Source organism: Mesorhizobium sp. M0598 (genome assembly GCF_040320865.1).
In the GTDB taxonomy this organism is placed as follows: Bacteria; Pseudomonadota; Alphaproteobacteria; order Rhizobiales; family Rhizobiaceae; genus Mesorhizobium.
In genome coordinates this window covers 1-43,919 of record NZ_JAMYQL010000040.1, presented here as the reverse complement: position 1 = coordinate 43,919, position 43,919 = coordinate 1, and the positions used below count along the sequence as shown (strand labels likewise).

The 43,919-nt window shown below is 61.4% G+C and carries 41 protein-coding genes, 4 pseudogenes and 1 riboswitch; of the genes and pseudogenes, 30 read left to right on the top strand and 15 right to left on the bottom strand.

The genetic code is table 11. The annotated features are described in order from the left end of the window. Positions 1–324: S-adenosylmethionine:tRNA ribosyltransferase-isomerase (locus NKI59_RS30455; protein WP_352708323.1), on the top strand; the 324-nt coding region annotated here is incomplete at its 5' end. A gap of 288 nt (positions 325–612) precedes the next feature. On the opposite strand, the gene NKI59_RS30450 is transcribed toward NKI59_RS30455, so the two are convergent. After that, complete coding sequence (locus tag NKI59_RS30450; protein WP_352708321.1) at positions 613–1,227, bottom strand: alpha/beta fold hydrolase; 615 nt, start codon at positions 1,225–1,227, stop codon at positions 613–615. Between the two features lie 507 nt (positions 1,228–1,734). Here NKI59_RS30450 and NKI59_RS30445 point away from each other — a divergent pair. Continuing rightward, positions 1,735–2,922: a hypothetical protein gene (locus NKI59_RS30445; protein ID WP_352708320.1), complete on the top strand. Its 1,188-nt coding sequence runs from the start codon at positions 1,735–1,737 to the stop codon at positions 2,920–2,922. Between the two features lie 634 nt (positions 2,923–3,556). On the opposite strand, the gene NKI59_RS30440 is transcribed toward NKI59_RS30445, so the two are convergent. Continuing rightward, entirely contained in the window at positions 3,557–3,715 is a 159-nt protein-coding gene (locus tag NKI59_RS30440) for a hypothetical protein (protein WP_352449996.1), read from the bottom strand. 396 nt (positions 3,716–4,111) lie between these two features. Here NKI59_RS30440 and NKI59_RS30435 point away from each other — a divergent pair, with 396 nt between their 5' ends. Continuing rightward, positions 4,112–4,987 carry a MurR/RpiR family transcriptional regulator gene (locus NKI59_RS30435; RefSeq protein ID WP_352449995.1) on the top strand — a complete coding sequence of 292 codons (876 nt, stop codon included), beginning with the start codon at positions 4,112–4,114 and terminating at the stop codon, positions 4,985–4,987. A gap of 73 nt (positions 4,988–5,060) precedes the next feature. On the opposite strand, the gene NKI59_RS30430 is transcribed toward NKI59_RS30435, so the two are convergent. The 3 genes from NKI59_RS30430 to iolD form a co-directional block, all read right to left on the bottom strand. Continuing rightward, positions 5,061–5,876 (bottom strand): SDR family oxidoreductase, encoded by an 816-nt coding sequence (locus tag NKI59_RS30430; RefSeq protein WP_352708318.1) that lies wholly within the window; start codon positions 5,874–5,876, stop codon positions 5,061–5,063. A gap of 4 nt (positions 5,877–5,880) precedes the next feature. Then, positions 5,881–6,780, bottom strand: a complete 900-nt coding sequence (gene iolE, locus NKI59_RS30425) for a myo-inosose-2 dehydratase (RefSeq protein WP_352708317.1) — start codon at positions 6,778–6,780, stop codon at positions 5,881–5,883. 124 nt (positions 6,781–6,904) lie between these two features. Continuing rightward, positions 6,905–8,752, bottom strand: coding sequence for a 3D-(3,5/4)-trihydroxycyclohexane-1,2-dione acylhydrolase (decyclizing) (iolD, locus tag NKI59_RS30420; protein ID WP_352449992.1), 1,848 nt, complete (start codon positions 8,750–8,752; stop codon positions 6,905–6,907). Between the two features lie 107 nt (positions 8,753–8,859). Here iolD and iolG point away from each other — a divergent pair, with 107 nt between their 5' ends. The 11 genes and pseudogenes from iolG to NKI59_RS30360 all read left to right on the top strand — a co-directional run bounded on the left by iolG (position 8,860) and on the right by NKI59_RS30360 (position 20,293). Continuing rightward, positions 8,860–9,867: an inositol 2-dehydrogenase gene (gene iolG / locus NKI59_RS30415; protein WP_352708315.1), complete on the top strand. Its 1,008-nt coding sequence runs from the start codon at positions 8,860–8,862 to the stop codon at positions 9,865–9,867. 3 nt (positions 9,868–9,870) lie between these two features. Further along, positions 9,871–11,307 (top strand): NAD-dependent succinate-semialdehyde dehydrogenase, encoded by a 1,437-nt coding sequence (locus tag NKI59_RS30410; protein WP_352449990.1) that lies wholly within the window; start codon positions 9,871–9,873, stop codon positions 11,305–11,307. 10 nt (positions 11,308–11,317) lie between these two features. After that, positions 11,318–12,133, top strand: a complete 816-nt coding sequence (locus NKI59_RS30405; protein WP_352449989.1) for an HpcH/HpaI aldolase family protein — start codon at positions 11,318–11,320, stop codon at positions 12,131–12,133. Then, the gene (locus NKI59_RS30400) at positions 12,133–13,098 is read left to right on the top strand and encodes a hydroxyacid dehydrogenase (protein ID WP_352449988.1); all 966 of its coding nucleotides are present in this window, start codon (positions 12,133–12,135) and stop codon (positions 13,096–13,098) included. The genes NKI59_RS30405 and NKI59_RS30400 overlap by 1 nt, the downstream gene beginning before the upstream one ends. After that, positions 13,088–14,212 carry a Gfo/Idh/MocA family protein gene (locus NKI59_RS30395; RefSeq protein WP_352708312.1) on the top strand — a complete coding sequence of 375 codons (1,125 nt, stop codon included), beginning with the start codon at positions 13,088–13,090 and terminating at the stop codon, positions 14,210–14,212. Before NKI59_RS30400 ends, NKI59_RS30395 begins: the two co-directional genes overlap by 11 nt. Positions 14,213–14,349: 137 nt before the next feature. Beyond that, entirely contained in the window at positions 14,350–15,090 is a 741-nt protein-coding gene (locus tag NKI59_RS30390) for an ATP-binding cassette domain-containing protein (protein ID WP_352449986.1), read from the top strand. After that, positions 15,083–16,183: an ABC transporter permease gene (locus NKI59_RS30385; protein WP_352708330.1), complete on the top strand. Its 1,101-nt coding sequence runs from the start codon at positions 15,083–15,085 to the stop codon at positions 16,181–16,183. The genes NKI59_RS30390 and NKI59_RS30385 overlap by 8 nt, the downstream gene beginning before the upstream one ends. 103 nt (positions 16,184–16,286) lie before the next feature. After that, positions 16,287–17,245, top strand: a pseudogene (locus NKI59_RS30380) (substrate-binding domain-containing protein). Positions 17,246–17,453: 208 nt separating this feature from the next. After that, positions 17,454–18,503: a Gfo/Idh/MocA family protein gene (locus tag NKI59_RS30375; RefSeq protein ID WP_352449985.1), complete on the top strand. Its 1,050-nt coding sequence runs from the start codon at positions 17,454–17,456 to the stop codon at positions 18,501–18,503. 306 nt (positions 18,504–18,809) lie between these two features. Then, positions 18,810–19,302 (top strand): annotated as a pseudogene (locus tag NKI59_RS30365) (IS66 family transposase); the annotation flags it as partial. 649 nt (positions 19,303–19,951) lie between these two features. After that, complete coding sequence (locus NKI59_RS30360) at positions 19,952–20,293, top strand: transposase domain-containing protein (protein ID WP_352708310.1); 342 nt, start codon at positions 19,952–19,954, stop codon at positions 20,291–20,293. A 682-nt stretch (positions 20,294–20,975) separates the two neighbouring features. On the opposite strand, the gene NKI59_RS30355 is transcribed toward NKI59_RS30360, so the two are convergent. From NKI59_RS30355 to NKI59_RS30330, 6 genes are all read right to left on the bottom strand, one after another. Next, positions 20,976–21,236, bottom strand: a complete 261-nt coding sequence (locus NKI59_RS30355; RefSeq protein ID WP_352449984.1) for a pyocin activator PrtN family protein — start codon at positions 21,234–21,236, stop codon at positions 20,976–20,978. A gap of 1,026 nt (positions 21,237–22,262) precedes the next feature. Further along, positions 22,263–23,318: a lipocalin-like domain-containing protein gene (locus tag NKI59_RS30350; protein ID WP_352568983.1), complete on the bottom strand. Its 1,056-nt coding sequence runs from the start codon at positions 23,316–23,318 to the stop codon at positions 22,263–22,265. Beyond that, on the bottom strand, positions 23,308–25,716 hold the full coding sequence (locus NKI59_RS30345) for an FtsX-like permease family protein (RefSeq protein ID WP_352708328.1): 2,409 nt from the start codon (positions 25,714–25,716) through the stop codon (positions 23,308–23,310). Before NKI59_RS30345 ends, NKI59_RS30350 begins: the two co-directional genes overlap by 11 nt. After that, complete coding sequence (locus NKI59_RS30340) at positions 25,716–26,372, bottom strand: ABC transporter ATP-binding protein (protein WP_352708308.1); 657 nt, start codon at positions 26,370–26,372, stop codon at positions 25,716–25,718. Before NKI59_RS30340 ends, NKI59_RS30345 begins: the two co-directional genes overlap by 1 nt. Before the next feature lie 371 nt (positions 26,373–26,743). Continuing rightward, positions 26,744–26,929 carry a DUF3606 domain-containing protein gene (locus tag NKI59_RS30335; RefSeq protein ID WP_023676578.1) on the bottom strand — a complete coding sequence of 62 codons (186 nt, stop codon included), beginning with the start codon at positions 26,927–26,929 and terminating at the stop codon, positions 26,744–26,746. 50 nt (positions 26,930–26,979) lie between these two features. Next, entirely contained in the window at positions 26,980–27,354 is a 375-nt protein-coding gene (locus tag NKI59_RS30330; RefSeq protein ID WP_023676577.1) for a DUF1488 family protein, read from the bottom strand. Positions 27,355–27,765: 411 nt separating this feature from the next. Between NKI59_RS30330 and NKI59_RS30325 the strand changes: the two genes are divergently transcribed. The 10 genes and pseudogenes from NKI59_RS30325 (at position 27,766) to NKI59_RS30280 (ending at position 35,614) form a co-directional block, all read left to right on the top strand. Next, on the top strand, positions 27,766–28,203 hold the full coding sequence (locus NKI59_RS30325) for a hypothetical protein (RefSeq protein WP_352449982.1): 438 nt from the start codon (positions 27,766–27,768) through the stop codon (positions 28,201–28,203). Between the two features lie 629 nt (positions 28,204–28,832). Beyond that, complete coding sequence (locus NKI59_RS30320; RefSeq protein WP_352708306.1) at positions 28,833–29,147, top strand: co-chaperone GroES; 315 nt, start codon at positions 28,833–28,835, stop codon at positions 29,145–29,147. A 50-nt stretch (positions 29,148–29,197) separates the two neighbouring features. Then, positions 29,198–30,841, top strand: coding sequence for a chaperonin GroEL (gene groL / locus NKI59_RS30315; RefSeq protein WP_352708304.1), 1,644 nt, complete (start codon positions 29,198–29,200; stop codon positions 30,839–30,841). Between the two features lie 42 nt (positions 30,842–30,883). Beyond that, positions 30,884–30,958: pseudogene (locus tag NKI59_RS30310) on the top strand (NADH-quinone oxidoreductase subunit D-related protein); the annotation flags it as partial. Between the two features lie 49 nt (positions 30,959–31,007). Beyond that, positions 31,008–31,400: a 4a-hydroxytetrahydrobiopterin dehydratase gene (locus NKI59_RS30305; protein WP_352449979.1), complete on the top strand. Its 393-nt coding sequence runs from the start codon at positions 31,008–31,010 to the stop codon at positions 31,398–31,400. An 8-nt stretch (positions 31,401–31,408) separates the two neighbouring features. Continuing rightward, positions 31,409–31,735: an antibiotic biosynthesis monooxygenase family protein gene (locus tag NKI59_RS30300; protein WP_352449978.1), complete on the top strand. Its 327-nt coding sequence runs from the start codon at positions 31,409–31,411 to the stop codon at positions 31,733–31,735. 358 nt (positions 31,736–32,093) lie between these two features. Beyond that, positions 32,094–32,222, top strand: a pseudogene (locus tag NKI59_RS30295) (DUF736 family protein); the annotation flags it as partial. Between the two features lie 337 nt (positions 32,223–32,559). Continuing rightward, the gene (locus NKI59_RS30290) at positions 32,560–32,724 is read left to right on the top strand and encodes a DUF736 family protein (RefSeq protein WP_352449977.1); all 165 of its coding nucleotides are present in this window, start codon (positions 32,560–32,562) and stop codon (positions 32,722–32,724) included. A gap of 1,132 nt (positions 32,725–33,856) precedes the next feature. Beyond that, positions 33,857–34,435, top strand: a complete 579-nt coding sequence (locus tag NKI59_RS30285; protein WP_352708303.1) for a hypothetical protein — start codon at positions 33,857–33,859, stop codon at positions 34,433–34,435. A 111-nt stretch (positions 34,436–34,546) separates the two neighbouring features. Then, a complete protein-coding gene (locus tag NKI59_RS30280; protein ID WP_352708302.1) occupies positions 34,547–35,614 on the top strand; it encodes a cyclic nucleotide-gated potassium channel in 1,068 nt (355 codons plus the stop codon). Between the two features lie 349 nt (positions 35,615–35,963). Here the strand turns inward: NKI59_RS30280 and NKI59_RS30275 are convergent, their stop codons facing one another. Continuing rightward, complete coding sequence (locus NKI59_RS30275) at positions 35,964–36,875, bottom strand: phosphatase PAP2 family protein (protein WP_352708327.1); 912 nt, start codon at positions 36,873–36,875, stop codon at positions 35,964–35,966. A 339-nt stretch (positions 36,876–37,214) separates the two neighbouring features. Here NKI59_RS30275 and NKI59_RS30270 point away from each other — a divergent pair, with 339 nt between their 5' ends. The 4 genes from NKI59_RS30270 to NKI59_RS30255 all read left to right on the top strand — a co-directional run bounded on the left by NKI59_RS30270 (position 37,215) and on the right by NKI59_RS30255 (position 40,287). Then, on the top strand, positions 37,215–37,532 hold the full coding sequence (locus NKI59_RS30270; protein ID WP_352708300.1) for an ArsR/SmtB family transcription factor: 318 nt from the start codon (positions 37,215–37,217) through the stop codon (positions 37,530–37,532). After that, positions 37,529–38,011, top strand: a complete 483-nt coding sequence (locus NKI59_RS30265; protein ID WP_254818127.1) for an SRPBCC family protein — start codon at positions 37,529–37,531, stop codon at positions 38,009–38,011. Before NKI59_RS30270 ends, NKI59_RS30265 begins: the two co-directional genes overlap by 4 nt. Positions 38,012–38,362: 351 nt before the next feature. After that, positions 38,363–39,760, top strand: coding sequence for a magnesium transporter (gene mgtE, locus NKI59_RS30260; RefSeq protein WP_502894205.1), 1,398 nt, complete (start codon positions 38,363–38,365; stop codon positions 39,758–39,760). Positions 39,761–39,900: 140 nt separating this feature from the next. Then, positions 39,901–40,287 carry a MerR family transcriptional regulator gene (locus tag NKI59_RS30255; protein ID WP_023676566.1) on the top strand — a complete coding sequence of 129 codons (387 nt, stop codon included), beginning with the start codon at positions 39,901–39,903 and terminating at the stop codon, positions 40,285–40,287. Between the two features lie 19 nt (positions 40,288–40,306). Here the strand turns inward: NKI59_RS30255 and NKI59_RS30250 are convergent, their stop codons facing one another. From NKI59_RS30250 to NKI59_RS30240, 3 genes are all read right to left on the bottom strand, one after another. Continuing rightward, a complete protein-coding gene (locus tag NKI59_RS30250) occupies positions 40,307–40,813 on the bottom strand; it encodes a methyltransferase family protein (protein ID WP_352454650.1) in 507 nt (168 codons plus the stop codon). Positions 40,814–40,829: 16 nt separating this feature from the next. Further along, positions 40,830–41,828: a heparan-alpha-glucosaminide N-acetyltransferase gene (locus NKI59_RS30245; RefSeq protein WP_352708298.1), complete on the bottom strand. Its 999-nt coding sequence runs from the start codon at positions 41,826–41,828 to the stop codon at positions 40,830–40,832. Between the two features lie 208 nt (positions 41,829–42,036). Then, entirely contained in the window at positions 42,037–42,213 is a 177-nt protein-coding gene (locus NKI59_RS30240) for an SRPBCC family protein (protein WP_352708325.1), read from the bottom strand. A 349-nt stretch (positions 42,214–42,562) separates the two neighbouring features. Next, positions 42,563–42,759: riboswitch (cobalamin riboswitch) on the top strand. Positions 42,760–42,795: 36 nt separating this feature from the next. Between NKI59_RS30240 and NKI59_RS30235 the strand changes: the two genes are divergently transcribed. Both NKI59_RS30235 and NKI59_RS30230 read left to right on the top strand, forming a co-directional pair. Further along, positions 42,796–42,975 carry a CbtB domain-containing protein gene (locus NKI59_RS30235; RefSeq protein ID WP_023676561.1) on the top strand — a complete coding sequence of 60 codons (180 nt, stop codon included), beginning with the start codon at positions 42,796–42,798 and terminating at the stop codon, positions 42,973–42,975. A gap of 15 nt (positions 42,976–42,990) precedes the next feature. Further along, positions 42,991–43,773: a CbtA family protein gene (locus NKI59_RS30230; RefSeq protein WP_352708296.1), complete on the top strand. Its 783-nt coding sequence runs from the start codon at positions 42,991–42,993 to the stop codon at positions 43,771–43,773. Positions 43,774–43,919 lie beyond the last annotated feature (146 nt).

Genomic DNA, 43,919 nt, shown 5'->3' with positions numbered 1-43,919 from the left:
CGCGTGGTCGATGCGATTCTCACAGGCGTCCACCAGCCCGGCGAAAGCCATTTCGAGCTCCTGCGCGCCTTTGCCGACGATGCTCTGCTCGCCAAGGCCTCCGAAGCCTTTGCCGCCTACCGCTACCGCGCGCATGAATTCGGCGATTCCATGCTGCTCAATCGCCAACCGCTGCTTCTATCGCGCGAACGGAACCGTGCCGAGGGGCTCGAGACGAAGGCTTCACTCGAGGTGTGCCATGATGTCGGCAGGATCGGTGGTATTTCGTGCTCGGCGCGCAAGGAAGTCGGAGCTATGTTACAGCGGACCAAATTCGGCATTTGACCCAAAGTCGAAGTTCCGAAGCCCTCACATTGGGTCCGCATTGCGGGCGAAGCGGACAACATGGCTTGCCGGGCGTCAATGCTTGGATACGTGCCACGGCAGGCAGAGCCTAGCAGGGCCCCAAGAATCGCAGGATTTCGGCCGCGAGCGCATCCGGTGCTTCCTCAGCCATGTGGTGACCACAGTCCAGGGCCTTCCCCTGCTGTCACGCCGCCGTCCACGGTCGCCAAACTTCGAGAACATCGCCGTAAAGCTGCTCAAGGTCATCACGCAGCGACCACAGAACCATCATTCAATACGGCGGCCCGCCTCTCGGTCTTCCGCGTCGTGCAGACGGTCTATCGTGATACCTGCCCTATAATCTTCTATCATTCCGTGAATGACCCGCGGATCGTGAACGGCCGCGCTGTAATCGGCATAGGCCTCTGGGCCCATCTGTTCGGCGGAGCCACCATGCCAAGCATCGGGATCGGCATTGATAGCGCGCTCCGGCTTCTCTTGCTGGGCGAAGAAGAACCAATGCCACCACGCGGTTGCAAAGCGTGTATCACATCGTTCAAGCGCTTCGAGGATAGGAACGGCATCGAGCACGATGAGATGTGTCACCGCGGAGGGATGATCCATAGCAGTCCGAAAGGCGGTGTGGCTTCCCCGATCGTGCCCGGCGATTGCGAAGCGATCAAATCCAAGGTGCTGCATCAGGGCGATGTCAACGTTAGCATTGCTAATTGCCGTAGGTTCGGCGCATTTATCAAATGCACTGTCAATCGCCAATTGGCCTAATTGGTCAATCAAGTGTCTGCGCTGACCATATGACAGTTCGCGGTGCTTAGCGTCGTTCGACGCATTGAGTTCGTCATTGCGGACAATGCAGTGTTCGTTCGCTAGTGCGGCTAGCGCCATCGGCTAGTGTTTGTTCGTACGCGTCGTATTGGCCTGTCTAGCGTCAATGAAATTGGCGCGTAGTGTTTCTCGTATTCGCCGTTCAGTTGCCGCACGTACTGCGCGCCTGTGTTTGCGCTTGCCGTCGAATGACAGGAGCGTGTCACCATAAAACGCAACACGGTTTGCGGAGCGCTATAGAGTAAGCAGCAACAAAGGATGCCGCTTATGACACTTCTCCAGATCGCTTATCTCTGCCTCGCCGCGGGCGCGTTCATTGCCTTCGTTGGCTACCTCATCGCGTTCTTCGGTATGGGAGGGCACTGAACCGCAGCGCGATCTTTCCGGATTTCGGAAAAAGATTTGTCGTGCGTGACAAAGGATTTGTCACCCATGACAAAAAATCTTCGATAAATGGCTAGGTCATCGTCCAACGGAGCGACCTCGATGACCCTGCTTCAAATCGCTTACGCAATGCTCGCCGTCTTGTATATTGTGCCGTGGTGGCGTTGGCGGTAGGACATTCAGATGTCGCAAGATAACGAAGACGAAGCAATTCCCAAGTCTTCGTCGGCTACTGCCGCGATCGTGCAGTTCATTGAACGGGTAGGAAGGCCCTTCGTACCCGACGTCGTGAAGAGCTGGGCGTCGCGCCCGACTATCACCGAACGACCGAAAGAGAACAGGTGGCATCTGGCGAGACAGTCGGATGGTACATTCCTCCTTCAACTGCAAAACGATTGGTGGCTGACTAACAACAGCGACCGTCCTCTGCGTATGGTGGGGGTGGAAATCGACCGACCACGTGTCAAGGGCGATCTCATTGTGGATGGGCCGAGGGCGCACGATGGCGAACCTGTCATCCCGCCAAAGGCGACGGTCCCGATTTCCACGCACTTCATGGTCCCCCCTAGGAAGCATCACCTGAAGGCCACGAAACGCTACGATTTCACATTCGTCGATCACAACGGGCATCGGACGCGAAAACGGGGCATCGAATACAAGCCCGAGCGCCAACGCGTCAAGACGACGAAACTCAACTCCGAGGCGATTGCAGAGATCGCTGACCAAGACGAGAAGGCTCTGGCGTCGCTCCTGAAAGAGGAGATTGGGCGCTATGCGCGGCACGGTCGCCAGCATGGCGGGCTGGGGACCATTTCGGCAGTAAAGGGGAACGCGAAGATAAAGTCGATCTACCAGGATTGGTGGGCGTCCGACCGCGCTTCCGAGCGGCAGGACATCGTGGTCGAGAGCGGGCCGAAGATCGTCTCTGAGATTGGCGATGCGATCGTTGAGTACGCCTCAAAGCTTCCCGAAGATCGCTTGGCGAAGTTCCCGTCACTTTTGCTGGACCGCCTCGTTAGGGATCGCGAGTATTACGGCGTGTCTTACCTCATCGTATACGCGTTGTGGCGGCTCAACCGGCTCGAAGACGCGCTCCAAACGGTATACGAGCGCTATGAATTCAAGCCTGCTCTCGTCGACAACATATTCCGGCGCTCGTACGTGAACCGGGTGCTCGAAAGGAACCAGCAGTACGGCTACAGCGACGTACTCGGGCTGCTGAATGGCATGCTGAGATACGAGCATCTGCATCTAGTAGAACGCGAGCTGGAGAAGATCGAATGGCTTGCTATGAATACGAGCGAGCACCCATTCCAGATCGCGCAAAAAATCACCTCGATTCGGGCGCTGCGAATAGCAAACCGTGAATGAAGGCTATGCGCGGTGAGCTCATTACGGTGGCGCTGTGGGGGCATTGAGAGGCGTGCAAAATCGCGCCTTAGCGTAGAAAAGGCTTTGGCCCCGGGCTGAGCGAAACTGCGAAGCATGAGCTGCCGATCCCTTTCCAATCTACAAATCTACGCCACAGCCTACCATCAAGATCCGCAAGCGTGACCGCGAGCGCGCGGAGCGCGTCCTCTTGGCCGGTGGGCCGAAACCGTCACTCAAGAAAAACGGGCGATCGCACTCGCATGGGCGCATGGGAGCGACAAGTGTGCGAACACGCGATCTCACGGACATCGGAATTCCGGCTGCTATCTGGCCCGGATGTGTGACGAGGGCCTGCTCATCAAGATCGGCTATGGCATCTATCGCGCCACAAATCGGAAGGCGGCATAATCGGATCTTGGCTAATCTCCGGAGAATGGCAACGTTTGCAGCGGTTCGATCGCTCGAATGGAAGCTATGGCGAGAAATCGGCGACGCGGCCAGGACATCCATGTCGATTTCAATGATGGACTGGACGGACTGTCCGGAAAAGCTAATAAAAATCAAAGCTTAAGGGGGTTTAAGTTGGCGATGCAGTACCAAATGCAGTACCGCTGAAGCGCAGCCGATGATGTTTTCAGGGTCGTAGGACGGACTTGCCGTTGCGAACGTCGGCGCGACAGAGCACTTGCGGAGCCCGTGGTCGCAGAGGTTGCCCGAATGCACATTCGAGACCGGCTGAATCCCAGTCCGCGAGGTCTGCGGCGGCGCGATATGTGCTCTCCAAGAAGACCATGAGGCTTGCTTCCGGATCGGTAACTCTGCGGATCGCATAAGGCAGCAGGTATTCTCCAAGTCGTAGTGGGCGGCGTCGGCAAAGATCTTCGCCGCCGCGAAGCCTTTTGGTCGGGCGGTGGAGCGGTCGACTTTCCGGCCTTCTATTCCTAAGCCTGTCCGAAACCGCTGCTCCTCTGACGCGTCTCCTTCGCACGGACCCGTCGCAGCCCTCTTGGTGCGCGGACGCGCGATGCGCACTCTTCGGCGCTCCGATCCGTTTTTCTAGCGCGAAGCTGACCTGCGCAGTACGACCGGAAGTCACAACTTGTGGCCCGATGACAGAGTTGACAACTCTCTGCTGGTCAAAAACCTTCAAAGACGCCATCATGCAACAAAAATTGCAAGGATGTGCATCGTGGACGAGAAGGTCGAGGCTCCCAAGGACTATGAGGATCTCATCCGCGTGATACACGACCGGTATGATGGGATGAGCAAGTCGTACCAGAAGATTGCGTTGTATCTCACCCAAAATCCGAATGACGTCGCGGTGCGATCGGTGAACTCGATCGGGGAAGGCAGCGGCGTTCACGCGTCCAGCTTCGTCCGATTTGCCCAAGCATTGGGGTATGAGGGGTTCAAGGACCTGCAGAGCCTCTTCCAGAAACGATTGTCCACCGCGGCTCCCGGCTTCGAAGCCCGCGTCAAGGCGTTGGAGAAGGAACTGGGGGAGCGGACGGATCGCAGCGAGATGGGATTCATGCACGATCTGGTCGTCCGTGACATCGCGTCCCTGAAAGAGATGCTCACCGGTATTCAGCCCGAGGATCTGGCGGAAGCCGTTAGCCTGCTCGAGAAGGCCGACGTCGTCTATCTGATGGGACAACTTCGCTCGGCACCGGTCGTCGAACTCCTTCGCTATATACTGACCATGCTGGGTAAGCGCTGCGTGCTCCTGGATCCGGGCGGCGGACTGGCCACGCATATGGCCCGCGCGATGCGGAAGACGGACCTGCTGTTTGCGGTGTCGTTCCGCTTCTATGCGAACGAGGTCGTCAATGTTGTGGAAGAAGCCGCGGGGAGAGGTATACCCATCGTGGCGATCTCGGACAGCACGCTGTCTCCATTGGCCAAGAGCGCGCGCGTTCTCTTCGCAGTTCCGGAGCACGAATACACTTTCTCGCGCTCGCTGGCGGCTCCTATGTGTCTTGCCCAGGCTTTGACCGTGGCCTTGGCGGCCAGGCTTCAGAACAACGCAGTCAATCCCCGCATTCCAACGGTTACCGAGCGGTAGGGACTCCAAACCGCGAAACCTGTCGCAGCACCGGCGATCCTCCGGCCGTCGATTCTCAATCGGTGTCGGAAGGTTAAAACGCCATCGCCTTTTCAGGCACGGCCATGGGGCCGGATGCGGCACCAAGGACTGTCTGGTCGTAATCCACCACCGAACCTGTCATGAGCCCGGCATCGTCCGAAACAAGGAAGTTTACCGCCCGCGCGACCTCGCGGGGGTCGATCAGGCGCCCGAAGGGCAGGTTTGCGACCGCTTTCGCTTCCCAATTGGAATCGCCCGTCTCACTCGCCTGTAACTCCCGCTCATGGTCGGAGGCCATCCAGCCGACATCAAGCTGGTTGACGCGGATGCGGTTCTTCATCACGGAAAACGCTGTATTGCGGGTCAAGGTTGCCAGCGCCGCCTTGGTAGCACAGTAGACGTTGATGAAGGGCTGGCCGGCATGTTCCGAGATCGAGCCGATGTTGCAGATCGCACCCTCAATGCCATTGCGGATCATGTGCCTGATGGCCTCCTGCATGAGGAAATAAGGTCCGCGCACATTGACGGCGAACAGGGCGTCGAAGAGTTCGGGCGACGTATCGAGGATGGTGCCACGGTCCGTGCGGGCACCAGCGTTCACCAGCACATGTATCTTGCCGTAGACGCGCTCGGCCTCCGCGATCACGCGTCGGCAATCCTCGACTTTGCCGAGATCGGCATTGACGAAGTGGACCGGCACGCCGGTTTCGCGCGTGATCGCGTCGGCCACGGCACGGCCTTTGGCCTCGTTGCGGCCGAGCGTCACGACGCCTGCAGCGCCCGCTTCGGCAAGCCGATGCGCGATGGCCGCTCCCAACCCCTGCGTCGAGCCGGTGACGACACAGACCTTTCCATCTATCCGGTTCATGCGTTCAGCCCTCCACCCTGTAGCCAGCCGCGGCCATCACACGCAGCAATTCCTTGTGGCCGATCTTCGCCATTTCGAGCGGCGGACTTTTGACGGGATCCTGCTCGGCTTCAACGACGAACCAGCCTTCGTAGCCGTGGCTCGCCAAGCGCTTGACGATCGCCTCGAAATCGAGCGAGCCATCACCGGGCACGGTGAAGGCTCCCTTGACCACCGCGTCGAGAAAACTTTCCCGGCTGCGGTCGAGCCCGTCCACGACCGCTTGGCGGATGTCCTTGGTGTGTACATGCGAAATGCGGGCGTGGTGCTTGTCCACCACCCGCAGCACGTCGCCGCCGGCAAAGGCCATATGGCCGGCATCGTAGAGCAGGGGCAGACCCTCGCCGGAATGCTTCATCAGCAGATCGACCTCCTGTTCGCTTTCGATCGGCGCGGCCATGTGGTGGTGGTAGCAAATCGGCATGCCCTGACCCGCGCACCATTCGCCGAAAGTGGTGAGCTTACGGCCGTAGGCCTTGATCTGATCGTCGTCGAGACGCGGGCGCATAGCCAGCGGCGTTCCGCGGTCGCCCTGAATGGTGCGACCCGTCTCGCCATAGACGATGCAGGGCGCGTTGGTCGCCTTGAACAACTCCATCTGCGCGGCGATGCGGTCCTTCTCTTCATCGATATTGCCGACCAGCAAGCGGCCGGAGAACCAGCCGCCACAGACGCTCATGGCATGCTGCCTCAGGATGGGCTCAAGCACCGCCGCGTCCATCGGGAAGCGGCGGCCAGTCTCCATGCCGGTGAAGCCGGCCTCACGGGCCTGCCGCAGGCACTCCTCCAGCGAGACGTCGTCGCTCAGTTCGGGAAGGTCGTCGTTCCACCAGGCGATCGGCGCGATTCCAAGCTTGGCTCTCATCGTCATCTCCAATCATGATTTTCGAATGCTGCTGGCTGCCTGCGCAGCGACAAAACTGCCGGGAACAATGCTCAGGGAGTTTTGCATCGTTCCGGCAGGGGACGCCCCCGCGCGCCCGAACGGTTCAGACACCCACGCGCTGCTTCTTGCGACCTTCGGTTTGCACGGCATGCGCGTCGCGGACCTGCTGGCGCCCGCTGATCTCGGGCACGCCGACGTCCCACCAGGCATCGCCCGGGGTCCAGGTGAAGGCGTCGGAGACGATGGTGATGACGGTGGTGCGGTCGGTGGTCTTCGCCCATTCGATCGCCTGACCGAGATCGGCGAGGCTTTCGACACGGCGCGTCAGGGCGCCCATGGCTTCCGCGTGCTTGGCGAAGTCGACCGAGAACGGCTCCTTCACCCGGCAGTCCTTAATCAGATTATTGAAAGAGGCGCCGCCCTTGGCGTTCTGCAGCCGATTGATCACCGCATAGCCGCCATTGTCGCATACCACGAGAATCATCTTGTGGCCGGCGAGCACCGACGAATAGATGTCGGAGTTCATCATCATGTAGGTGCCGTCGCCGATCATGACGATCGGCGTCCGGGTAGGGTCGGCCATGGCCGCGCCCCAGCCGGCAGAGATTTCATAACCCATGCAGGAGAAGCCGAACTCGCAGTCGAAAGTGTTGGGGTCCTTCACCCGCCAGTTCTTCATCACCTCGCCGGGCAGTCCACCGGCCGCGGTGATCAGCAGGTCACGCTCGCCCGCCTTGGCGTTCACCACGCCTACGACCTGCGCATAGGTCGGGACCGGCTCGTTGGTCGGCTTCTGGAAGCCGTCAAGCATCGTGTTCCACTTGGCGAACTCGATGCGACCCTTGTCTGTCCAGGCCCTCTCCGCTTTCCAGTCGCCGAGGGCACCTTCGAGTTCGCTCATCGTCTCCAGCGCGTCGCCGACGACGGCGAGCGCCCGGTGCTTGGTGGCATCCCAGCGTGCGGCATTGATCGAGACGAACTTTGCGTCGGCCGAGAAGGCGCTCCAGGATCCGGTGGTGAAGTCCATGAGCCGTGTGCCGACGGCGATGATCACGTCGGCTTCCGCCGCCAGCGCGTTGGCCGAGGTTGAGCCGACGATGCCGATCGGTCCGACATGCGCGGGGTGGTCGTGCGTAACCGTGCCCTTGCCGGCAATCGTCTCCGCGAGCGGGATCCCATGCCTTTTGGCGAAATCGCCAAGGACCTTCTCTGCACCCGAATAACGCACGCCACCACCCGAGATGATCAGCGGCCGCTTTGCGCTTTTGAGGAGGCGCGTCGCTTCGGCGAGCCGGCTGCGATCGGGCCGGGGGCGCGGCACCTCATTCACCGTCTGTTCGAAGAAGGCTTCGGGATAATCCCAGGCGATCTCCTGCACATCCTGCGGCAAAGCGATGAAGGCAGGCCCGCAATCGGCCGGATCAAGCAGCACCGCAACCGCCTGCGGCAACGACGAGATGATCTGCTCGGGATGGACGATGCGGTCCCAGTAGCGCGTGACTGCCTTAAAGGCGTCATTGACGTTGATGGTCGGGTCGCCGAAGTGCTCGACCTGCTGCATGACCGGATCGGGCCGGCGACTGACGAAGGTGTCGCCTGAGAGCATCAGCACCGGCAGCCGGTTCGAATGGGCGACACCTGCCGCCGTCACCATGTTCAGCGCACCCGGACCGATCGAGGTCGCCGCAACCATGATCTGGCGCCGGCGCTTCGCCTTTGCAAAGCCGATCGCTGCAAGCGCCATCGACTGCTCATTCTGGCCGCGCCAGGTCGGCAGCACGTCCTTCACCGCCTCGAGTGCTTCAGAAAGGCACGTCACGTTGCCGTGCCCGAAGATGGCGAAGACTCCCGGAAAAAGCGGAACTTTCTCGCCGTCGACGACCGTGAACTGGTTGCACAGATAGCGCACGAGCGCCTGTGCCATGGTCAGACGGACGGTGGCCCTGGTCATCTTTGTCTCCTCCCTAACGACGGTCTTTCCAAATCTATACGGAATGCCCATTGACAAATCAATATGTTTGCAACGATCATTGCAAAAATTCAAACCGGGAGGACTTCATGCTCAGGATAGCTGTGCTCGGCTGCGGTCGGATTGGCAGGATGCATGCGGCAAACATCGCCGCACATCCTCGTGCGGAACTAGCCACCGTCTATGACATCGACGAATCGTCCGCGGAGACTGTCGCGGCGCGGCACGGCGTTCGCGCTTCGGGGTCGGCCGACGAGGTATTTGCCTCGGCAGATGTAGATGCGGTCCTTGTCGCGACGGTGACTGACACGCATGCCGACTACATCGAAAAGGCGGTGGCCGCTGGCAAACCCGTGCTCTGCGAGAAGCCGATCGATCTTAGCCTGGAAAGGGTGAACCGTTGCGCCGAAGCAATTTTGTCCAAGGGCGTGCCGGTCCAGATCGGCTTCAACCGACGTTTCGACCCCGGTCATCGTGCGGCGTGGAACGCCGTACGATCCGGCGAGATCGGCGACCTGCACCAGGTTATTATCACCTCGCGTGATCCGGGCATGCCGCCCCGTTCCTACTACGAGGTCGCGGGCGGGCTTTTTCGCGACATGACGATCCACGATTTCGACCTCGCCCGCTTCATGCTGGGAGAGGAGCCGGAGGAGGTGTTCGCCATCGGAGGCCGGCTGATCGACCCGGCGATGATGGAGGAACTGAACGACTACGACAGCGTCATGGTCGTGATGCGAACCAAAAGCGGCAAGCAGTGCCACATCAACAATTCCCGCACCTCAACCTATGGATACGACCAGCGCGTCGAGCTTCTGGGCAGCACCGGCATGGTGATCAGCGGCAACAGGAAGCCTCACGAACTGCGCGGCTACTCGGTCGCGCAAACCGAAGCCGCCGCGCCTTATCTCGACTTCTTCATCGAGCGATACCGCGAAGCGTTCGATGCCGAGATCGACGCTTTCGTCACCTGCGTCGAGAAGGGCGAGCCGCCGCTGGTCGGTTTTGAGGACGGGCGCCGCGCCCTGATCCTGGCTGAGGCGGCGATGAAATCGGCGGTCGAAGGCCGCTTCGTGAAGGTCAGCGAGATCGGATAAGCCATGTACGCGAACTACGGACTGTTTATCGACGGGAAGTGGCGCAAGGCATCCGATGGCGGGACGGCGCCGGTGATGAGCCCGGTGACGGAAAAGCCGCTGGGCGAGGCTCCGGTCGCCACCCGCGCGGACACGGAAGAGGCGCTGGTTAGCGCCGCCCGTGGGTTTTCCGCATGGAAATCCAAGGGTGGTTCTGAGCGCGCGTCCGCCCTGCATGCTATCGCGGACGAGATGATCCGCCGCAAGGACGAAGCCGCGCGGATGATCTCCAGCGAGACCGGCAAACCTATTGCCCAGTCCGAGCGCGAATGGGGGCTGGCGGTCGATCAGTTCCGCTGGTACGCCGAGGAGGCCCGCCGGATCTATGGGCGCGTCATCGAATCGCGCGTGCCCGGCGGTCGTTTCGAAGTTCTGCACGAGCCTGTCGGGATCGCAGCCGCCTTCACCGCCTGGAACTTTCCGGCGGCACTGGTCGCCCGCAAGGTGGCGCCGGCGCTTGGCGCTGGCTGCTCGACCATCGTCCGGCCGTCAAGTCAGACGCCCGGGACGGCGATGCTGATGGTTGACTGCATCCGCGCCTGCAATCTTCCTGCCGGCACGGTCAGCCTGGTCGTTGGGCCCACGAGCACGACCTATGCGCCGATCATGGCTTCGCCGGCGGTGCGCAAGGTGTCCCTCACCGGCTCGACCCGCGTCGGCCAGCAGATGATCCGCGATGCTGCCGACACAGTGAAGAAGGTGTCTATGGAGCTTGGCGGCAACGCGCCCCTGATCGTCTTCGACGACGCCGATCTGGATGCCGCGCTCAACGTCTCCGTGCCGACCAAATACGCCAATTCCGGCCAGGTCTGCGTCACACCGGATCGTTTCTTCGTCCACGAAAGCCTGCACGACGCCTTCGTCGAGGGCTTTGTGCAACGCGCCAAAGCGTTGAAACTGGGCGACGGGCTCGACCCATCCGTGCAGATGGGCCCGCTCATCAATGCCGGCCGGCTTTCCGAGATCGAAGACATCGTGTCCGACGCCATGAAAGCCGGTGCGAAGCTCGTCGCGGGCGGCCATCGGGTTGCGGCGTTCAATGCCGGCCATTTTCATGAGCCCACGGTCCTGACCGATGTTGCCGACGACATGCGGGTCTTTGCCGAGGAGAATTTCGGGCCAATCGCGGCGATCAGCCGGTTTTCCTCGGATGAGGAGGCGCTCGAGCGGGCGAATGCTTCGCCAATGGGATTGTCGGCCTATGCCTTCACGTCGAGCCCGAAGCGTGCGCGCCGGACGGTGGCCGAGCTGAAGGCAGGCATGGTGGGCATCAACAGCTTCGCTCTTGCCGCGTCCGAGGCTCCGTTCGGCGGCACGAAATATTCCGGAATGGGTCGCGAAGGCGGCAGCGAAGGTATCGGTGACTACCTCGACACCAAGCTTGCGCAGATCGTGTTCTGAGGAGGCCGCCTTGATCAAGAACGAGCTCAAGCAGATCTGGGCCGAAGGGCGGCCCACGATCAATGGCTGGCTTTCGATCGGCAATCCATTCACCGCCGAGATCATGGCCGCGCAGGGCTATGACAGCGTGAGCATCGATGTCCAGCACGGCGCGCTCGACTATTCGATGCTGCTTCCGATGTTCCAGGCGATGCGTGCATCCAGGGTGGTGCCCATGGCGCGCGTGCCGTGGCTGGAGCCGGGCATCATCATGAAGGTGCTGGATGCCGGCGCCTATGGCGTGATCTGTCCCATGATCAACACGCCGGAACAGGCGGCTCAGCTCGTCAGCTACCTGCGCTATCCGCCGGCCGGCCAGCGCAGTTTTGGGCCGACGCGTGCCAACTTCTCGGCGGGTGCCAACTACGCGGCCGAGGCCAATGACGAGATCCTGGCTTTCGCCATGGTCGAGACCGCCGAGGCGATGCGCAATCTCGATGCGATCGCCGCAACGCCAGGGCTCGACGGCATCTATGTCGGTCCCGCAGACCTGACCTTCAGCCTGCACCAGGGGCGTCTCGCGCCGTCCTTCGATCGCGAGGAGCCTGACATGATCGCCGCTCTGCGGACGATCGTTGCGGCCTGCAAGAAGAACGGCAAACGCGCCGCGCTCCATTGCGGCACGGCCGACTACGCCGCACGTGCCGTCGAATGGGGTTTCGAGATGACAACCGTCTCGGGTGACTCCCGACTGCTTGCCTCCGCCGCGCAGGCAAGTGTCGCTCGCTTCCGCGAATTGACGGGTGCGAAAGCCGTCCCGGCCGAAGCCGGCAAGGGAGGCTATTGATGCCCCACGTCCTGGTCGCCGGAAAGCTTCATCCGAGCGGCATCGAACTTCTCGATGGGTCGCCCGGCGTCACCTACGACTATGTCGAAGATGTCTCCGAACCAAGCTACGCACCTCTGATCGGCAAGGCCGATGGCCTCGTCATTCGCACCCAGCCCTTGTCGGCTCCGACCGTCGCACGCGCCGAGAGGTTGAAGATCGTCTCGCGCCATGGCGTCGGCTACGACGCTGTCGATCTATCCTCCCTAAATCGGCGCGGGATCGCTCTCGCGATCGTCGGCGATGTGAACTCGGTGTCGGTGGCCGAGCACGCCATGATGCTGTTGCTGGCGGCAACCAAGCGGCTGATCCGAGCGGATCGTTCGGTGCGCGGTAACGAATGGGGTTGGCGCAACCGGCTGGAGCCAAGCGAACTCTCGGGCAAGCGGCTTCTGATCCTCGGGTTCGGCCGGATCGGCCGCCACCTGGCGCGCATGGCGGCGGCATTCGGCATGGACGTGCGTGCCTATGATCCATTCCTTGAGAGGCAAGGCTGGCCGGAGGGGCCGGTCGCGCCGGTGAGCGATTTGCAAACGGGACTCGCCTGGGCCGATGCGATCTCCGTCAACGTACCCAAGGCCGAGCGCCCGGTGATCGGCCCCGTGGAACTCTCGGCGATGAAACCGACTGCTGTTCTCATCAACACAGCGCGGGGCGGCATCGTCGACGAGGCGGCGCTGATCGCGGCGCTGCTAGCGGGGCGCATCGCAGCGGCCGGTATCGACGTCTTCGACGATGAACCACCCGCCGCGGACCATCCGCTCTTCGGCTTCGACCAGGTGATTCTGACGCCGCACATTGCCGGGCTCACCGCCGAGTGCGGCGAGCGCATGGCAATCTCGTCCGTGCAGAACGTGCTCGATTTTTTCGCCGGGCGGATCGACTCAGCGCTGGTGGTAAACGGAGCCGAGTTGAATGGCCGGTGAAAAACCTCAACTCAGAATCGGCCTGATCGGCACCGGCTTCATGGGCAAGACCCATGTGTTCGGCTTTGCTGCCGCACAACGTGTCTTCGATCTTCCCTACGAACTGGTGCTCCACACGGTTGCGGACAGAACCGAGGACCTCGCCGCGCAGGCGGCGCAGGCCTTGGGGTTCGCGCGGGCGAGCGGGGACTGGAGGCGTCTGGTCGAGGACCCGGAGATCGATATGATCGATATCACGGCGCCGAACTGCTTCCACAAGGAGATGGCGCTCGCCGCCATTGCCGCCGGCAAGCACGTCTATTGCGAGAAGCCGCTGGCGCCCCTTGCGGCGGATGCCCGACGGATGGCCGAGGCGGCGGAAGCGGCCGGCGTCAGGACGCAGGTCGGGTTCAATTATCTCTGCAACCCGCTGCTCGCGCTGGCGCGGCAGATGATCCGCGCGGGCGAGTTGGGCGAGATCCGCAGCTATCGCGGCATTCACGCCGAGGACTACATGGCGGATGCGGAAAGCCCATTTACCTTCCGGCACGATCCTGTCGGCGGTGGCGCATTGGCGGATCTGGGCAGCCATGCTCTGGCCACGGCGGAGTTTCTGCTTGGCTCGGTGGAACGGGTCCTCGGCGATTCCGTCACCGTCATAGCGAGCCGTCCGGATGGCCGAGGCGGGCGCCGGACCATCGAGGTCGACGACATCGGTCGCGCATTTCTGCGTTTTGCCAATGGTGCATCCGGCAGCATCGAAGCGAGCTGGGTCGCCACCGGCCGCAAGATGCAGCACGATTTCGAGGTTTATGGCACCAAGGGGGCGCTCGTCTTCAGCCAGGAGCGCTTCAACGAGCTGCATTTCTACAGCACGGCCGATCCCGGCGGCCGGCGTGGCTTTCGGCGCATCGAGGCCGGTCCGGATCACGATCCCTATGGACTCTTCTGCGTCGCACCAGGCCATCAGCTCGGCTTCAACGATCTGAAGGCTATCGAGATTGCGCGGTTCGTCGATGCGATCGCCGGGAAGCGAGACGAGTCTTTCGGCTTCCGGGCCGGCCAACGCATCCAGGAACTCGTGGAGGCAATTCAGGGCTCGGCCCGGGAGAGCAAGTGGCTGCGAACAGACTGATGCGAGGGAGAGTTGGTCGCCGCCCCGCATGCGTCTGAAATAAACGTTGCATGTTTGTACATTTTGCAATATAGATTGCAGCCGGAGAGAGGTACGTCGGCTGAGTGCTCAAGTCGACGTCGCACAGGGAGGAGAATGTGTCTGTGCTGGACGTACGAAGCGTCTCGAAAAGCTTTGGTGCTATCCGCGCCTTGTCAGATGTTAGCTTCGCGGTTGCTGCCGGCGAGGTGGTTGGCCTGATGGGCGACAACGGTGCCGGGAAATCGACCATGGTGAAGCTGATTGCGGGGAACTTCCCACCCTCCGACGGCGAAATCGCGGTGGACGGCAAGGTCTGCCATTTCCACAAGCCGATCGAGGCACGGGGCGAAGGGATCGAGGTCGTCTATCAAGATCTGGCCTTGGCCGACAATCTGACGGCCGCCCAAAATGTCTTTCTCGGCCGCGAGATTAAGAAGGGGTTTTGGCCGCTCCGCGTGCTCGACAAGCAGGCGATGATCAACCGCTCGGCAAAACTGTTCGCGGAGCTGAAGTCGGAGACGCGGCCGCGCGATCTGGTCAAAAAAATGTCAGGCGGCCAGCGGCAGGCGGTCGCCATTGCCCGCACCCGGCTATCCAACTCCAAGCTCGTGCTGATGGATGAGCCGACCGCGGCGATTTCGGTCCGCCAGGTAGCCGAGGTGCTGGAGCTGATCCGGCGGCTCAAATCGCAAAATGTGTCGGTAATGCTGATCAGCCACCGCATGCCCGATGTGTTCGCGGTCTGCGACCGCATCATCGTGCTGAGACGCGGCTCGAAAGTGGCCGACAAGGCGACGGAGAAGACGTCGCCGGAGGAGATCACCGGCCTAATTACGGGAGCGATCCGTGATGCATAGCCAGAGCGACATGCTGAAGGAAGGCCATGCGTCCATCGGTGATGTGGTCGGCATAATAGAGCAGAGCGTTTTCCAGAAGATGATCGCCAGCCAGGCCTTCTGGGTCGCGATCGCGCTTTTCGTGTTGGTGGTCTTCATGACGTGGCTGGAGCCCAGCTTCGGCACGGTCGACAACGTTACCAACACCACCCGCAATTTTGCACCTATCGCCATCACGGGGCTGGGCATGACGGTGGTGCTGATCACCGGCGGCATCGATCTGTCGGTCGGCTCGGTGATGGGGCTGGTCGCGATCGTCGCCGGCCTGCTGCTCACTTGGCACCAGCCTTGGTATGTGGCGTTTGGCGCGGGTCTGCTCGCAGGCATCGCCTGCGGAGCCTTTAACGGTTTCTTCGTGGCCTATATCGGCATGCCGTCCTTCGTGGTGACGCTAGGCATGCTGTCGATCGCGCGCTCGCTGGCGGTCGTGCTGTCCGGCAACCAGATGCTTTACCAGTTCGGACCCGATGCGCCGATCGTCAAGGCCATCGGCCAGGCCAAATGGCCGAGGCACACGCCTGACGGCTGGGTGCCTCATTGGATCCCGGAACTGTCCTCGCAGTTCTGGGTGATGGTGATCCTCGCGCTCATCGTCGGCTCCGTCTTCATTTTCACCGCCTGGGCGCGCCACCTCTTCGCGATCGGCGGCAACGAGAACGCCTCGCGGATGACCGGCGTCCCCGTCGACTGGATCAAATTCCAGGCCTATGTCTTCTGCGCATTTACCGCATCGATCGCGTCCCTGCTGCTGCTCGGCTACAGCGGCTCGGCCATCAACGCGATGGGAACCGGCTACGAGTTGAGGGTGATCGCCGGCACCGTCATCGGGGGGGCCAGCCTGATGGGCGGCTACGGAACCGCGTTTGGCGCTGTGATCGGTTCGGCCTTCCTCGAGGTCATCCGCAACGCGCTGCTGATGGCCGGGATCGATTCGAACTGGCAGGGCGCCTTTGTCGGGGCCTTCATCATTCTTGCCGTGCTTCTCGGCATGCAGACCTCGGGCAAGTCGCTGCGGGCGACGCTGGAGGGTATGTTTACCTGGAAGCGCAAATAGAATCCGGCGGCCGCAAGCCGTCGGGGATAGTGGACGTCAAAACAAAGTGGAGGAACAGGTGAAAAAATACATTCTGACGGCGGCCGTGGCGTTTTCCGCGCTGATGGCAGGGCAGGCCTATGCCCAGCAGAAATACGTCTTCGCCCTTGTGCCGAAGAACATGAACAATCCTTTCTTCGACCAGGCTCGTGACGGCTGCAAGAAGGCCGAAGCCGAATCCAGCGGCGCGATCGAATGCATGTATATCGGCCCCGGCGAGCATGGCGGCGGCGAGGAGCAGGTGCAGATCGTGCAGGACCTGGTGGCCAAGAAGGTCGACGGCATCGCCGTCGCCCCGTCGAACGCCGCGGCAATGGCCGTCGCGCTTCAGGCCGCCAAGGAAGCGGGCATTCCCGTGCTTACCTGGGACTCGGATGTGCTACCGGAGAACAAGGACCTGCGTGTCGCCTATATCGGCAGCACAATTACGAAATTGGCGTCAACCTCGCCAAGATCGTGCAGACCATCAAGCCGAAAGGTGGCACCATCTGTATCCAGTCGGGCGGAGCTGCCGCGGCCAACCACAATGAGCGCATGAAGGGTATACGCGATACGCTGGCCGGCAAGGAGTCGGCCGCCTCGCCAGGTGATGCCCTGACCGGCCAGAACGGCTGGACGGAAGCACCGGGCTGCCCTCTCTATACCAACGACGACTTCCCTCTGTCGGTTCAGCAGTTCCAGGACTTCATGGCGAAGACGCCAAACCTCGACGCCTTCGTGCCGACAGGCGGCTTTCCGCAATTCATACCGGATGCGAATCGCGCTGCGGTCGAGCCGTACAAGGATAAGATCGCCAAGAAGGAGCTGGCTCTGGTCGTCGCCGACACGCTGCCGGTGCAGATGGACCAGATGAAGGAAGGCCTGTCGCTCGGCCAGGTCGGACAGCGGCCGTTCGAAATGGGCTACAAGACCATGCTGGCGCTGAAGGACATCAAGGACGGCAAGCCCGCGCCGGCCGACCCGACCTACACCGGTCTCGACGTCTGCACCCCCGAAACCGCCGACACCTGCATCGGAAAGTAGGCGGGGGGCGCAACTCTGCGGCGGGCGAGGGATGACTCTTGCCCGCCTTTGCCCCTGAGAGGCGACAACAGACCCATCGAGCGACTGGCAAATCGACCGCTGCCGTCAGGCCTCAGAGACGCTCCGCGGGCCACGGCGTGACCATTTTTAGACGAGTGCCGGGAGTGATCCCATTCGGGAGGAGCAATTGAGAAAGATACGATATGCCGTGGTGGGCGCGGGCTGGATCACACAGGAAGCCTTTATGCCCGGTGTGTCCCAGACCGGAAACTCGACAATCACGGCGATCGTCAGCGGCTCGGCCAAAAACGCCGCCAAGCTCGCCGAATTCTACGGCGTGGAACACGTCTTCAGCTATGAGCAGTACGACCAGATGCTCGCATCGGACGTCGCCGATGCAGTTTACGTGGCATTGCCGAACTCCATGCATGCCGACTATGCGATCCGAGCCCTGAGAGCCGGCAAGCACGCGCTCGTTGAGAAGCCGCTGGCCACGACCGAGGCGGAATGCGAGGCGATGATCGCCGCCGCCAATGAGAGCGGAGCGTACCTGATGACGGCGTATCGGCTGCACAACGAGCCCGGCACTGTCGAGGTCCTGGAGCGCATCCGCAGCGGTGAGATCGGCGATCCCCGCATCTTTGCCGCGGTCTTCTCCTTCGTAGCGTCGTCCGACAATCACCGCCTCAAGGCCGCCTATTGGGGCGGTCCCTTGCAGGACATCGGCGTCTACTGCCTGAATGCCGCGCGCCATATCTTTGCCACTGAGCCGATCGAGGCAGTCGCGGTAAGGAGTTTCGGCAGCGCCTCAGTCGGGGAGGTAGAGGAAAGCATTGCCGTGACGTTGCGCTTCCCCGAGGGCCGGCTTGCACAGTTCATTGCCAGCTTCGGCGCGGACAATTCGGATTTTTACCACGTGGCCGGAACGAAGGGGAGCGTAACGGCCGACCCTGGCTTCCGTTTCGAGACTGCCGTGCAAATGAAGCTTCGGCATGGCGACATCAGAACCGAAAAGACGTTCCCGCAGACAGACCATTTCGCCGGACAGACCGCGTATTTCTCCGACTGCATCCTGAATGCACAACCGCCTGAAGCCGACGGTGGAGAAGGATTTGCCGACGTGCGCGCCCTGCTTGCCATTGAGCGCGCCGCCAGCACCGGTCAGCCTCAGAAGATAGACACGCCGGCACGGCAGGTTCATCCTACTGCGGATATGATCCGCATCTTGCCTACAACGGACCAGCGGCTGCTTCTCTGACGCGCTTTCGCCCGCGGAGCCGGCCAGGATTCATTGCGAGAAGCGTCTCACGAAACGGCATCGCGTACCGCGTTGTACCGTGCAACCGTTCATGCGGAGGCAGTCACGATCTTGTTTCCGAACGTGCTCGACGGGCTGCGCTGGGTGAAATTCATCCAGGCGGCCGCCGACTCGCACGAGGCCGGAAAAGCCCGGACAACCGGCTGGCTTGACTGAACGCATTGGAATAATACGGAGGTCAACTTGAGTATACGCGTTGGAATTATCGGCGTAGGGGTAATGGGTGCGGATCACGCGCGGATGCTCGCATCACCTCAAGCCCGGCTTGCCGCCCGACGGGAGCATTCCGCGCCCGTCATCGCTGCCCTGAAACCATGGTTCGAAAAGCAGCTATCGATGATCTCCTCCGGCTCTGGCCTGGCCGAAGACATCCGGCATGGGCTCGGCCACTGGCAAGGCCTGACCCGCTTCCTGGACGATGGCCGCCTGGAACTCGACACCAACCCGGTCGAAAACGCGATCAGGCCAGTATGCCTCACCAGAAAAAAATGCCCTGTTTGCAGGTCACGAAGTCGGGGCCGAAAATTGGGCGCTGCTCGCCTCCATCGCCACCTGCAGGCTCAACGACCTCAACCCGGTCGCCTACCTCGCCGAAACCCTCGACGCCATCATCAACGGCCATCCGCAGACCCAGATCGAGGAACTCATGCCCTGGCGATTCCGAAAAACGTCAAGCCCAAATCCACAGGCGATCCGCGAGGCGCTCACCCTAAGTTTTATCATTGACGGTCTGACTTGACGTCTGGCCCGAGGGCGGCGTTCGCTACTATTCCGAAACTTAAGGTTTCGCCCTACCGCGTAATTGGGGTCGGCTGTCTTAAGAGGGCCGCTGCCCAGGGTGCCTACTTCTTAACGCATTGGCGGACTGGTGCGGCCGAGCAAACTTCGCCCACGCCGCAGTCCAGGTCGCGTGAACAAGGTTTCGGCATTTGCGGTGGCTCCAGCGTGACGAAGGGCGTCCTCGGCTCTTCCCCCGGTCTCGCCGTTCTCGGGAGGAAGGCGCCGGGATCACCGAGCGACTTCACATATCGATAGAATGACCGAATGTCGCTCTCCGGCATGACGCGAACGTTGTACCAAGGCATCGGCGGCAATGTGCGAAGTGTCTTGATGTAGGTTACATACCCGTCTTCGCTAAGGTCTTGCGCGCTCCATCTCAGATTGCTTGCATAGGTTGTGCCCCACGGCCCCCGCCAACCTATTACTTTCCCTCTCAATGCCTTGGTGGGGTCGAGTGCGCCTTCGGCTTCCCTGTAGCCGTCAGTATGGCAGTCGTGACAGCTGCCGACGATGGAAACCAGCCGTCCTCTCTCGACAGACACCTCCTCTGCCGCAAACGCTGCCCCCGATGCTGTCAATATTGCTGAGCCAACCAGGAGCTTAATGAAGTGCATGGTAGCCTCCAGCGCCCTCACACCGCTCGCTCAAAGCCAATAACAACGTCGAGACTTTACCACAATTTTGAAAGTTGGGGTGGGGAAAGCAACGGATCGTTGGAGGCAATAGTCCCTAAGAGGCTCCTGGGACACTGTCGACAATCGCAGCACAGCACTACGTTCGACAACTGGGCGCTGCTCGTCTCCATCGTGGCCACCTGCAGGCTCAACGACGTCAACCCGGTCGCCTACCTCGCCGAAACCCTCGACGCCATCATCAACGGCCATCCGCAAACCCAGATCGAGGAACTCATGCCCTGGCGATTCCGGAAAACGTCAAGCCCAAATCCATAGGCGATCCGCGAGGCGCTTACGCTTCCACCGCAACGGTCTCGCTGCTTTCGCCCCTGCGCACCGAGATCAATTCGGGTCTGTCGCGAGGAACGGCCTATCCCGCGGACTGGCGTCCTCGCTTCACCGATGCCTATCGCCTGCAGGCCCAGGCCTGGATCCATTCAATACTCAGCGGAATTCCGGCCGGAGCAAGCTGCTGGACGGATACCGGGCTGCAATCGCCGCCGAGGCGGGTCTGCAATCACTATCAGAAGGGCGAAAGGCAGTTATTGGCGCAATGAGTAAGCCAGAACTGTACAAATAGCTGACGGCATTTGAATTCATAATGACCTCGGCAGCCGACTAATAATCTTCTTTTTCAGGCCCCTCCCGTCAGCGTGTTCCACGCAGCCGGTGCGCTGCTTCGGCTCGTCGCAGGGACACGTGCGTGTTCTGTAGGATCATTTCGCGAAACGCCTCGTTTGATACTGCAAAGTTGTACTATCGTGTCCAACATCAGATGGGACGCAGTCCCAACAAACATGCAGTTCAGACAGTCGATTACGCGTCTTTGTTGAAGTGGTGCTGTACCAAATGCAGTACCGGCCTTGAAACGGTTGATCCAGTTCGTCGCTCATCAGGCCATAAGCCGCGGGCGGCTGTGTACGGGAGGGCTGAACGAAACCTCGTTCACGCTCCCTCGCTACTCCGTGAGACCCCTCATTTCCTTTCTCGCAGCCTCAGTCCGGAACTCAAGGTATTTGGCCAAATCGGCGAGATGGACGCCCTTGGCACACTTCTGACTGTCCTCGATCCGCGCGAGCGGAAGGGCAATTTCCCCCATGGAAATCTTTCGGACCAACTTCGGCGGCGTCAGGTGGGAGAAATAGTCTCGGCAGACCTCATCGATCGGGATGATGGCCTTGCCACCATACTGAGCCATCAAAAGCAGTGCTGTGTTCATTCCAGGTTGCTATCCCTGTTAGGAGCTTGGCAGACTAGCAAGCCGCCCAACGGGTTCAACGGCCGGGCAGGGGGCGCGTGCAAAAGGGTGGGCGCGACCTAAGCAACGGCCGGGGCGTTCAAGTCGCTAGAGGGATACCGCCAATACAGTGCTGTGACCGAGTTCGTTTGCTGACGGGCTTCTTAATCGGCGCAAATCGGTCCGACTCCAACCTCCGCAACCAGTTCCAGCATAAATCACTAATAGTCGCGATCTGATCAAAGCCCCGCCGGAAAAAACGGCAAGGCTTTTCCCACGGCAGGTTTGGCGAAGCGCGGAAGCGCACTCTGCCGCCCAGAGTAAGCGGCCTGCACGGTGAAGACGAGAGGGACGCTTTTCCAAGCGCGGAGTTCGAATCCCTCCGAGCCCACCAAGTCGCCTCCCTGCAATGCTGGCCTGGACCTGTCAAATCGTCACGTTAATGATGTCGGTATCGGTGGTTGCGTGTCCCCGCAACCACTTCTGTCATAGTACGATAACCGTCTCGGTCTAACCGAGGCGGTTTTTTCGTGTGGCGAGTTGAAAATGTCTGGATTGCGTGAGGCCGTGAGGCCGGGCATTAAGGCGCATATTTTGCGGGAAGGCCTTCATGAACCTCAATCATCGGCAGAATGCGCCGTGCAGTGTAACCATCCGGTGTGGACCGCGGCAGACGCCGTTTCGCGTGTTAGACTGCTTGGCATGGAGATCGACACCGACAAGATTGACGCGTGCAGCGGTGGTGCTTCGACGTAGAAATCGGAAAACACGCTCGCGGCAACTCTGCACTACGCAGATGCGCGCCCATCTCCGGCCACGCAACATCGATCCGCAATTCGGAGCCATGTAGTGGTAGGTGGCGGCGCAGGACCGCTACATCGCCAGAGCCATTACCTGAGATAGTGGGTTTGAGGTGGGTGGTAGAGGGAAGGGCGCTGGAAACTAACCTTCTCCATTTTCGGCAATTCGCCAACCGTCGCGATCTCGCGATTGAGCAGTGTCCTCCAGTCACTCATAGCCTGTCATCTCGAGATAGCCGCGCCCGGCATGGGTGCCCTCAAATCGGATCGGGCCTTCCCAATAGGGAGAGCGTGTGTCCATCCAGGCTTCTGGGTTTAGCGTCCGGATGGTCACATCCACTCCGTTTTCCGGCAATTGCACCCTCCAGCGGATCGGCACGCTACGTCCCGCGACTGCCGCCGTTTCGAGCGGCGTCACCCTTAGCGCGCCGGGGGCCTGCGGCTGCGGCCTGCCGTCGGCCTTGATCCATGTGGCCGATGTAAAGCCCGCGCCTCCGTCGCGCAGGCGAAAGCCCATCATCTTTTCGCCGCTGTCGAAATGCAAGGAGAACCAGTCCCACCCGGTCTGATCCTCAGCCAGCGGCTGCGAGGACCATTCGTGGTCCAACCACGCCTGACCGGACACCGCGATCACGCCCGCCGGAAGGGTCAGTGTACCGGTCACGTGGTAGAATGGTTGCGAGTAGTAATAGCTCGCCTGCCCCTTCTCGGATTTCACCGAGTAGCCCTGCACTCCCTGCGGCACCAGAGGGCCTTTGGCGTCCAGTGCCAGTTCGTAGGAAAACGCCTGTCCCGCCGCGTGCAGATCGAGCGCCGACAGCGCATCCGCCTCTGGCAGGGCCCGACCTGCCATCTGCCAGTTGTCAATCCAGGCCGCAAAGGGTGCAGCCGAAACCCCCGCCTGGCCGATGCCGCCCCGTGCCAGCCGTTCGGCCACGAATTGGTGCGTTCGCGTCGTCAGCCCGGCATGGCCCATCCAAAGCTGCGGACTGGACCAGCCGGACCGCTCCACCGGGGCCAGGGCGGATCGGAAAAGAGTCCATTGCACGCCATAGTCCGCTCCATCCGCAGCTTGCAGGTTGGCCGTCAAATACCACCATTCGATCCGGTAACCGGGGTGCGGGCCGTGGTCTGCCGGAAAGTTGAATGCAGTCCCCGGCTGCGGCACTGAAAACCCGTCAGCCTCTGTGCCAAGCCCAGCAAAACCCTGGCCAAAGGCAGGTGCGGCCAAGCTCATGTAGATCAGCAATGCTCTAACGCTCATGTGCAAATACCTTCAGCAAATCCGATGGCGAAAGACGCGCCAGCCGCCAGGCAGGCACGGCGGCTGCAAGTCCGGCCGCCAGCAACGCGAGCGCCGCCAGCCGCGCCCAGTCACCGGGAAAAAGGTGCATCGGCAGACGCCAGCCAAAAGCCTCCACATTCACCACCGCCAGTAGAACAAAGGCGAGCCCGATACCTACAGACAGAGCGGCCAGCATGGTCAAGGCTGCCAACAACAAGCCGCGCCAAAGCTCCAGCCATACGAGGTGGCGGCGGGGCAGACCCATGGCCCAGACCGGCGCCAGTTGCGGTAGGCGCATCCCCGACAGGGTCATGAGGCTCGCAAACATCGCCAGCCCCGCGACTCCCAGCGTCAGCACATTCAGCGCGGCTGTCACTCTGAATGTGCGCTCAAACACTTTGAGCGAAAAGACCTTGATCCCGGCCTGGTCAATCACGTTCTGCGCGGGCAGCCCGAATTCCGCCCGCAAACCCGCAGCCAGTGCTTCGGCCTTGCCGGGGGCAATCCGAATGGCATAGCGCAGGCGGGAGACGTCAGGATAGTGCTGGAGCAGTTTGTCGATCCCGATGATCACTTGGCCGATCGGGTTGCCATAGTCGGCATAGACGCCGACGATGCTGGCCCGCCAGCCACCGGGCAGCGTGATCTGGTCCCCTAAGCCCAACTCCTGGCTCCGCGCCAGTTGTTCGTTGATCAGGGCGCCGTCGCCTGTGGCGATCCGGTCCCACACCCCCGGCACTGCAGAGAGGATCGGCCAGTTGTCGCGATAGGTGCCATGATCGGCCACGCCGTATATTGCCGCGGGCTGGCCTGCGACCCGGCCCTCAATGCTCCAGATCGGCAGGACCGCGTCGCTGCGCTGGGCCAGCCAGTCGCGTATCGCCGTGGCCTCTGCTTCGGTGCGGGCGGTCACGTAAAGCTCTGAGGCGAGACGCTGATCGAGCCAGCCGGTGAAGGTCAGCCGAAAGCTCGACACCATCGTGCTGACGCCCACATTGACGGCCAGCGCAAGCAGCAGTGCCATTAGCGCCAATGACAGGCCGGGAAGCTGTTGACGCGTGTCGGCCCAAAACCATTCAGCCAATGGTCCACGCGCCAAGCGGCCGCCAAGGTGCAATATCCCCGTCAGCACGAGCGGCAGCGCCAGTGCCGCCCCCATCAGCAGTGCCGCCAGAAGCGCAAAGCCCGCCTCGAGGCCGGATCCGAAGTGTGCAATTCCCGCCGCCGTCAACAGGAGCACCATCGCAGCCACGCCTTGCGCGCGCAGGGCCCGCTCTGAAGCCCGCGCCCAGGCCCGAGGCTGGGCCGGCGCAAGCAGCGGCAGGTGCCATAGCCGCCAGAGGCTTTGTGCGGCCGCTACCAGCGTGCCGATTACCGCGATCGCCAGCCCCGCTGCCCACACTGCGGGGCGGATCGACAGCGTTCCCGGCACATCGGCCCCGTAAAGTCCGCGCAGGGTGGCGGCGACGTCGGGCAAAAGGGCCGAGGCGACTACATAGCCAAGTGCCACGCCCACCAATCCCGCGAGGAGGGCGAAGATCAGCAGCTCGGCGATCAGCAAAAGGACCAGCACGCGGGCCGGCAAGCCCAGTGCGCGCAGCGTGCGAAACACCGGGCGGCGCTGTTCAAAAGCCAGACCGATGGCGGAATGCACGATGAAGAGCCCCACCGCAAAGGCAAGAAAACCGAAAGCCGTCAGGTTCAGGTGAAAACTGTCGGTCAGCCTGGCAAGATCCCCCGTTTCACTCGGCTCGCGCAGGGTCAGGCCGGGGGCTGTCACCTCTAGAGGGGCACGGCCAATCGGTTGGTCCGGCCAGAGCAAAAGACGAGAGATCTTGTCCTTTGCCCCAAGCAAGACCTGCGCCTGCCCGATGTCGGTGAGGACTGTGCCAGGCGGCAAACCCTCGGCCACGCGCACGGGAGGTGTTGCTTGCTCGGTTAGTCGTGCCGCGGTTTCCGGAGTTGCATAGAGCACCCCGGGCGCCGTGATGAACGGCAATAGCTCATCACCCACTGCAACATCCACCTGCTGCGCCTGCGGCGGCAAAGTCAGTGGGTCAATGCCGAGGACGCGCAACCGCACATCCCCAAACCGCATTTCACCTTCAATCACCGGCGAAGCCAGCCAGCCTGCTCGCCGCAGTCTCACAAACACCTGTTGATCCATCCGGGTCCCGTCCTCACGCACCAGTTGCGCGAGCCGGTCCTGCCCAAGGATCGCCGCTGCACGGTCATAGCTCGCCCGCGCCTCACCGTTGATCGCCTGAATCGCTGACCACAACGCCGTTGCCAGCGATAGCCCCAAAAGCAGCATCGCCAGTTGGACAGGCCGCCTGCGCCAATGCGACAAGAGCGCTGACAACCCGGTCCACACCATCAAGCCAGCCGTCCCGCGTGCAGGTGAACGTGGGTGTTCAGCCGGTTTGCCAGACGGTTGGAATGGGTAACCATTAACAGGGCGGCACCCGTTTCAGCCACCAGCGACAGCATAAGATCGAGTACAGCGTCCCCTGTTGCCTCATCGAGATTGCCCGTGGGCTCATCGGCCAAAACCAGCCGGGGCCGAACGGCTAGGGTCCGCCCAATCGCCACCCGCTGTTGTTGCCCACTCGACAGCTGTTCAGGGTAGCGCGTTAGGACCTTGGCCAGGCCCAGCCGTTCAGCAAGGACCTTCAGCCACGCCGGATCAGGACGGCCGGCAAGTCGAGCCTGAAAGGCAAGGTTGGCTGCCACATCAAGCGAAGGGATCAGGTTGAACTGCTGGAACACAAGTCCGACTGTTCCCCGCCGCAGGGCGGCAAGGGCCGTATCGTTCAGCCCCACAATATTGGTACCGCCAAGGTGGATTTCTCCCGCATCAGGGCTGTCGAGCCCTGCAACGAGGTGCAAAAGCGTGCTCTTGCCGCTGCCAGACTCGCCGGTCAGCGCAAGGCTCTTGCCCGCCTCCAGCGAAAGATCGATCCCGTGCAGAACATGCAACGGCCCTTCGCCAGTGGGGTAGAATTTGTCGATCTGGTCCAGCCTCAGCAGCATGTTACTCCCCGGAGGCCCGCGTGCTTCTGACACGGCATGCCAGTGAAATAGCGCCAAACAACGACCCCTTTCATACAGCCTCCAAACCCACTGCCTTAATTGGACAATGGTTTTCTTCAGAGGCTCGCGTTTTGCATCTAACGCGACCTCCACTTGGAATTCGATGTACAATTACGATCTAGAGCGGTTCTCAGCTAGGCGGGATAGGCGTTGACCGTGCCGTCGCAACTCACTCTCCAAACGGAACTGGAGCGCTGCCTTCAATTCCTCAGCAGTCCCGATGCCGTTGCTGAAAAGCGCCATGATTATGCCTGCAGCCTGGTCACACTCAGGCGTGCTTGGCTCTATGCCAGCCTCACGGGAATACGCGATCAAACCTTTCGGGCAAAGAGTTCCTCTTCGATCTTTGCGCGGTTGTTTCCATACTTTTTTACCAGCCTGAGGGCATCAGCCCGTTCGAGATGGTGCTTCTTCATGAGGTACCCGACTTCATAGTCTTCGCCACCGTCGACCCGTGCTCTGTCTTGCGGACCACGCTTTGACTTGTCGTCTGCCATGACAACCTCCATGGGCGATCGCCTCGCCCAAACGTGTCAAGGATAATCCTCTAATCGACGGGGACAAGGACGTAGTCGCCAACCATGTCGAAACCGCACAACTCCGCGGTCGCAGGGATAAGCCGATCCCTTACGGGGAACGCTTTGCTCGTCCGCCGTTCGAAGCGTCGAGGTCTTCTGGGCTGGTACACGTTCTTGCGGCCGTGGGAGGAAGCTTTCCGCGCGACATCACGAATGGAGTCCCTTGATGCATCGAAGGTCGCCAAATAACCCGCTTCGGCTGTGGCTGCTTCCGGTTTTGCGTTCGCGAGCGCTTCAATCTCAATCAAGAACGGCATTTCAAACATGCCATCGTAGCCGAGAAAATGGAGGTATTGTCCGGCCTCGTCGTAGCTGCGGCTTCGGTTCGGAAAAGTCAGCGCCAAGGTTGAACATACCTCAAGCCGTCAAGAACCGCGTAGCGAACGTCTGTTGCAGGCTCGCGGCCTTGCGTCTCTTCGCATTGTGCGCGTTCAGAATTACGGCGGTTTCGAAGCTAAACTGCCACTCGCTTGATCCCGCTGCCCGGCCAGCGATGGAGCCGGGCTACTCCAGCACAGACTCTGCCCGTCGATCACCTCGATCGGCACGGACTCCAGACCGACATCGTCGAACAGCCGCGCATTTGACCGCGTTCGCCAAATTAATGGCCGGATCTTTGCGAAGCCTCCGCATTTTCGTGGGGGAAGCCCTCCCAGCATCATCGTGATTGGACTTCACGATCGGTTGGAGTCACGCTGGCCGCAGGCATAAGAAGGATATGGGTGGACCAACTATCGTCCGAATAGGAGGCCAAAATGAAACACCAGACGATCGAGCAACTGCAGATCGTCGCCGAGATCGATCAGGCCTACCCGCGCCAGGCCATGTCGCGCAGCGAGCGTCTTGAACACTGGGCGGAGCTCCTTGAACGGAACCCTGACCGGCGCCTCTCGACGCTGCACCAGACCGAGTATCAGCCGGTTAGAGCACGCGGGGCCATGCGCGGCGACGGCTCGCCGATCTCAGTCGCTTTCGAGGATCCTGTCCTCCGCGCCGCCGGGTTGGAAAACGACAACTACGGCGAAGCGAAGCGGTTCTTCGAACTGACCGACAGGCAATTGCATGAGATCATCTGCTATTGCCATTTCGGCGCGACGGTGACCGCCGCAACGGCCGCCCGTCACATCCGTGCGGCGATTGCCGGGAGACAGCCCGGCATGTTCGCTCGGATGCGTGAGGCGTTCGTCGGATAAAGCCAGCGCCGTTTCGCAGCATCATTTTTGAAGCGGCTCGCATGGAAAGCCGCCGCCGTAGCGCAGGCAACCGCTCCCCACGCGGGGAGGCTGCGTTGCATGAGGGGGTGCGGCTTTCCGCAGGAGCACGCCGACGCCCCTCCTGCATCTTTTCCATCCGAACCGGAAAGATCCCAATGCTGCCAGTACATCCGTGGTCAGCGCCGTGGTTCAAAGGCTCGAACAGAGCGACATGCGCGCCGGATAAGCGCTATACATTCGCCGTCGAAAATTCGGTGCTTCATGGTGGGTCGAAGGTCGCGGACCTATGTCGATCGGGACCGGGAAAGCCAAATCGTGCCAAATTTTCGCGAACTGTATATAAACATTCAATCAAGGCTCAATAGGTTTGGTGCGTAATTGCGGGTTAATATAGTCTGTTGTCGGCAAAAGTAAGAGGGATGAATTACAATAAAATTGCTTATGGCTCCGCCTTTCGGATGGCCAAAAGCGCCGGTAACAACGACTGATTTACATTTCAAATATTTTCGGTTGAGGAATTAAAAATTTGGCACTCCTATCATTCGAGTGCCAAAGGGGCTATGTTAAGTGTTGCAGTCGCTCTATGTGCGGCGGCAGAAAGAACCCCAATGAAATTCCGACCACTCCACGACCGCGTCGTCATTCGGCGCGCGGAAGGCGATACCAAATCCAAGGGCGGGATCATTATTCCCGACACCGCCAAGGAAAAGCCTCAGGAAGGCGAAGTGATCGCCGTCGGCCCGGGCTCGCGTAACGAGAGCGGCAAGCTGATCCCGCTCGACGTCAAGGCCGGCGATCTCATCCTGTTCGGCAAATGGTCCGGCACCGAGGGCAAGATCGATGGCGAGGACCTCCTGATCATGAAGGAGAGCGACATTTTGGGCATCGTCGAGAAGACCAAAGCGGCCAAGAAAGCCGCCTGACCGGGCGATTTCCGATCCCGCAATTTCAAGACTGAACTGGACGTAAAATCATGTCTGCCAAGGAAATCAAATTCGCTACCGATGCCCGCGACCGGATGCTTCGCGGCGTCGAAATTCTGAACAACGCCGTCAAGGTGACGCTCGGCCCCAAAGGCCGCAATGTCGTCATCGACAAGGCCTATGGCGCGCCGCGCATCACCAAGGATGGTGTCGCCGTCGCCAAGGAAATCGAGCTTGCCGACAAGTTCGAGAACATGGGCGCCCAGATGGTGCGCGAAGTGGCCTCGAAGACCAACGACCTTGCCGGCGACGGCACGACGACAGCCACGGTGCTGGCCGCTTCCATCCTGCGCGAAGGTGCCAAATTCGTTGCCGCGGGCATGAACCCGATGGATCTCAAGCGCGGCATCGACCTTGCTGTGGCTGCTGTGGTGAAGGACATTCAAACCAGGGCCAGGAAAGTCAAATCTTCGGACGAGATCGCCCAGGTTGGTACGATCGCCGCCAATGGCGACGCGTCGGTCGGCGCCATGATCGCCAAGGCGATGAACAAGGTCGGCAATGAGGGCGTGATCACCGTCGAAGAAGCCAAGACAGCCGAAACCGAACTCGATGTCGTCGAAGGCATGCAGTTCGACCGCGGCTATCTCTCGCCCTATTTCGTCACCAATGCCGAGAAGATGCGCGCGGAGCTGGAGGACCCTTACGTTCTCATCCATGAGAAGAAGCTCGGCAACTTGCAGGCGTTGCTGCCGATCCTCGAAGCTGTGGTTCAAAGCGGTAAGCCGCTGCTGATCATCTCGGAAGACGTCGAAGGCGAGGCGCTGGCGACGCTGGTCGTCAACAAGCTGCGCGGCGGCCTCAAGGTCGCGGCCGTCAAGGCGCCAGGCTTCGGTGACCGGCGCAAGGCGATGCTGGAAGACATTGCCGTGCTCACCGCCGGCCAGATGATTTCCGAGGATCTCGGCATCAAACTCGAGAACGTCACCATCGACATGCTCGGGCGGGCTAAGCGCGTGCTCATAGAGAAGGATACGACGACGATCATCGACGGCGCCGGCGAGAAAGCCACCATCCAGGCGCGCGTCCAGCAGATCAAGTTGCAGATCGAGGAAACGACCTCGGATTACGACAAGGAGAAACTCCAGGAGCGGCTGGCGAAGCTGGCTGGCGGCGTTGCTGTCATTCGCGTCGGCGGCGCGACCGAGACGGAAGTCAAGGAAAAGAAGGACCGCATCGATGATGCGCTGAACGCCACTCGTGCAGCCGTGGAAGAAGGCATCGTTGCCGGCGGCGGTGTTGCGCTTTTGCGCGCCAAGGCAGCTTTGACTGAGCTTACTGGCGCGAATGCTGACATGACGGCAGGTATTTCGATTGTGCTGAGAGCACTTGAAGCGCCGATCCGCCAGATTGCCGAGAATTCCGGCGTCGAGGGCTCGATCGTCGTCGGCAAGCTCGCCGACAGCAAGGATCACAATCAGGGTTTTGATGCCCAGAACGAGATCTACGTCGACATGATCAAGGCCGGTATCGTCGACCCCGCCAAGGTCGTTCGGACGGCCCTGCAGGATGCCGGCTCGATTGCCGCGCTCCTGATCACCGCTGAAGCAATGATCGCGGACATTCCGCAGAAGGATGCGTCCGCTATGGGTGGCGCAGGAGGTATGGGCGGAATGGGCGGAATGGACTACTGAGCGGCGCCTGAAACTATAGCCAGGACGACGGAAGGCCCAGCACGCGGGCACATGCGAGCCGATATCTTGGCGATCATCGGCTCGCTCGACATCGTGTTCGGGGAGATCGATCGATAGGCGCTCGTCGCTGTCGTTTTTGCTGCTAAAAATGGTCTTGGAGAAGAACATGACCGACACTCTTGCCGAGAAAACATGTACGCCTTGTCGCGGCGGCGTCCCGCCGCTCACGCGTGATGAAGCCCAACGCTTCCAGGCACAGGCTCCTGATTGGGAGCTGGGTGACGATGCCCACCGCATCCAGCGGAGCGTTCGATGCCGCAATTTCCGGGACGCGCTCACCCTTGTTCAGGAGATCGGTGAGCTCGCCGAAAGCGAGGGCCATCACCCCGACATCAGCTTCGGCTGGGGTTATGTGACGGTGTCCCTGAGCACCAAGAAGATCAAAGGACTGCACGAGAACGATTTCATCATGGCGAGCAAGATCGATCGGATGCTCGATCGCTCGGGGGGCCCCTCGACCGCCAACGGTGACACGGCAAATCCATTGCCAATCAAGTGAGGTCGTTTATGCCACACATCCGAACCGACGATCAGCCCGTCACCCAAATCACCATCGTCGATTCTGAACCGGACAAGCAGGCCGAGGCATTGTCCGTCGTGACCGAGCGAGCGCGCTTTATGGCGCGCCAGCCTGGCTTCATCTCAATCAGCCTGCATCGCAGCCTCGACGGGCGGCGCATCGTCAACGACGTCCAATGGCAGAATCGCGATCTCTTGCGATCGGCTCATCAATCGCCGGAATTCCGCAAGGAGTGGGGTCACTTCGATCAGTTGACGGACGAGATCGATCCCAATCTGTACGAGGTAGCCCAGGTGATAGATAGTGGTCAGTAGGCGTGCTGTTCAGGTGACCTGAACCGCCGGGTCGAGACAGCCGACATGAGCTGGTGAATTTGCATGCACCAACGGCCCCTCCATGCACCAGTGCTCTCCGGCGGGCCTGGGGGGCCGATCCGCAATGCACTACGTCGATGTTTCACATTTGACGGCAATCAAGAAAGACAGCGCCATTCGGGTCCACGGTTCCATTGTCCCGGACAAATTTCGATTTCACCGGGCGAGGAGAAGCAAGTGCCAGACAAGGATCGAGTTATTGGATCGGCCAAAAGGGCCAAAGGCACCTCACTCCGCATCGAACTTACGTGGCGCACTGCATAACACCGAGTTCGGGGCAGCATAGAAGAAGACCTCGAGCGAGGGACGCGACTACCCCGTCAAGCTCGACGATCCAAGCTTCTCCGCTCCGATATCTGCGAGCCCGGTCGAGACCGACACCGAGGGCGCGTTCTCGCTCATCGGGTCTCGCCGCGCCGCAGAGTGATCCGACCTAACACGAAGCCCAGCCGCAAGGCGGAGCTTCGCCATATTCAGGTTCGCCACTGCTTGGCACCTCTGTCAGATGCGGCACGTTACACTTGGCAGGTGCCTTGCGCGCCTTCCTCACCGGCGACTTAACTGCCATTGGGGTTGTTCACAACGCTCTCCGGCGAGCCGTGACGGCCCGCAGTAAACTTCGTCAACGCTTATGAAAGGTGCAACGGAATGGCCCAGATCGGAACCTTCACCTGCAACGACGACGGCTTCTTCGGCAACATCTCAACCCTGGCGCTCGACGGGAAGCTTGCCATCCTGCCCGCCGAGAAATCGAATGCCAAAATATGCCAGACCACCGCGTTCTCTACAAAGACATGGAGATCGGTGCGGCGTGGGATCGCACCGGCGAGAAGGCTGTCGCCCTCTCTCCGTATGCATCGACGATTCATCCTTCGTGCAACCCGATCCGCGCAACTCTGTTCCAATCCGATGCCGAGAAAAGTGCTTAGGGCCTGCACTGGAGCCGGCTCTCGGAGCGCGACGAGCGAGGCTGATCGGATGCTCCTATTGCGCCTCAGCGAGCCTTTCGCGTCAACTCGGGCGCTGGTTAAACACTCCGACCCGATCTCCCGTCAGGCGGCTGGCGTGCGTAGCGAAGGTCAAGGGCGGCGGGACGCTTGCCAATGGCTGCGGACGCTCATCGCGACGCAATTTGCGGCAAGCGGGTCGGCCGACGAAGCCTTGCCCTTGAAGCGAGCACGGCGGCAGACTGCCTGTGCGTCAGGATAGGGGTGCATGCACTGTCGTCCGCAGCACCATGACAATGATGTCTGCATGCTTGGCTCACCCATTCGGCGTCGGCTATTTGCGCGGAACCTCCCACGCATGGTGAATGGCGGGCGCGCTCCAGCAGCACGATCTTATCCGCTGATCCATGGTTTCCGGGAAGCTGCGCGCATCGCTGATCAATGGTGCGGTTTCCATTCCGACGCGCTCTCGGCAGGGAGCGGGCGAGGCGAGCGCCCTCCATTCGCCGGTTTTCGCGCACGGGCGATATCCGGAATGACGTTGCAATGCGTAGCGACCGTTGACGCGAATGTTGCGGCAGAGGCAGTGTTCGCGGCGATTCATTCGCCCAACAGTCGGTCGCCGACGAACGTTGCCGTAGTTGACTTAACTGCGGTCGAGCCTCGGCCGGATAGCTTGTGTGTCCGGCTGCGAGACCCGCCGCAGATAGCCTGTTTGTCCAGCGCCCTTCTACAGCGTCACGTTGACAGTGGCATTCCTGGTCGAATGCATTTCGGCTTGTTGCGTTGCGGGAATTGCGGTGGGAGGGTTGTTTCAGGAGGGGGCGGGACGGGAGGGACGGCAAGATAAAGCGAGCTGGCGCTCGCCCTCGCTTCGCTCGTAAGCGTCTGTCTGCACATTGTTTTTTCCGGCGCGTGCGGACACCGAGCGGCACGGCGCGAGGTGCGAAGGGTGCTGGTTGGTCCGTTATCCCACTGATCTGAACAGGAAAGTTTAGGTGCCGCAGCGATGTGCGATCCGCCATCCTACGCCACAGCAAGTCATTGCAGTCCATAGCATGCTCAGCGCTCCGGCCGTCTTGAAGCGCGAAATCCGACTCCCGATGCTGTCGTCATGGCAGATGGTGACAGCCACAGATTCCAAGTTCGCATCGGCCGGACGCGGAATGGGCGCGCGCCGGTCAATCTGCGGACGCTGCCTTTCGTGCGCCAGGTCGAGATCGCCGTCCGCAAGCAGGGCGGTAATCCCTATCGCATCGGCGCAAGCAGCGGAGCCGGGAATGGGAATGGCCGCTTCAATGCCCGCGGCCGCGGCGGCAAGGTGGTCTCAGCGTTGCCAAAGGACGGCGGCGGGTGGCGCCAGGATCCCAATGGCGTCCGCTTTCGTTCCCGCCGCGTCGTGGTGAAGGCGCGCGTCGTCAAGCTGCCGGGACGAGGGAAGGGGACCACCGGGCGCGGCCAAAAGTTTGTGACGACCAGCAAGGCTGTCGATGCGCATCTGCGCTATCTCCAGCGCGACGGCGTGACCAGGGACGGCGAAAAGGGCAGGGTGTACTCGGCCTTCGACGACGAGGCCGACGGCAAGGCCTTCGTCGAGCGCGGCCGCGGCGACCGGCATCAGTTCCGCTTCATCGTCGCGCCGGAGGAGCCGGCGCTGGGTGTGGTTCGAGGGGCAGCTCGATCTCGACCCTGATTGGATGGCTCATGGCCTATGGTCCAGCGACGATCGCAGCGAAAATAAGCACCTTTGCGCTTGCCTTGAAGGCTCCTATTCTGGAGGGTAGTATCCGCTCGTGGGCATAGAATGTCGGTACTGCCTTTCTTAAGAATTTACGCGCTGCTCAACGCGGTGCTGGCTGCGACTGGGTTTGTGGCGGTGGCTACGCTCACGACACCGGACCTGTCCGGACGAAGCAGACTGGCTTTGGCTGCCGTGCTCGCGGTCATTTGGGGCGTCTATCTCCTGGAATTGGCCGAGAAACTGCTCAAGCGCCGGGCGGGAGACGTTCGGGACAGGACGCCGGCAATCGCCATTGATGTGCTCGCGGTTTTGGTTCCACTCGCCGCATTTCTGCTCGTCGGCACGCCCGACCGGAGCCTCTACTGTGCTGTCTGGCTGCTGAAACCGCTGCGCGATTCAACTTTCTTCCCGCTGCTGGGCAGAATCCTGACCAACGAAGCGCGCAACCTGATCGGCGTCGCCACGGTCTTCGGCATCGTTCTTTTCGGTTTTGCGCTCGCAGCCTATGTCATCGAGCGCGACGTCCAACCGCAACAGTTCGGCAGCATCCCCCAGGCAATGTGGTGGGCGGTGGTCACGCTGTCCACCACCGGCTATGGCGACGCTATTCCGGAAAGCTTCGCCGGCCGCGTCCTTGCCGGGGCGGTCATGATGAGTGGCATCGGCATCTTCGCGCTCTGGGCTGGCATTCTTGCCACCGGCTTTTATCAAGAAGTCCGTCGCGAGGATTTCGTCCGCAATTGGCAATTGATCGCCGCCGTGCCGTTGTTTCAGAAGCTCGGCCCGGCCACGCTAGTCGAGATCGTGCGCGCATTACGACCTCGCATCGTGCCGGCGGGCGCTGTGATCTGCCGCAATGGCGAGACCGGTGATCAGATGTTCTTCGTCGTGGAGGGGCGCGTCAGCGTCGCGACGCCGAACCCGGTGGAGCTGGGCCCTGGCGCCTTCTTCGGCGAGATGGCGCTGATCACCGGCGAACCGCGCTCGGCGACTGTCAGCGCCACAACGGTGGTCTCACTCCTGTCGCTACACTCGGCGGATTTCCAGATGCTGTGCAGCAGCAGCCCGGAGATCGCAGAAATCATCCGCAAGACCGCGCTCGAGCGGCGTGGCGCGGCGCCTAACGGTTGACCGTATTAGACTAGGTGTTCGTCAGGAGGAGGATGCGATGCCAAGGGGGCCAATTGCCTGCCGATGGTGGCTGGCTGGAACTAAATGCTCTGCCGCTGCCGAACCACCCTCAATACAAATCGCCACGGAGTCGTAGAAAAATGCTTTAAAATCAACGCGGGAGGCGTTGCGGCGCTGCATCTCGACCGCACCATTAAATTCGAAAGCGGAATCTCTTGCCCGTTGAATTCGAGCACGGCAGGGAGCGTCCTTGTCGGGGCACGTGCTTTTTGCCTGATTGCGGTCGCGAGTTTGGCTTATGCGAAGTGGCCATCGGCGGGCATGGCCATCTATCGATAGGCGCACATGATTATTCGCGCACCAGGCGTCCGGTCGCCCACCAGATCACCGATACAACAACGATCGATGCGTAGCCGTCCACGGCATAGTGCCAGCCAGTGAACACCGATCCGTACAGGATCAGGGCTGCAAAGGTCCAACCCAGAACGCCAAGCCAGCGATTGATCGATGACAGCAAATAGGCGTTCAATGCGGCAAAGGCGACATGCATGCTTGGCATGGCCGAGATGCCGCCGCCAAGACTTGGCCGGCCGCTCTGGTAAGCCATCAGGAGATATGCCGCGGGTTTCCGCACCATGTAACTGTGGTCCAGCCTGTCCAAAGCCGCATTCAATCCGTGGAAGCGATCCACGCCGACAAAGTGGTGGTAGTAAACCGGTCCGACCGATGCCAGCGCCAGGGCCAAGACCGTTCCGAGGACGGACAACGTCAGCGCTGCTGCGCAGAGATAGCGGATGCGGGCAATCTCGTCCGACCAGAGCGACACGAAAAGGATGGTGCCGAACCACTGGTAAAACCAAATGACTTCGTAGCTGTTGAAGACGACGAACGACCAATTGTTGCCGTCGAGCTTATGGACGATCTCCCATGGCGGCATCCCGTGCAGCCATTCATCAGCATCGGCCAACCAGTTATCGGCATAGTATGGGACGACTGACGGGATGGCGATCTTGTAGGTAGAGAACGCGGTCAAGCTGGCAAAGAAGAACAGCAGCACCAGCAGACAACCGCGCCAGCGCCCTTGAACCAAATCCAGTGCGTAGCGAACCGGTTGCCGCCGGCCATGGACTAGCGCGGCACAGCAGACGCCACCGATAAACAACACCGGAATGCCAACAAGAAACTTGTGAGAATAGATTAAGGCTGACGTATAGAATACTTCTGGATATAGTGCAGATGCACCTAAAACGTATGTCGCCATGAACAAGGAGAGGCGCAATTGCCATATGGCGGAGGGCCTGTAGCGAGAGGCTTCCGTGGTTAGGGCCAAACCAATTTACCCGTTCTTAACGTTTCGCCGGAGAGACACATACACCGATAAGGTAAAAACCTTGCCGCCAGGTTTACTTTTCCCCGGTGGTCGACATTTGCCGGCTGGCCCGCATGCGGTGGATTGATTCCCTGAGCAATCTTGCATCCGCATTGCTGTCCATGCCCCCGCGTCAAGGAATTGCCCCAGAGCCTTGAGCCGGCCGGGTGTTTAAACACCGGTCACCGCTCCCCTGTTTGACATATCATAAGTTTTGGCTTATCATAAGTCATGATTTATGATTATGCAGGAATGGTAGCCTTGGCCGATCCGACGCGCCGCAAGGTGTTCGAGCTCATCGCCGATCGGCCACGCTCGGTCATCGATCTGACGCGAGTGCTTCCGGTCTCGCAGCCGGCGGTATCGCAGCACCTCAAGGTCTTGAAGGAAGCCCGGCTCGTCCGCGCAGAGCCGAAAGGTGCCAGCAACATCTATCATCTCGACCCGCATGGGCTCGGCGAGATGCGCGCTTGGCTCGACCGCATGTGGGCCGATGCGCTCGACGCCTTCAAACGGGAAGTCGACAACAGCAAGGAGAAGAGGAAATGACGACCATGATCAAGCCCGCGCCGGTCAGGAAGTCGGTGACGGTGGAGGTGCCGCTCGACAAGGCATTCGATGTGTTCACCACAGGATTCGGGCGCTGGTGGCCGGCTTCGCATTCGATCGGCAAATCCGCCCTGACGACCGCGGTGATCGAACCGAAAGCCGGCGGCCGCTGGTACGAGATCGGCGAGGATGGGTCACAATGCGATTGGGGCGAGGTTCTCGCCTGGGATCCGCCGTCCAGGCTGACGCTCGCCTGGCGCATTGGAGCCGGCTGGCGCTACGATCCGGCATTGCTGACCGAAGTCGAGATCCGCTTTGTCGCGCTCGGCGAGAACGCGACGCGTGTGGAACTCGAGCACAGGCTTCTGGAGAACATGGGCGAAACCGCAGAGGCGATGCGCGAGGCCTTCGAATCCGAGGGTGGCTGGAGCGGTCTCCTGGACCGCTATGCGGCTGAGGCCAAGCGCCACGCCGCCTGATCGGGAAGCCGTTAAGTCCAATATCCAGCGAGGCCGTCGCACCGTCGGCCTCGCCGTTTTTGAATCAGTGTCGATCTGCCCATCTGGTTGACCGGGGCGGGGAGATACGCTGCCCTTTACCTGCCGCCGCGAAGGTTTGCAGCGCCGCAGGTTTGTAGAACGTCCTCTCCTCCTACCATCCGGTATGCGCCGCGTCGTTTGGACGCGCGAACGGCGCTGTAGCAATTTGTCGTTGTGCATGGTCCTTTCGCAAAATCGATTCCGATTGTCAGGATCATGGTCTAGACCTGACAGGCACCTTATCCGGAAATCCGATGGCGGGAGGCGCTGGTGGAAGGCCAGGACGAACAGATGACCGGCGCCAGGGCGGCCGAGGAGCGCCGCGCCGACATCTATGACGAGGACGGCGTCATCCTGTCGTCGTTCCTCGCCCAGATCGGTGCCGCGATCGCCGATCGCGATACGCTGACGTTGAAGCGCGAAGTCGACGATCTGCATCAGTCGGAACTCGGCCACCTGCTCGAGGCGCTGCACCCGGAACAGCGACGCGCGCTGGTCGAATTGCTGGGCAAGGATTTCGATTTTTCCGCGCTGACCGAGGTTGACGAGGCGATCCGCCGCGACATCGTCGACAGTCTGCCCAATGCGCAGATCGCCCAGGCGGTGCAGGATCTCGATTCCGACGACGCGGTCTACATTCTCGAAGACCTCGACCAGGAGGACCAGGACGAGATCCTGTCGCAGCTGCCGTTCACCGAGCGGATCAGGCTGCGGCGTTCGCTTGACTATCCCGAAGAGACCGCCGGCCGCCGCATGCAGACGGAGTTCGTCGCCGTGCCGCCCTTCTGGACGATCGGCCAGACCATCGACTACATGCGCGAGGACAACAATCTTCCCGACCGTTTCAGCCAGATCTTCGTCATCGATCCGAGCTTCAAGCTGCTCGGCGCCATCGACCTCGACCAGATCCTGCGTACCAAGCGCTCGGTCAAGGTCGAAGAGGTCATGCATGAGACCAGGCATGCCATCCCGGCCACCATGGACCAGGAGGAGGCGGCACGCGAATTCGAACAATACGATCTTCTGTCCGCCGCCGTCGTCGACGAGAACGAGCGGCTGGTCGGCGTGCTGACCATCGACGACGTCGTCGACGTCATCCAGCAGGAGGCCGAGGAAGATCTGCTGCGCATGGGCGGCGTCGGCGACGAAGAACTCTCGGACAGCATCTTTTCGACCTCGCGCTCGCGCGTGCCCTGGCTGCTGGTCAATCTTTTGACGGCTTTCCTGGCGGCCTCGGTGATCGGCCTGTTCGACCGCACCATCGAGCATATCGTGGCGCTGGCGGTGCTGATGCCGATCGTCGCCGGCATGGGCGGCAATGCCGGCTCGCAGACCATGACGGTCACGGTGCGGGCGCTGGCGACCAGGGACCTCGACATCTACAATGCCGGCCGCATCATCCGCCGCGAAATCGGGGTGGGCTTCATCAACGGCATCATCTTTGCCATCCTGATCGGCCTCGTGGCTGCTGCCTGGTTCCACGATCGCAATCTCGGCGGCATCATTGCGGCTGCGATGATCATCAATATGTTCGTGGCGGCTCTGGCGGGCATCCTTATCCCGCTGCTGCTCGACCGCTTCAAGATCGATCCGGCTGTGGCTTCGGCGGTTTTCGTCACCACGGTCACCGATGTCGTCGGTTTCTTTGCCTTTCTCGGGCTCGCCACATGGTGGTTCGGCGTGCGCTGAACGTCACCTCAATTGACTTTTACGTAAATGCCATGCGAGGCTTTGAAAGGTGCCTTGTCCGCCGATTCTGGCACGCGCCCTGGGCGCCGGCGGCGCCGGCCAGTTGGAACTCGCGGCGTGGCCGGGGCATTGGAGTGACGATGCGGGAATATTATTCGATCACGGAGCTGACCCGCGAATTCGACGTGTCGACGCGGACGTTGCGCTTCTATGAGGACGAAGGGCTGGTGCAGCCAGTAAGACGCGGCCGCACTCGGCTGTTCCGTCCGTCGGACCGGCATCTCATCCGCCAGATCATGCGCGGCAAGAGGCTCGGCTTCTCGATCAACGAGATCCGCGAAATCATCCAGATGTACAGGGAGCCGCCCGGCGAGGTCGGCCAACTCAAATTGATGATCAAGCGCATCGAGGAAAAGCGCGAGGATTTGCGCCAGAAACGCCGCGACCTCGAAGAGACCTTGGCCGAGCTCGACCAGGCCGAGGAATCCTGCGTCGAGCGGCTGGTGGAACTCGGCGTCACGACATGAGCGTGGCGTCAGCGCCGGCTCAAATCCAGCGCCGCACCCTTTTGGCGTAGTCCCGGTATTTCTTGCCGAATTTGGCCGTCAGCACCTTCTCCTCGCTCTCGATCGTCAGCTTCTGCGTCAGGAACGCCGCGATGACCGCCAGCGGCAGGAACCAGGCGATCCCAGTGACAAAGGCGAGGCTGACCAGCAGCAGCGTGTTGGCGAGGTAGATCGGGTTGCGGCTGACGGCGAAGGGTCCGGTAGTCACCAGATGGTCAGGCACGCCGTTCGGGTTGAGCGTCGTCTTGGCGCGGATCATGGTGCGGATTGCCGTGAACCAGAGCGCGGCAACCGCCACCAACCCCACAAGGCCGGCGGCGAACAGGATGTCGCCGAGAAGATCGCCGATCCACGGCAGCGGATAGAACAGCCCTAGCGCGACGCTGACGATGATGGCGGCGATATAGATCAGCGGCGGCCATGGGATGTGCCCCAGCTTCGGCTGCCCAGGATTTTGCTGCACGGGTTTCGGGTGACTGTCGCTCATTATTGTCCTCCCTCGATTAGCGCGTTCCCGGTTCCGCCGCCTCGGTTTGGGCGGTGCAGGTGCCGGCGAGCTCGCCAATATGCGCCTTCCACTCCGGGGACTGGTCATTGCTGTAGAGCCGGTCAAGCGAGGCTTCGCCCTGGAGAGTGTCCAGCATGCAGGCACAATAGCTGGAGCAGAACTCGGTGTCGCGTGCCTGCTCGCAGGATATCTGGCAGGATTTCAGAAAACGCACCTCCCTGGTTTCGGCCTGCGCCGGCATGAATTGCGAAAACAGCCAGACCGAGCCGATCAGCACCGGCTGATGGATCAGATAGAAGGCAAGGCTGTGCCGGCCGATGAAGACCAGCGGATTTGCCCAGCGGCCGGGCGCCAAGGCCGACAGCCGCGTCAGCGCCCCGGAGGTGGCGGCGAGCTTGGTAACCGCGATGCCGGCAAGTACGGCGCCGAACCAGGGCAGCAGTGGAACGTAGTCGTTGGAGCGCGGGTTGGTCGCCGACAGGCCGACCCACCACAAAGCCGGATGATCGAAAAGCTCGGATCGCAAGTAGAAAGGCGCGGCAATAGCGAGGGCCGCCACGGCAAGCGTCAGTAGCGCCGGGAGGCGCAGGAACGCCAGGCCGAGCAGGCTGGCGAGCGCGATCTCGTGCAATATGCCGAAGAAGATGAAGCCGTCGGGCGTGGCGATGCGGGTGACCAGCGATATTGCGAGCGCTGCCCCGGCAACCATGGCGAAGCGCTTCCAGAAGCCGGTCCAGCGGATTTTCTTGCCATGGGCGAGATAGAGGCTGATGCCGACGAGGAACAGGAAGCTCGAGGCGATGCAGCGCGCGTAGATTTTCCACCCGCCGAAGGCGGTGAGGCCGGGATCGGTGTAGCCGAAGAATTCGAGGTCCCAGGTGAAATGATAGCTCGCCATGGCAAGCAAAGCGATGCCGCGTGCAATGTCGATAGCGGCGATGCGCTTCGACTTCGGTTGATCCTGAACGGCTGCGCTCGGCGTGTCGATGCTCATGGTCTCGCTGTCTTGGTTCAGCCCCGGCAAGACGACTATCACGGTTGCCACCGTCAAAAGAAGCAGGGCCTTGCGTCGCGTTGGCACCGGTCGGCATCAGAGCTGCTTTAGGCCAGAGCCGGAAAGCCTTTGGCCGGCGTGCTGGCGTTCTTCGGCCTGGGCGCGGTTTTCGCGACACTCGGCCTGCTGGCGGCGGCCTGCGGCTTCGTCACCTGGCGCTATCTGCCCAAATCGCTTGATGTGCGAGCGCCGCATGGCGCTCGCGCACCCAGTTGTGGAAGCGGTGCAAGTCGTATTCCTCGGGCATCAGTACGCCGGCCTTGTGGCGCATCGAGCGCAGGCCCATCTGGTTGACCTCGCAGATATCAGCATCCTCCTCCAGCACCTGGGTACCGAAGGCGACGATGTTGTCGATATCCGCGGCCGGTTCGGCGAGCGCTTCGCCTCGCGGCAGACGAGCAGCCAGTTGCGATACCAGATGGCCTCGAGATCGCGCTGATAGGCCGCGATGTCCCAATAGGCTGATGACGGCAGCGTCGGCTCGGCCTGCATCAGGCCGTTGTAGGGACCGCGCTCATTCGGGCTGGGTTGCATGCCGGCTTCCTCCCCATCCGCCAGCCGACACCCAGCTGCGAAAATTGTCAATCGCGGCGCCGGCCGACCGGCTTGGCGAGGCGGCGCATTCGCCACACGATCCGGCGGAATTTGGTTTGCCGGGCGCGGCGATTCTGCCTATAGTCGCTGATGTCGTCGGTTCCGTTTGGAACCAAGAGGGAATGCGGTGAGGGCAAGTTGTTTGCCCAATGCCGTGGCTGCCCCCGCAACTGTGTGCGGTAGTCCTCTCCATATGCCACTGAGGGTTCGCCTTCGGGAAGGTGGGGAAGGGCGCTGATCCGCGAGCCAGGAGACCTGCCGGCGACAGGAAACTGACTTCTATGCCCTCGGGTGGAGGGCGAAAGGACAAGACATGAATACCGCTTCCGTTTCGCTCGGCGCTTCCGCCTCCTCGCAGTCGCGTCTCATGCAGCTGGCGCTTGCTGCATTCCTCGGCATTTTCGTCATGGGCTTTGTCGGCTTCTCGCATATCGATGCGGTCCACAATGCCGCGCACGACTATCGCCATTCGATGGGCTTTCCCTGCCACTGACAAGGGGCTGACATCATGACACTGTTTCGCAACGTCGTGTTCATCGCGGCGATCGCAGGGCTTGTGGCCGGCGTGGCTCTCGCCTGCATGCAAGCCTATGCCACGGTGCCGCTCATCCTAAAGGCGGAAGTCTACGAACAGGCCGGGGGCGGCCATGACCATGCCGCGGCACCTGCGGCACCGGCCGAAAACGCCGCAGGCACGACGGCTATGAGCAGCGCTGCGCCGGCACCGGCTAAAGCAATGGCTCCGGCGGAAGACGAAGGCTGGGCGCCGGCCGACGGTTTCGAACGCTTTGCCTTCAGCGTCGTTGCCAATATCGTCACCGGCATCGGCTTTGCGCTGGTCCTGGTTGCGGTTTCGGAATTCGCCGGCGGCATCGGCAATTGGCGCCAGGGCCTGTTCTGGGGGCTGGCCGGCTTTGCCACGTTCACGCTGGCGCCGGGCCTCGGCCTGCCGCCGGAACTGCCGGCGATGCCGGCGGCCGACCTTGTCCAACGCCAGATCTGGTGGTGGGCAACAGTGGTGGCGACCGCCGCCGGGCTCGGCCTTATCGCCTTCCGCAGATCGTTGCCGCTGGCGATCCTTGCCGTGGCGTTGATCGTTGCGCCGCATATCGTCGGCGCGCCGCAGCCCGATAGTTTCGATACGGCGATCCCGGAAGGTCTGCATCATCAGTTCGTGGTGGCGGTGACGCTGACCAATCTGGTGTTCTGGCTGGTGCTCGGCGCGGTCGTCGGCGTGGTGCGCGGACGCTTCACGGGCACGGCGACCAGCCTGCGCGACAGCTTTGCCTGACCGCGCTGTCGGGGCACTGACCCTGGTCATCGGCGGTGGGGGGGCCGGGGCGGGGGCCCGGGGCCGGGGCGGGGGGGGGGGGGGGGCCGCCCGCGGGGGGGGGAGTGGCCGGGTGGGGGTTAAGAAAAAAGCGGCCCACAACACGG

Bases quoted from the DNA above. Each gene is read 5' to 3' on its own strand.
- NKI59_RS30440 (WP_352449996.1), bottom strand. From the start codon at position 3,715: ATGGTCTTCTTGGAGAGCACATATCGCGCCGCCGCAGACCTCGCGGAC.
- NKI59_RS30305 (WP_352449979.1), top strand. From the start codon at position 31,008: ATGACCGACACTCTTGCCGAGAAAACATGTACGCCTTGTCGCGGCGGC.
- NKI59_RS30350 (WP_352568983.1), bottom strand. From the start codon at position 23,318: ATGAGCGTTAGAGCATTGCTGATCTACATGAGCTTGGCCGCACCTGCC.
- NKI59_RS30300 (WP_352449978.1), top strand. From the start codon at position 31,409: ATGCCACACATCCGAACCGACGATCAGCCCGTCACCCAAATCACCATC.
- NKI59_RS30400 (WP_352449988.1), top strand. From the start codon at position 12,133: ATGCCCCACGTCCTGGTCGCCGGAAAGCTTCATCCGAGCGGCATCGAA.
- NKI59_RS30275 (WP_352708327.1), bottom strand. From the start codon at position 36,875: ATGGCGACATACGTTTTAGGTGCATCTGCACTATATCCAGAAGTATTC.
- NKI59_RS30290 (WP_352449977.1), top strand. From the start codon at position 32,560: ATGCCAGACCACCGCGTTCTCTACAAAGACATGGAGATCGGTGCGGCG.
- NKI59_RS30235 (WP_023676561.1), top strand. From the start codon at position 42,796: ATGAATACCGCTTCCGTTTCGCTCGGCGCTTCCGCCTCCTCGCAGTCG.
- NKI59_RS30345 (WP_352708328.1), bottom strand. From the start codon at position 25,716: ATGGTGTGGACCGGGTTGTCAGCGCTCTTGTCGCATTGGCGCAGGCGG.
- groL (WP_352708304.1), top strand. From the start codon at position 29,198: ATGTCTGCCAAGGAAATCAAATTCGCTACCGATGCCCGCGACCGGATG.
- NKI59_RS30325 (WP_352449982.1), top strand. From the start codon at position 27,766: ATGAAACACCAGACGATCGAGCAACTGCAGATCGTCGCCGAGATCGAT.
- NKI59_RS30445 (WP_352708320.1), top strand. From the start codon at position 1,735: ATGTCGCAAGATAACGAAGACGAAGCAATTCCCAAGTCTTCGTCGGCT.
- NKI59_RS30385 (WP_352708330.1), top strand. From the start codon at position 15,083: ATGCATAGCCAGAGCGACATGCTGAAGGAAGGCCATGCGTCCATCGGT.
- NKI59_RS30255 (WP_023676566.1), top strand. From the start codon at position 39,901: ATGCGGGAATATTATTCGATCACGGAGCTGACCCGCGAATTCGACGTG.
- NKI59_RS30450 (WP_352708321.1), bottom strand. From the start codon at position 1,227: ATGGCGCTAGCCGCACTAGCGAACGAACACTGCATTGTCCGCAATGAC.
- NKI59_RS30355 (WP_352449984.1), bottom strand. From the start codon at position 21,236: ATGAACACAGCACTGCTTTTGATGGCTCAGTATGGTGGCAAGGCCATC.
- NKI59_RS30285 (WP_352708303.1), top strand. From the start codon at position 33,857: ATGGCAGATGGTGACAGCCACAGATTCCAAGTTCGCATCGGCCGGACG.
- NKI59_RS30340 (WP_352708308.1), bottom strand. From the start codon at position 26,372: ATGCTGCTGAGGCTGGACCAGATCGACAAATTCTACCCCACTGGCGAA.
- NKI59_RS30250 (WP_352454650.1), bottom strand. From the start codon at position 40,813: ATGAGCGACAGTCACCCGAAACCCGTGCAGCAAAATCCTGGGCAGCCG.
- NKI59_RS30320 (WP_352708306.1), top strand. From the start codon at position 28,833: ATGAAATTCCGACCACTCCACGACCGCGTCGTCATTCGGCGCGCGGAA.
- NKI59_RS30270 (WP_352708300.1), top strand. From the start codon at position 37,215: ATGATTTATGATTATGCAGGAATGGTAGCCTTGGCCGATCCGACGCGC.
- NKI59_RS30410 (WP_352449990.1), top strand. From the start codon at position 9,871: ATGTACGCGAACTACGGACTGTTTATCGACGGGAAGTGGCGCAAGGCA.
- iolD (WP_352449992.1), bottom strand. From the start codon at position 8,752: ATGACCAGGGCCACCGTCCGTCTGACCATGGCACAGGCGCTCGTGCGC.
- iolG (WP_352708315.1), top strand. From the start codon at position 8,860: ATGCTCAGGATAGCTGTGCTCGGCTGCGGTCGGATTGGCAGGATGCAT.
- NKI59_RS30280 (WP_352708302.1), top strand. From the start codon at position 34,547: ATGTCGGTACTGCCTTTCTTAAGAATTTACGCGCTGCTCAACGCGGTG.
- iolE (WP_352708317.1), bottom strand. From the start codon at position 6,780: ATGAGAGCCAAGCTTGGAATCGCGCCGATCGCCTGGTGGAACGACGAC.
- NKI59_RS30430 (WP_352708318.1), bottom strand. From the start codon at position 5,876: ATGAACCGGATAGATGGAAAGGTCTGTGTCGTCACCGGCTCGACGCAG.
- mgtE (WP_502894205.1), top strand. From the start codon at position 38,363: ATGACCGGCGCCAGGGCGGCCGAGGAGCGCCGCGCCGACATCTATGAC.
- NKI59_RS30245 (WP_352708298.1), bottom strand. From the start codon at position 41,828: ATGAGCATCGACACGCCGAGCGCAGCCGTTCAGGATCAACCGAAGTCG.
- NKI59_RS30395 (WP_352708312.1), top strand. From the start codon at position 13,088: ATGGCCGGTGAAAAACCTCAACTCAGAATCGGCCTGATCGGCACCGGC.
- NKI59_RS30335 (WP_023676578.1), bottom strand. From the start codon at position 26,929: ATGGCAGACGACAAGTCAAAGCGTGGTCCGCAAGACAGAGCACGGGTC.
- NKI59_RS30265 (WP_254818127.1), top strand. From the start codon at position 37,529: ATGACGACCATGATCAAGCCCGCGCCGGTCAGGAAGTCGGTGACGGTG.
- NKI59_RS30230 (WP_352708296.1), top strand. From the start codon at position 42,991: ATGACACTGTTTCGCAACGTCGTGTTCATCGCGGCGATCGCAGGGCTT.